We start from the raw sequence: 57,671 nt of genomic DNA, 5'->3' as shown, positions 1-57,671 counted from the left end.
TCCAGCGGGTGCTCTGGTGGATCATCCGCATCGCCCCGATCGGCACCTTCGGCCTCATCGGCGCCGCCGTCGTGAAGTACGGCTGGGAGAAGCTCGCGGCCCTCGGCTGGTTCGCGATCGCGATCTACATCGGCCTCGCACTGGTGCTGTTCGTCGTCTACCCGATCCTGGTGAAGACGCACGGCCTGTCGATCAAGCAGTACTTCTCGGGCGTCTGGCCCGCCGTGCAGCTGGCCTTCGTCAGCCGCTCCTCGATCGGCACGCTGCCGCTCACCGAGCGCGTCACCGAGCGCAACCTCGGCGTGCCCCGCTCGTACGCCTCGTTCGCCGTGCCGTTCGGCGCGACCACGAAGATGGACGGCTGCGCCGCGATCTACCCGGCCATCGCCGCGATCTTCGTCGCCCAGTTCTTCGGCATCGAGCTGAACATCGTCCAGTACCTGCTGATCGTGCTGGTCTCGGTCGTCGGCTCCGCCGCCACCGCGGGCACCACCGGTGCGACCGTCATGCTCACGCTGACGCTGTCGACCCTCGGCCTGCCCCTCGAGGGCGTCGGACTCCTCCTCGCGATCGACCCGATCCTCGACATGGGCCGCACGGCGGTCAACGTCGCGGGCCAGGCACTCGTGCCGACCATCGTCGCCAAGCGCGAGGGCATCCTCGACGAGGAGCTCTACAACGCGCCCCGCGAGGGCCTGCCCTTCGCCGACGACTCGGCAGACGAAGCAGCCGACGACGCCGGAGACGCGGATGCCGGTGAGCCGGATGCCGTCTCCGACAAGGATCCGGAGCCCGTCGGCGCCCGCTGACCCGCAGTCCTCTCGCGCCTGGAGCGCCTCGTCCCCTCACCGGGACGGGGCGCTCCTCGCGTTTCCCCTCGGTGTCGCTCAGCTCGCCGATGTCCGCTCCACAACTCCGGAGAAACGTGGGTCGCCAGCACCAGAGCCCCCGTCATCCCGCCCGTGAAGCGCGCGCGACGGCACAGATCTCCGGAGTTGTGAACGCCGCCCCGTCGCAGCCACCAACCGCACGGCGACCGCCCTCCCCGCTCGGCGCCGGGCCGTGCCCGAGCGGGCGCACAAGCGGATGCCTCTGAGTCGGATACTGCTACGCCCGGCCCGGCAGCCTCGCCGCCCCGCGGGTGTCGAGCGCCAGCTCCTCGGCATCCATCGCCGTCATCATCTCGCGCATGACCTCCTCGTCGAGGTTTCCCGCGTCCCGCTCCGCGAGCAGGATGCTGCGCCGCACCTGCAGCCACCCCTTCGACAGGGCGACCAGATCGTCGTACGACGGCCGCGCGACGGCATCCTCCACCTCCTGCGCCTGGTCGGTGTCCTTCTCGACCCTGGTCATCCTCGTCGTGAAAGCGTCGAAGACGCTGAGGTCGACGCTGCCGTGCTTCGCCTCCCACGCGACACGCTGCGCGGCCAGGTAGGCCTTCCCCGCCTCCCGGCTCTTCGCCCTGACCTCGGCGAGCGCCTTCTCGTCATCCGCATGATCGACTTCGCTCGCGATGCCGAGGCGGCGGATCAGCAGCGGCAGCGTCAATCCCTGCAGCAGCAGCGTGCCGACCGTCACGATGAACGCGACCACGACGATGGCGTGCGAGGCATCGGCATCGAGAGTGGCGAGATCGGCGGCCGCGAGCGCGGTGGCTAGCGTCACCACGCCCCGCATCCCCGCCCAGGAGATGACGGCGTTGTCCTTCCAGGTGAGCTGGAGCCCCGCCATCCTGTCCCGCACGATCCTGGTGCGCAGGTCGTCGGTGCTGCGATCCCGCCAGCGCCGCGACTGTTCACGCCTCCTGTCGAACTCGCCGGACTCGATGCCCCGGTCCATGCGCGCGAGCCGGCGCCGGTCGAGGAGGTTCGCCCAGGCGTTCGCCGGATAGATGTAGAGCGGCCGAACGATCAGCACCACCACGAGCACGGCCGCCGACAGCAGCAGGATCCGCCCGACCGACTCGTCGCCGAGATCGTTGAGCACCCGCGGGAACTGCAGCCCGATGTACGCGAACACGAAGCTCTCCAGCAGCAGATCGGCGGAGAGCCACAGCGGCGTCTCCTGCTGACGCGTCGTGTAGTCGGTGCGCGGCGCGTTGAATCCGACGTAGAGTCCCATCGCGACGACGGCGAGCACCCCCGAGCCGAGCAGGTGCTCGGCGATCGCGTACGCCCCGAACGGTGCGAGCAGGCCGAAGGTGCCGATCACGACCGGATCGCTGATGCGCATGCGCAGCTGATGCAGCACGATCCCGAACACGAGCCCGACAGCGACGCCGACACCGACGGCGAGGAGGAACTGCAGAACCCCGTTCAGGACCGTGACGGTGGCTCCCGTCAGGATGAGCGCGAACACCCGGTACAGGGTCAGCGAGGTGGCATCGTTGATCAGGCTCTCCCCCGACAGCACCGTCATGATGCGCCGCGGCAGCCCCAGCCTCCGGCCGATCGCGGCGGCCGAGACGGCGTCGGGCGGAGCGACGATCGCCCCGAGCAGAAGGGCACCTGGCAGGGTGAGCGAGGGGAATATCCACCAGGCGACCAGGCCGACGGCGAGCGCCGTGAGCAGCACCAGCCAGATGCCAAGACGCCGGATCTGCGGCAGGCTTCGCTTGAACCCGACGAAGGAGACATCGAGCGCCGCCGAGTACAACAGCGGCGGGAGCACGAGGTTCAGCAGGACATGGCCGTCGATCTCGAGGTCGGGGACGAACGGCAGGAAGGATGCCGCGAGCGCGGCGACCGTCACGAGCAGCGGTGCGGGCCATCCTCGCCAGCGCGCGACCGCCGCGACCACGACCGCCCCGACGAGAACATAGAAGATCTCCGCATCCATGCTCGAAGCGTAGCCGCGGCACCCCGCCGCTCTGCGTCAGCGCTCAGCCCGGAGCAGCTCCACCACCTCGTGATCCTCCACCTGGCGGAAGTCGATGTAGTGCATCCCGACCGCCATGAAGTCCTCCGGCTCGTACAGGCAGACGACCTCATCGGCTTCGTCCAGGGTGCGCAGCGCGTCCGACGACGCGACGGGGACTGCGACGACGACGGATGCCGCGCCCCGCTCCCTCGCGATCGAGCATGCCGCCCTGGCCGTGGCGCCGGTCGCGATGCCGTCATCGACGATGATCGCGGTCCTGCCGTGCAGGTCGATCGGCGGATGCCCCTCGCGGAACCTCATGACCCGCTGCTCGACCTCCGCGCGCTCGCGCCGCTCAGCCTGCTCGACATCTTCGGTCGTGACCCGCGCAGCGGCGGTGACGTCGGTGTTCAGAACCGTCGCGTCACCCTCGCCGACGGCGCCCATCGCGACCTCCGGATGCCAGGGGACCCCGAGCTTGCGCACCACGAGCACATCCAGGGGAGCCGCGAGACCTGCGGCGACCTCTGCCGCGACGGGCACGCCGCCGCGCGGCAGGCCCAGCACCACGGGATGGTGACGCGTGCGTTCGGACAGGCGCGCCGCGAGCATCCGCCCCGCCTGCTGCCGGTCCTTGAAACGCTCCATGTCGGCCTCCGCATGCTCTTGCCGTCGGTTCCGGATTACCCCTGTCCCCGAATCCGGTCAACCCCCGCGCGGAAGCGCGGGATTCGGGCTAGGCGCGCTCCCCGGCCGGCTCGTCCTCTCAGGTCCGGCGCCATCCGGATACTGTTGTCGCACGCGGCGATCCCCCGATGCGCCGCCTGCCGAAGGAGGCGCGGATGTCAGTCGATGTCACCGTCGAGACGATCATCGAGCGGCCGGCCGAGGCGGTCGCGGCCTACGCCGGCGACCCGGGGAACGCCCCCGAGTGGTACGGCAACATCCGCTCCGTGCGCTGGCACGGCGACCCCGCTGTCGCGGTCGGGGCGCGGATGGACTTCGAGGCACGGTTCCTCGGCCGGACGCTCGCGTACACGTATGAGATCGTCGAGCTCGTGCCCGGTCAGCGACTGGCCATGCAGACTACCCAGGGCCCGTTTCCGATGCGCACCACGTACACCTGGACCCCGGTCGGCGACGGCTCGACCCGGATGACGCTGCAGAACTCCGGCTCTCCCTCGGGCTTCGCGAAGATCTCCGCACCCCTGATGGAAGCCGCCATGCGGCGCGCCACCACCCGCGACCTCGCCCGGATCAAGGAGATCCTCGAGGCGCGCGGCTGACTCCGCACCGCGGGAATGCGGCGGGACGGCGGCGGGTTGAGGCCTGAGTGACTGCTCTCTCCGTCCTCGACCTCGTCCCGGTGCGCACCGGGCAGACCAGTGCAGAGGCGATCGCCGCCTCCCTCTCCCTCGCGGAGGCCGCCGACAGGCTCGGCTACCGCCGGTACTGGTTCGCCGAGCACCACAACATGCCGGCGGTGGCATCCACCACTCCCCCGGTGCTGATCGCGGCGGCCGCCGCCCGCACCACCAGGCTGCGGCTCGGGTCGGGCGGTGTCATGCTGCCCAATCACGCGCCGCTCATCGTCGCCGAGCAGTTCGCGGCGCTCGAGGCCATCGCTCCCGGCCGCATCGACTTGGGCCTCGGTCGCGCACCGGGCAGCGACCCCGTGATCACGCAGCTGCTGCGCGGGTCCGGCACCACCAGCGACGTCGAGCAGTTCCCGCGCAACGTGCAGGACATCGCCGCACTCCTCTCCGGCGAGGGCGCGACGGTGCGCTTCACCTCGGGCGGCGAGTACACCGTGCGCGCGACGCCCGCCGCCACCGGGACGCCGGAGCTGTGGCTGCTCGGCTCGAGCGACTACTCGGCCCAGCTCGCGGCATCCCACGGCCTGCCGTACGTCTTCGCCAACCACTTCTCCGGGCACGGTCTCGAGCGTGCGCTCGACCTGTACCGCACCGGCTACCAGCCGAGCGAGGAGCATCCTGAGCCGCGGACCTTCCTCACGGTCAACGCCGTCGCCGCCCCCACGCAGGAGGAGGCCGAGGCGCGGGCGCTCCCGCAGCTGCACATGATGGCGCGCCTGCGGTTGAACCAGCCGCTGACCGCGCTCGAGACCGTCGAGCAGGCTCTCGAAGCCTCGTCCGTTGCGGATGCCGCGACGCAGCAGGTCGTCGAGGCCGCCCGGTCGCGATGGTTCGTCGGCACGGGTGCTTCTGTCGCGTCCGAGGTGCAGGCTTTCGCCGACCGGTACGGCGTCGACGAGGTGATGCTGTCCCCGGTCGCAGCGTCGTACGAGGCCGAGCCGCTCGACGCGTCCCCCGGTCGCGTCCAGACCCTCGAGCTGGTCGCCGCCGCCCTCTGACGCGCCTGGTTCACCGCCCGTCCCCTCTCCGCGGTCGCCCCGTGCGGGGTCGATGACGCACCTTCACGACGCAATTGCGGTGTCTTTGTGGCCTCGCACGGCACGGCGGGTGCGAAATCGACCTCGCATGATCGGGCGATGGCCGTCCACAGGTGGGAACTGTCCACAATTCCCGGGAACAGGTCGGATCGAACGCCAGCGAGGTTCGCTGATTTCGGATGCTGGTGCGATGCGACACAGGACAGCCCTGCCGGAGGCTCTCGGCACTCAGTTCACCGTGGCCGATGCGAGAGAGCACGGCGTCGGTCGCGGCCGCAGCGCCGCGCGCGACCTGGCACGCCCCTTCCACGCGGTGCGCGCACGGCGCGCGCCGACGACGCCATTGCAGCGGGTGCAGAACCTCGTCCCGCGTCTCCGTCCCGGACAGTTGGTCGGCAGCAGCACCGCGCTCCACGTGTGGGGGCTCCCGTATCCGGTCGCATGGACGACTCTCGAGGACGTTGTCGTCGTCGTGCCGACGGATGCCGTGCGCCCGCGCACCCCAGGAGTGAAGGGTCTGCGTCTAGCCCGGGGCCGTGCACGCGGGTGGCGAGTTGCAGGCATCCCCGTCGTCGACCCGACCGCCGCGCTCTTCATGTGCGCAGGTGACCTGACTGATGATCAGATCGTCATCCTGCTCGATGCGCTCATCACCACCGCCGACAATTACCCCGGCCTCCGCAAGGGGCGTCCCATCAGCACTGTGGCTGCGATCGAGCAGCGCCTGCGCGACTGGGGGCGCTTCCCCTGCTGTGGTCGAGTGCGCAGTGCTCTCGACTCGGCTCGGGAGGGCGTGGAGTCACCCAAGGAGACCGAGACGCGATTGGTCATCGTCGCTGCCGGCCTGCCCGAACCGGCGGTGCAGCATTCCGTGTTCGACAGCGGAAGGTTCGTCGCACGCGTCGACCTCGGGTATCCCGAACTCAGGATCGCGATCGAGTACGAAGGTGACGGCCACCGCACGAGTCGCGATCAGTGGCGGAAGGACATCCAGCGCCAGCGCGACCTCGAGGATCTCGGCTGGATCGTGATCCGGGTCACCGAGCTCGATCTCCAGGACGGTGGCGCTGCCCTGCTGCGCCGAATCCGCAACGCGATCGCCTCGCGCTGAGTGCAGGTGCCGCCGGTGCGTGGCCAAAAGAGCATCCGCAACACCTCGTGCCGAACGTGCGTGGCCAAATGAGCATCCGCAACACCTCGTGCCGAACGTGCGTGGTCAGAAGAGCATCCCTGATCGCCTTGCCGGATGCGTCTTTGACCTCGGACCGGGCGCAAGTGCGATTTTGACCCGGCCAGACCGATGCGCGCGCCCGCGCAAGCCGTACGCGCCAGCACAGGCCGCACGTGCCGGCACACGCCGGCGCAAGACGCCGACGCCCGGTCCTACGCCTCCGGCTCGCCGGAGAGGATGCCGCGAAGCCAGTCGCGCGCCTCGACGAACACGTCGTCGGCGTAGCGGTCCGGGTACTGCACGATCTGCCGGTCGGCGCGCGGGTACGACCCGAGGAAGACCACGCGGGGGCTGAAACGACGGATGCCGAGCAGGGCATCGGCCATGCGCTCGTGCTCGATGTGGCCGTCCGCGTCGATGACGAACCGGTAGCGACCGAGCTCGTCGCCGATCGGACGCGACTCGATGAGCGAGAGGTTGATGCCCCTGGTGGAGAACTGCTCGAGCATCTCCAGCAGCGAGCCCGGGTGGTCGTGCGGAAGCTCGACGATCAGCGAGGTCTTGTCGGCCCCTGTCGGCGCCGGCGGCGTGGTGGTGCGGGCGACGAGCACGAAGCGGGTCACCGCCTGGACGTTGTCGCCGATGTCCTCGGCGAGCACGTCGACGTCGTAGTGGTTCACGATCCCGGGCGCCGCGATGGCCGCCTGTGCGGGAAGGGTGCCGTCGAGCACGCCGATGGCCGAGGCCACGTTGCTGGCCGCCGGCACGTGCGAGTGCGAGGGGATGTTCGCGCCGAGCCAGCCGTGGCACTGCGCGTACGCGACAGGGTGCGCGGCGATGACGGTGACGTCGGAGAGCTCCGTGCCGCGCGGCGCGACGAGCACGAAGTTCACGCGCACCAGGTACTCGCCGATGATGCGCAGCCCGGGCAGCGTCGCCAGTGCGTCCTGGGTGGTGGAGACGCCACCCTCGATCGAGTTCTCGATCGCGATCATCGCGGCATCCGATACTCCCGAGAGCACGTCGTCGAGCGCCTCGCCCACGTTGTGCACGGGCCGCCAGTCGTGTCCGCGGGCTTCCGCCACCTGCTCGAGCGCAGCTTCCGTGAAAGTTCCGGCGGGGCCCAGGTAGCTGTAGGTGCGGCGTTCGGTCACGCGGCAAGCCTAGTCGCACCGGATCAGGCACCCGGCGCCCCGGCGCGAGACGAAACCCGGCGCCGCTTCGGAAATGTGACGTGCACGATCGGCGCACTCGGGGCAGACTGTGTGCATGACGAGCCGTGCAGGCCTCCCCGCGGAGGAAAGTGACCTCATCGATGTCGACGAGCTGATCGCCGCCTATTACGATCGCGTCCCGGACCCCGCCGTCGCAGGCGAGCGGGTCGTGTTCGGCACCAGCGGCCACCGCGGCTCCTCGCTGTCGAACAGCTTCAACGAGAATCACATCCTCGCGACGACCCAGGCGATCGTGGACTACCGGGCCGGACAGGGCATCACCGGCCCGCTGTTCCTCGGCCGCGACACGCACGCCCTGTCGCTGCCGGCCGAGCGCAGCGCGATCGAGGTGCTCGTCGCGAACGGCGTCGACGTCCGCGTCGACTCGCGGGACGCCTGGGTGCCGACGCCGGCGCTGAGCCACGCGATCCTCACCTTCAACCGCGCCCTTCCACAGGCTCAGGGACCGGGAGAGGACAACGCCGGCCGGGCCGACGGCATCGTGGTCACACCGTCGCACAACCCGCCGCGCGACGGCGGCTTCAAGTACAACCCGCCGCACGGCGGACCTGCAGACACGGATGCCACGGGGTGGATCGCCGACCGCGCGAACGAGCTGATCGCGAACGGTCTCGAGGGCGTGAAGCGCGAGCGCTTCGCCGACATCGACTGGGACGCACTGCCCGGCTACGACTTCCGGGACGCCTACGTGCGCGACCTCTCATCGATCATCGACATCGACGCGATCCGCAAGGCAGGCGTGCGCATCGGCGCCGACCCGCTGGGCGGGGCATCCGTCGAGTACTGGGCGCTGATCAAGGAGGTGCACGAGCTCGACCTCACCGTCGTCAACCCGGAGGTCGACCCGACCTGGCGCTTCATGACCCTGGACTGGGACGAGAAGATCCGGATGGATCCGTCGTCGCCGAGCGCGATGGCGTCTCTTGTGGCGAAGAAGGGCGACTTCGACGTCCTCACCGGAAACGATGCGGATGCCGATCGCCACGGGATCGTCACGCCGGATGCCGGCCTGATGAACCCGAACCACTACCTCGCCGTCGCCATCGACTACCTGTTCTCGCACCGCGCCGAGTGGCCGCGTGACGCCGCGATCGGCAAGACCCTCGTCTCGTCGATGATCATCGACCGCGTCGCCGAGTCACTCGGCCGCCGGCTGCTGGAGGTCCCGGTGGGGTTCAAGTGGTTCGTGCCGGGGCTGCTCGACGGCTCCGTCGCGTTCGGCGGCGAGGAGTCGGCCGGAGCGTCGTTCCTCCGCAAGGACGGATCGGTCTGGTCGACGGACAAGGACGGCATCCTGCTCTGCCTGCTGGCAGCCGAGATCATCGCCGTCACGGGCAAGACACCGTCGGAACGGTACCGCGAGCTCGAGGAGGCGTTCGGAGCATCCGCCTATCAGCGGGTCGACGCTCCGGCCACGCCGGAGCAGAAGGCGACGCTCGGAAAGCTGGCACCGGATGCCGTCAGCGCGACCACCCTGGCCGGCGAGGCGATCACCGCCAAGCTGTCGCACGCGCCGGGCAACGGCGCGGCCATCGGCGGCCTCAAGGTGCAGACCGAGCACGCGTGGTTCGCGGCGCGCCCGTCCGGCACGGAGGACGTCTACAAGCTCTACGCCGAGAGCCTGCGCGGCCCCGAGCACCTCGCTGAGGTGCAGACCGAGGCCCGCGCGGTCGTGTCGGCGGCTCTCGGCGGCTGACCCGGGCACCGACTTTCGCTCGGGCGAGCCGATCCGGCGCGCGGCGACGCGTGGGGATGGGATCCGCTGGCTCACGCCTCCGGAACCGGCCGAATCCATCCCCGGCCGAAGGACCGAACTCTCCCCGCGCGAGCCGAGTGAGCCGACGGCCTCAGGCCACGGAGCGTGCGAGCGCCGCGCCCGCGGCGCGCAGCCAGATCGCGGGCTCGGCGAGAGCCGCCTCCGACGACCCCGCGAGCGAGGTCAGCGACGCGGATGCCGTGAACAGCGACGTGTCGGCATCCGCCGTGATCCGCCCCGCGGCCAGAAGCGGCCTCACCGACGACGAGGCAGCGAGCGACGCGATGAACGACGGGACCTTGCCGTCGCCGGACTGCCCGTCGTACGACCCCTCGCCCGTGATGACGACATCGGCGCCGGCGATCGCGTCGGCGAGGCCGATCAGCTCGGCGACCTCCGCGGCTCCCGGTGCGAGCACTCCACCCCAGGAGACGAGCGCCCCGCCGGTCCCGCCGGCGGCGCCGGTGCCGGGCAGCGCCGCATCGAGGCCGAGCAGGGATGCGAGCCGTCCGAGTGCCGCGTCGACGGCGGCGATGTCCGCCGGATCGGTGAGCCCCTTCTGCGGGCCGAACACTGCGGCGGCTCCACGATCACCGGTCAGCGGGTTGGTCACATCCGTCAGGACCCGCACCTCGGGCGCCGGCCGGAGGCCGGAGAGATCGACGGATGCCAGGTCGCCGAGTCCCTGCGCGCCGCGCGCGACCGGCGCTCCGGCCGCGTCGAGGAAGCGGGCGCCGAGCGCGCTCAGCATCCCGGTGCCGCCGTCGGTGGACGAGCTCGATCCGATGCCGACCACGAGCCGCGAGACGCCGTGGTCGAGGGCCGCGGCGATCGCCTGGCCGAAGCCGGTCGTATCGGCATCCCACGGGCGCAGCTCGGTGAGCAGCTCGATGCCGGACGTGGAGGCGAGGTCCACGACCGCGGTTCCCGCCGGCGCATCCGCGGTGGCCGGCAGCAGCAGCCAGGATGCTGTGATCGTCTCCCCCGCGGGGCCCTCGACCGTCACCGGCATCCGCTTCGCACCCGGAACCGCCGCCTCGAAGGCCGACACCGTGCCCTCCCCGCCGTCCGCCATCGGACGGTGCACGAACTCCGCAGACGGGTCGACGGACGCCCAGCCTTCCGCGAGAGCCGCCGCGGCATCCGCCGCAGTGATCGTGCCCTTGAAGCTGTCCGGCGCCAGCACGACCCGCGTCATCGCGCGGTCCCCGGCGTGCTCGCGCGCACGACCACGTCGAGCGGCAGCGGCGGCTGCTGCCAGTCCGCATCCACCGTCGCGCGGAACGCCTGGTAGCCGACTTCGCTCAGCGGCACCCGCACGGTCGTCAGCGCCGGAGTGACGTCGCTGCTCGAGGGCACGTCGTCGAAGCCGCAGACGGCGATGTCGTCGCCGATCTCGCGACCGGCGTCACGGATCGCCGACATCGCACCGATGGCCACGACGTCGCTCATCCCGAACACCAGGGTCCCGGACGGGATGCCGTCGGCGAGGGCCTGCTCCATCAGCGATGCACCGGATTCGCGGCGGAAGTCCCCGCGGAGCACCCGGTCGACCGCGCCTCCGGCCGACTCGAAGCCGGCCCGGAAGCCGGCGAGACGCTCGTCGGAGGTGCGCACGCCCTCGGCCGCCGCCAGCGCGGTCGCCGACCGGTACCCGAGCTCCGCCATCCGGCGCCCGAGCGCCTCGGCACCTGCGCGGTTGTCGATCTCCACATGGCGGTCGTCCGAGCCGCCTTCGCCGAACGTCACGATGCGCCCGCCGAGCTTCGCGAACTCGGCGAGCTCGCGGGCGGTGTCGGAGCTCGCCTCGTCACGCGTGCGGGATGCGGCGAGGATCAGCCCCTGCGGACGCTGGCCGCGCAGAGCGCGCACGATCCGCGCCTCACGGGCCGGATCCCGCTCGGTGATCGCGATCGTCACGACCAGACCCTGCTCGTCGGCGCCGCGGGCCACCCCCGAGGCGATCAGGCCGAAGTACGGGTCGGCGATGTCCGCGACGAGCAGCGCGATCACCGGCGACGTGCCGCGTGCCGTCGCCTGCGCCGACACGTTCGCGGTGTACCCGAGCGACGTCGCCGCCTGCTCCACGCGCTCACGGAAGGACTCGGCCACCTTGCGCTCGGACCCGTTCAGGACGCGGGATGCCGTCGCCAGCGAGACACCCGCTTCACGTGCCACGTCGTGCAGTGTCGCGGCCGCACCGCGCGCGTGACGTGACTGACGCGTGCGGGAAGGGCTTTCCGGCATGTTCATGCCCCGAGCATACTGCGCGCGGCACTCCGGACCAGAGCGGGTAACAACGTGGCAATCGGTTGCCGGGTCATGCCATGCGCGCGAGGGCCTCCCGCTCGATGCGGTGCCGCAGCGGAGCGCCTTCGATGAGCCGCTGGAGCTCGTCCGCGACGAGCTGCCCCATCGCCCCGCGGTCGGACCCCATCGACCCGGCGACGTGCGGGGTCAGCTCGACGTTCTCGAGGCTCCACAGCGGCGAGTCCGCGGCCGGCGGCTCCTGCGCCGTGACATCCAGCAGTGCCGTGAGATCGGCGCGCCGGGAGAGGACGTCGACCAGCCCCTCCTCGTCGATCAGCCCGCCTCGCGCGGTGTTGATCAGGGTCGCACCCTCCGGCATCCGCTCGAGCAGCGCGTCGCCGATCATCCCCTCGGTCGACGGCAGCAGCGGGGCGTGCAGGCTGACCACCCGGCACCGCGAGAACAGCTCCTCGAGCGAGACCAGCTCCACCCCGAGGTCGAGCGCATCCGACGCCGATGCGAACGGATCGGCGGCGAGCAGCCGTACGCCCGTGCCGCGCAGCCGCTCGGCCACCCGGCGCCCGATCTCGCCCAGCGCCACCAGCCCGACCGTGCTCCCGCGCGTGCCGGACGCGGCGGCCGCGGCCGCCAGCATGCGCTCGGACCGGTAGCGCCGACGCGATCCGGGTACTCCGCGAGCGGCGAGGATGATCTGCGCCGCGGTCATCTCCGCGACCGGCTCGGCATTCGCCGCGGCCGCGGAGACCACGGTGATGCCGCGTTCCCATGCGGCCTCCGTGACGATGTGCTTCACCGATCCGGCGGCATGCAGCACCGCCCGAAGGCGCGGCGCCGCCTCGAGCAGCGAGGCGTCGACGACAGGCGCACCCCACCCCGTGAGAAGCACCTCGGTGTCGCGCAGCGCCGCGGGATCCGCCGCGAGCTCCTGCGCCGTGAGGAACGGCCTCCGAAGGTCCGCGATACGGTCGATACCGGCCAGGACATCGGCCGGATACACATCCGCACGGCGCCTCTCCTCCATCACCAGGCGCACCTGGATGCGCACGTCCTCTTCGACCACTTCGTCTCCTGACGATCATCCTGCGAAAGCGAAACATCCGATCAATGATTGACAGCGCTCGCATCCCTAGGTTAGATTCACCAACGACGTCTTGCAAAGTGGCAAGCGTTTGCCAAACCCGGGAGATCACATGCACACGAATCTGAGAGCAGTCGCCGTCATCGGCGTCGCCACGCTCGCGCTCGCCGGCTGCTCCGCCACGTCCGCCCCCGAGGGCGGCTCCGGCGTGAAGCAGGACGACGAGGCCGTCCTCGAGATCTGGACCCGGACCACTCCGGGAAGCCCCAGCGAGGCCGCGACCATCCGTCAGGTCGAGGCGTTCACCGAGGCCACCGGCTTCAAGGCCGAGGTCACCGCGATCTTCGACGACTTCGAGATCAAGCTCGCGCAGCGCGCCGGCCAGAAGGACCTGCCCGACATCGTGCTCAACGACGTCAGCCAGCTCGGCACCATGCAGTCGCAGGGCATCCTCCGCGAGATCGACCTCGACGAGATCAAGAACTCGAAGGACCTCACCGCTCAGGCGCTCGAGGCCGGCAAGGCCGTCGACGGCAAGACCTACGGCATCCCCTACTCGGCTCAGGCCAACGCCCTCATGATCCGCAGCGACTGGCTCGAGAAGCTGGGCCTCGAGGCGCCCACCGACTGGGACGAGATGCTCGAGGTCGCCGAGGCCTTCACCGCGAACGACCCCGACGGCAACGGGCAGGCCGACACCTACGGCCTCGCCGTCCCCGGCTCGACCAAGCGCGGCTACGCGTCGTGGTACTTCTCGAACTTCCTCTGGGCGGCAGGCGGCGACTTCATCACCGGCTCCGGCGATGAGTGGCTCCCTGCCATGACGTCGCCCGAGGCGATCGAGGCGGCGACCTGGTTCCGCGACCTCCAGTGCGAGGCGGGTGTCGTCCAGCCCGGCGCCCCGAGCATGGACACCCCGCCGACCAACGAGGCGTTCGAGTCCGGCGTCGCCGGCATGTACGTCACCGGGCCCTACATGATGCCGCGGTTCGACAAGGTGCTGGGTGCCGACAAGTACGAGGTCGTCCCCGCACCCCAGGGCCCGGAGGACGCCTCGGTGCTCGCCGAGGGCGGCACGGTCTACCTGATGGCCGGCTCCGAGAACGAGAAGGGCCAGACCGCGTTCGCCGACTGGTACGTCAGCCCCGACGCCCAGAAGTTCGGCATGGAGGGCTCGGATGCCTTCGCCATCCAGCTTCCGGTCAACGAGAAGGTCGACATCGCCGATGTCCGCGACGACCCGCGCTGGCAGACGTTCGCGACGGCGTACAAGGAGAGCGGCCACTACGCGCCGACCATCCCGAGCTGGACCCCGGTCCGTCAGATGAGCGCGGACACCATCAACGCGCTGCTCGCGGACTGCTCGCTCGACGTCGAAGAAGAACTCACCAAGCTCGACGGCAAGCTGACCGCAGAGCTCCTGACGCAGGGAATCCTCAAGCAGTGACCATCAACACAGCCGACGCCGCGACCGCGGCCGACGCTCCCCAGCCGGCGGCGGGGGCCATCGCGTCCCCGCCGCCCGCCAGGCGGCGCCGCCGCCATCGGGTGCAGGGACAGTGGTGGGTTCCCTGGGCCTTCCTCGCCCCCGCCCTCGTGCTGTTCCTGGTCTTCCGCTACATCCCCATGGTCCAGGCCATCGGGATGTCGGTCGAGAACGTGCGCCCGTACCTCGGCAACGAGTTCGTCGGCACCAAGAACTACGAGACGATCCTCGCCGACCCCGCCTTCCGCGACGCGACCGTCAACACCCTGATCCTCGCCTTCGGCCAGACCGCGGGCTGCCTCCTCCTCGGCTTCGCCCTCGCGCTGCTGCTGGAGGGCCAGACCCGCAAGCTCTCGTTCATCCGCTCCGCGGCCTTCCTGCCCGTGGTCGTGCCGATGGCCGTGATCGCGGAGCTGTGGCGGATCATGTACCACCCGTCGCCCGACGGCTTCCTGAACTCGATCGTCGGCGTGCTCGGCCTCGGCCCCAGCGAATACATCAACAGCCCGGACTCGGCCATGTGGTCGATCATGCTCATGGGCATCTGGCGCGGCGGCCCCTACGACATGATGATCATCCTTGCCGGGCTCGCCGGCATCGACCGCGGGCTCTACGAGGCGGCCACAGTCGACGGCGCGAACCGCTGGCAGCGCATCCTGCACGTCACCCTCCCGGGCCTGCGCCCGGTGTTCTCTATCCTGTTCATCCTCGCCGCCATCCGCGGCTTCCGGGTGTTCACCGAGGTGTACCTGATGACCAACGGCGGCCCCAACGGCGCCACCGAGGTCGTGATGACCCTCCTCTACAAGCTCGGACTGGAGCAGCAGAAGCTCGGCGTGGGCTCGGCGGGCGCCGTCCTGCTGTTCCTGGCGACACTCGTGCTGACCGTCGGCGTGCAGCTCATGCTGCGAAGGAAGAAGGACGCATGAGCGTCGGAACTGACACCGCTCTCGGGCTCACCGAGAGCCGCACCCTCGTCGGGATCGGCGTGAAGGTGCTCGTGTACGCCATCGTCGTCGCGCTGTTCGCCGGTCCGCTCCTGGCACTGCTCTCCGGGGCGTTCAGTGAGGTCTCCGACCCCACCGAGCTCAGCATCATCCCGAACCGCCCGACTCTTGCGAACTTCGCCGTCGCGTTCGACTTCGGCGTGCTCGGCTACCTGATGAACTCGTTCTTCGTGGTGGGATTCGGCCTGCTGCTGCAGGTGATCGTGTCGGTGCTCGCCGGCTACGCGCTCGCCCGCAAGAAGTTCCGCTTCTCAGCCCTGGCGCTGGTCGCCATCCTCGCCACGATGATGCTGCCGGACGAGATCCTCGCACTGCCGCTGTCGATCCTGCTGGCCGACCTCCCCTTCGTGCACATCAACCTCATGGGCACGCTCGCCGGAATGATCGTGCCGATCGGGGCCTGGGCGTTCTCGATCCTGGTGATGACCGAGTTCATGAAGGACGTCCCGCTCGAACTCGAGGAGGCCGCGCGCATCGACGGCGCGAGCGAGCTCCGGGTCTTCGCGCAGATCATCGTGCCGCTGTGCAAGCCCGCGATCGGCGTGATCGGCGTGTTCGGCTTCACGATGATCTGGGACCAGTACCTGCTGCCGCTGCTCGTCTCCACCTCGAGCGACACGTACACGCTGCCGCTGGCCCTGCGCACCCTGCGCATCGAGCCGGAGGTCACCCCCGGCGTCGTCATGGCAGCCTCGCTGCTCGCCCTCGCGCCGTCGGTGATCGTGTTCCTGCTGTTCCAGCGCTCGTTCGCGCGCGGGCTCACGTCCGGCGCGCTCAAGGGCTGACCAGGGGATGCTGCGATGACGGTGATCGCGATCGACGGCGTGACCGGATTCCGCGATGTCGGCGGAATCCCGGCGGCGACCGGGACGATCCGCAGCGGACGGCTGTTCCGCTCGGGCCATCTCGCCGGGCTGGGTCCGGATGCGGCGGACGAGCTCCGCGCCCGGGTACGGCGGATCGTCGACCTCCGGGCCGACGACGAGGTCGCGGACGACGTGACCGCAGCGTCCGGCATCCGGATCACCCGCCTGCCGCTGTATCTCGGATCGGCCCGCTCGTTCTTCCTCGAGGACTACAGCCTCGGCGAGATCTACGCGCACCTGCTCTCAGGCTCCGCCGCCGCACTGGTCAGCGCGATGCGGATCATCGCGGCAGGAGAGCCGACCCTCGTGCACTGCACGGCGGGCAAGGACCGCACCGGGATCACGATCGCCCTCGCCCTCGCGGCCGTCGGAGCGGACCGGGATGCCGTCGTCGCCGACTATGCGCTGACCGCCGACCTGATCCCGGCCGCGCATCGGCGTGCGACCTCGGAGCGCCTCGCCGCGAAGTACCCCGAGTCCCGGCACGCGTGGATGCTCGCCACCGAATCCCCCGCCGAGGTGATGCGCGCGACCCTCGCGAACCTCGATGCCCAGTGGGGGTCGGCCGCCGAGTATCTCCTGGGCCACGCACTCACCCGCGAGGAGCTCGCCGCCCTCCGCAACGCACTCGTCACCCCTCACGAAGGAGCTCCGTCATGACGGCATCCGCCGGTCGCATCGAGAAGCAGGGCCCTCAGCTCGCCTGGTTCACCGAGGCCCGCCTCGGCATGTTCGTGCACTGGGGTCTGTACTCCCTCGCCGCCCGCCACGAGTGGGTGAAGAACCGCGAGCGGATGACGGATGCCGACTACGAGGGGTACCGCGAGCATTTCGACCCCGACCGCTACGACCCCCGCGCCTGGGCGCGCACCGCGAAGGCCGCCGGCGCCGGGTACGTCGTGCTCACCGCCAAGCACCACGACGGCTTCTGCCTGTGGGACTCGAAGCTCACCGGCTACACCTCGGTGAACACGCCGTTCGGCCGCGACGCGGTCGCCGAGTTCGTCGAGGCGTGCCGCGCCGAGGGTCTGCGGGTCGGGCTCTACTACTCCCTGATCGACTGGCACCACGAGTCGTTCCCGGTCGACGGCACGCACCCGCAGCGCGACGACGAGGAGTTCAAGGCGGCGACCGCCAACCGCGACATCCGCGACTACCAGCGCTACCTCCACGGGCAGGTGCGCGAGCTCCTCACCGGCTACGGCCAGATCGACTACCTCTTCTTCGACTTCTCCTACACGCACCGCCCCGACTACTGGGGCGGCAAGGGGGCGGCGGACTGGGATGCCGAGAACCTGCTGTGCCTGGTGCGGGCGCTGCAGCCCGGCATCATCGTCAACGATCGCCTCGGCATCCCCGGCGACATCGTCACGCCGGAGCAGTACCAGCCGCTGGCGCCGATGGAGCGCGACGGCCGGCCGGTGCCGTGGGAGGCGTGCCAGACGCTCGACGGGAGCTGGGGCTACGACCGCGACAACCTCGACTCGAAGAGCTCCGAGTCGCTGATCAAGCTGCTGATCGACGGCGTCTCCAAGGACGGGAACCTGCTGCTGAACGTCGGCCCGGACGGGCGAGGCCGCATCGACCGCACCGCGCAGCGCACCTTCGATGAGATCGCTGACTGGATGGACGATCATGCCCGTTCGATCCACGGCGCCGGCCCCGCCCCGTGGCCGGCCCCGAGCGACACCCGCTATACGCTCCGCGGCGACCGGCTGTATGTGCACCTCTTCTCCTGGCCCTTCAAGCACCTGCACCTGCCAGGGCTGGCGGGAAGGGTGCGGTACGCCCAGCTCATGACGGATGCCTCCGAGCTGGTGCCGCTGCGCATCGATCCGCACCGCCAGGCCCAGAACACGCTGATGGGCGGCCTGCCCGAGGGCACGCTCACCCTGCAGCTGCCGATCCAGCGACCGGACTCCCCCGTGCCCGTCGTCGAGCTGTTCCTGGATCCCGAAACGACCTGACTCAACGAAACCCCTACCCCAACCCTCAACGAGGAGGAAACATGAAGCGCCGTACATTCATCCTGTCCGCCGTCGCCGGTGCCGCGGCTGCCATCGCCATCCCGCAGCAGGCGGGCGCGTCGACGCTCGGCCGGGCCCCGGCATCCGGGACCGTCCCGATGCTGCCAGGTCGCGGACCGTACTCCTACGTCGCGTCGCTCGAGGAGCTCCAGGCCGCGATCGCCTCAGCGACCCCGGAGGCGAGCGGGACGATCATCGTCGCGAACGGCACCTACGCGGTTCCGGAGGGGGCGGCGATCGACCTCGCCGGAGTCGGCGGACGCTGGAACAAGCCGCTCACGATCATGGCCGAGTCGGTCGGCGGGGTCACCCTCACCGGCGCGCGGAGCTTCGCCTTCGACGCAACCCACGACGTCGCGATAAGCGGCTTCGTGTTCACGCAGTCGACGACGCTGGAGATCCCCGCGAACTGCCGGGCGATCACACTGAGCCGCAACGAGTTCGTGCTCGCCGACATCGAGGGCATGCACTGCGTGATGGTGCGCGCCGACGACACCGTCGTCGAGTACAACCACTTCCACGGCAAGTCGACTCTCGGCATCTTCCTCGGCATCGAGGGTGGGGGCTCGACCGAGATGGCCGAGAACGTCCACATCCACCACAACCACTTCTCCGACCACACGTTCGCCGGCGCCAACGGCGGCGAGCCGATCCGGCTCGGCGTGAGCCCGCGTGCGCTGAGCAGCGCCCACGCGGTGGTGGAGTACAACCTGTTCGAGCGCACCAACGGCGACCCCGAGGCCATCTCGGTGAAGTCCAGCGACAACGTCATCCGCTTCAACACCATCCGCGACAGCGGCGGCGGCATCGTACTGCGCCACGGCAACCGCACGACGGTCGAGTCGAACCACATCATCCGCGGCGAGCGCGGCATCCGCATCTACGGCAACGATCACCTGATCGTGAACAACTACATCGGCGAGACGGCCGACACCGCACTCGTGCTCGGCGCGGGCACCCTCAAGGACCACTACGAGGGAGAGCCCGCGAACTCGCGCAACAAGAACGACGCGGCAGACCGGGTGCGCATCGCCCTCAACACCATCGTCGGCAACGCCGGCGGCATCTCCGGGGAGACGCATCGCCCCATCGCGCCGACCGACTGCGTGATCGTCGACAACATCTTCCAGGGCGAAGAGGGCATCCTCGCCAAGGTTCCGGTGTCGAGCGGCTTTACCTGGGCGGGCAACATCCTGTGGGGTGCGGCACCGGACGGGGACATCCCCGCAGACGGCTTCACGCGCGTGGACCCGCAGCTCACCCGCGACGGCGCGGACGTGCTGCGCATCGGCGCCACCAGCCCGGCGATCGACGCGGCGACGCAGGATCACGCGGCGTACGCCCGCGACGACATCGAGGGTCGCCGCCGCGCCGGCATCGCCGACGTCGGCGCGCACGAGTTCGGTGCGGGGCTTGCTCGGCGCGAGCCTCTCACCACCGCGGACGTCGGGCCGTTCGCGCCCTGATCCGATCCGGCCGGCGGCCGGCAGCACTCGCGTCGTGGACGTTCCCGAGTGCCGCCGGCCGCCTCTTCCGTGCCGCGCCGGTGCGATGGCCGCGGATCGCGCACCGCATGCCGGCGCCCCGGCTCAGGCCTTGGCTGTGCCGGTCGACCCGCGCACCACGAGCGTCGTGGCGAGGTCGAAGCCGCCGCTCGGGGCGTCGCCGCCCGTCACGCGCCCGAGCAGTGCGCTCATCGCGTGGTCGCCGCCCTCGCGCAGCGGCGACTTCACTGTGGTGAGCGAGGGCGAGGTGAAGTCCGCGCCGAAGATGTCGTCGAACCCCACGACGCTGATGTCGGCCGGGATCCGGATGCCGGTCTCGACGAGCTCCTGCATGAGGCCGATCGCGATCAGGTCGTTGTACGCGAACACCGCGGTCGCCCCGCTGTCGCGCACCGCGACCGCCGCGGTGCGCCCGCCGAGCACGGTGGGGGCGACAGGGTCCAGCGCGACGAGCTCGATGTGCGCCCATTCGCAGCGCTGCGCGAGCAGCTCGCCGCGTCTCCGCGCCATCCACGACAGCGGCGGACCCGGCACGTACGCGATCCGGCTGTGGCCGAGCGCGCGCAGGTGGCGCACGGCTTCGGCGATGCCGTGCTGCACATCCGGCACGACGGAGAGCACGTCGTCGACCAGGCGGTTCACGACCGCGACGGGCTTCTGCCTGCCGAGCGCCGTGATCTGGTCGTCCGACATGCGCGGCGTGGCGAGGACCAGCCCGTCGACCATGCGCAGCATCCGCTGCGCGCGCTCGTACTCGCGCTCGTCGGATTCCTCCGACTCGGTGAGCACCAGGGTGTACCCCGCGCGGGTCGCGGCCGCCTCGGCACCGCGGATGACGTCGAAGAACACCGGGTTCGTGATGTCGGACACCACGAGGCCGACGATCGAGGTGCGCCCTGTGGGCAGCGCCCTGGCCATGGGGTTGACGTGGTAGTTGAGCGACTCTGCTGCAGCACGGATACGCCGTTCGGTGACGGCGTTCACCCGCCCAGGACGGTTCAGCGCCCGCGACACGGTCGAGGGATTCACTCCGGCGAGCTTCGCGACGTCGTAGATCGTCACGCTCTCCTGCTGCTGCGGCGCAGCATCCGGCTCCGATGGCGTGTCGACGGCACTGTCGTCTGCCATGTCAGCTCCTCACTGCTTCGGCGCGCGATGCGGCGCCGCTCGGGTCGCCCTCCAGCCTACGGAGTTCCCGGTCGATCGACGCGCGCATCGCGCGAACGGCATCCGCGTCCCCGGCATCCGCGAGGAGCACGTCGATCTCGGCACCGGAATGACCGCCGCACACGGCCCAGGCCGCGATGGCGGATGCCGCGGCGGCGGCGGCGCGTCCGGCGAGCGTCGCGTGCGCCAGCACCGGGACGACGCGCTGCGGAAGCTTGTGCGCGCCGTCCGTCGCGATCTGCGCGAGAAGATGACGGATGCGCGGGTTCGCGAATCGGGAGCGGGTCGCCGCGATCGCCTCGGCGAGCTCGGCTGCGGGGAGGTCACAGCTCGCCGCCGCGACCTCCCAGTACTCCTCGACCAGTGCGCGCAGGGCGGGATCGCCGAAGGCCGTGGCGACGTCGCCGAACCCGCGCAGCAGACCCCGGTAGGCCAGCAGCGAGTGCGCGCCGTTCAGGATCCGGAGCTTGCGGTTCTCATACGGCTCCAGGTCATGGGTGAGGCGGACGCCGACGTGCTCCCACGCGGGGCGGGGGCCCGCGAACCCGTCTTCGATCACCCACTCCGAGAACGGCTCGGTCACCACGGCGCCTTCGTCGCGGATGCCGGTCGCCCGCTGGACCTCGTCGATGTCGGCGTCGGTCGTGCGCGGCGTGATGCGATCGACCATCGACGACAGGAATGCGACGTTCGCGTCGATCCAGTCCGCGAGGGCGGGGTCGATCGTCCGGGCGGCGGAGAGCACGACGGAGCGGGTCACCGCGCCGTTGCTGCTGAGGTTGTCGCAGCTGATCACCGTGATCGGCCCTGCTGCGGCGTTCCGCCGCGCCGAGAGCCCCAGTGCGAGACGCACCGGTGCCGTCATGATCGGCGCTTCGGGATCGCCCATCGCGCGACGGACATCCGCGTCGACAGCGGCGGCTCCCCCGCCGCGCCCCCCGCGTCCGCCGAGGCCGTATCCCGCCTCGGTGACCGTGAGGGTGATCACGTGCGTGGCCAGGTCGGCGAGCGCCGCTTCCCAGACGCGTCGCTCCGCGCCGTCGTGCACGGAGCGGATGCTGTCGATCTGCGTGAACGCGTCGCGCTCAGGGCCGCGGGTGAGCAGCGTGTAGCGCCCGCCCCGCGCCTCCAGCAGCCGCGCCTGCGCGGCTGACCGCCCGGTGAACGCCGTGATCGACCACCGCTCCCCCGCGCCGGATGCCAGATGCGTGTACCAGGCCTGGTGCGCGCGGTGGAACGCGCCGACGCCCAGGTGGACGATCGTGGGCGCCTCAGGGCGGGGATGCCGGTCGTGCATGCCATCTCCTCATGTCTCGGCCGGCTGACTCCGGGCCGTGTCTCGGCCGACGTCGTCATCAGCTTCCGACATTCTATGGCAAACGGTTGCCAACCCGGCGCACGACCTGTAGCGTCGAAGCGGGGACGAGCCCGCCTCGCCGCCACCGCACGACCGCGCCGAAGGACAGCATGCCGACCACGATGATGCATCCGGATCGCCTCTTCCCGAGCGACCCGCACACCCGAGACATCGCACGAGAGCTCTATCTCACGGTCGCGGATGCACCGATCTGCTCCCCGCACGGGCACGTGTCGGCGTCGATGCTCGCCGATGACGCGCCGTTCGCCTCCCCGACCGAGCTGCTCGTCACCGGCGACCACTACGTGACCCGGGTGCTGCACGGCGCGGGCGTTCCTCTCGGCACGGTGCAGGCCCCAGCCGGCGAGCCCGCCGTCGACCCGCGCGAGGCGTGGCGCGTGCTCGCCTCGCACTGGCACCTGTTCCGGGCGACGCCCGTGCAGTACTGGCTCGAGTATCAGCTCGGAGAGGTCTTCGGCGTGACCACCCGGCTGTCGGCCGAGACCGCGGATGCCGTCTACGACGAGATCGCCGAACGGCTCACGGACGACGCCTACCGCCCCCGCGCGCTGTTCGAGCGGTTCGGCGTCGACGTGCTGGCGACCACCGACGATCCGGCAGACGACCTCGCCGCTCACCGGACGCTCGCGGCCGATCCCGACTTCCACGGGCGCGTGCTGCCGACCTTCCGCGCCGATCGCATCATGGACCCGTCGGCCCCCGGATGGCTGCCTTCGCTCGACCGGCTCGCCGCGGCATCCGGGATCCCGTGCGGTACGCACGCCGGCCTGCTGGACGCGCTGCGGGATCGGCGGGCGTTCTTCCGCAGCGTCGGCGGCACCTCGACCGACACCGGCGTCGCGGACTCGTGGGCGTCGCCGCTCGACTCGGCCGAGGCCGAGCGCATCCACGTCGCCGGGCTCCGCGGCAGAGCCACGGCGGCCGAGGGTGTCGCCTATCGTCGCGACATCCTGTACCGCCTGATCGAGATGTCCGCAGAGGACGGCATGGTGATGCAGCTGCACCCCGGGGTGCATCGCAACCACCACGCGCCCACCCTCGAACGCCACGGCGCCGACACCGGGCATGACCTCCCGCTGCCGACGACCTTCACCGAGCCGCTGCGGCGCGCACTCAACGACTTCGGCACCGGCACCGCGCTCCGGCTGGTGCTGTTCACGGTCGACGAGACCGCGTTCTCGCGCGAGCTCGCGCCGCTCGCCGGGTTCTACCCGAGCGTGTACGTGGGAGCGCCGTGGTGGTTCCTGGACACCCCGGACGCCATGGAGCGGTACCGCCGCGCCATCACCGACAGCGCCGGGTTCTCGAAGACCTCCGGCTTCATCGACGACACCAGGGCGTTCTGCTCCATCCCGGCACGGCACGACATGGCGCGACGGGCGGATGCCGCGTACCTCGCGTCCCTCGTGGCGACGCACCGGCTCACGGAAGCGGATGCCGCCGACATCGCACTCGACCTCGTGCAGCGCATCCCGTACGACACGTTCCGCATCCCGCGCTGAGCCGGGCACGAAGGAGCGCCGGGGAGGAGACCCTCCCCGGCGCTCCTCCCCCGCGCTACGGCGCGTTCGGGCCGACCTTCGCGGTGGTCAGCGGAGCGCGGGTCGCCGCGTTGGTGGTCACCTCGTGCGCGCCGACGTCGTAGACGCCCGCACGCTGACGACCCTCGATGTCATCCGTCACCCAGGTGCCATGATCGGTCATGAAAGCCGTGTTCACCGCGGGGCTCGACGAACCGATCTTCCACACGCCGGCTGCATCCTGCGCGAGCTGCGGGTTCACCCGCGTGTAGCCCACCGTGGGGATGTTGCCGTTGGCGGCCGCGCCCCACAGGATGTTGCCGCGCCAGTAGAAGTCCTGCATGAGCGGCACATCGGCGAGCTTGCCGGTCGCCCCCTGGAAGATGTTGTCGACGATCGTCACCCGCAGCGGCGGGAGCGGGCGGTGCGTCTCCCCCGCCAGGCCGTTGACGTTGTTCACCACGGTGTTCAGGCCGATGCGGATGCGATCGGGAGCGTCATACTGCTTGCGCGACTCGCTGCTCTCACCCACGAAATGATCGCGCACCGTGCCGGCGCCGACGATGATCGAGCCGTCCGTCTCGCTGATTCCGCTCACGTAGTTGTTCATGACGACGTGATCGTTGCCGTAGATGCGGATGCCGTTCTCGCCGTTCAGGATGTAGTTCGACAGGACCTTGTTGTCGTTGCCGTGGCGCAGCACGATGCCGCCCTTGCTGTTGCGGATCGTGTTGTACCGGATGGTGTGGCCGCTCGTCTTCACCGAGATGGCTTCGGGGTCTCCGTCGGCGTTCTCGAAGAGGTTGTACTCCACGATCGCGCCGCCGCTGGAGAGCGCCTTGGGGCTGGTGCCGAGACGGATCGACTCGCCGCCGTTGGTGCCGGTGAAGTTGTGGTCTGAGAAGTAGTTGTGGTGGATGTGGGAGTTCTTGGCGACGGTGTCAGTGCCCGGCCCTTCGATACCGAGGTAGACGCCGATCGAGTCCTTGCCGTGGAACCAGTTGTACGCGATCTCGGAATCGTCGGACCGCACGATCAGGTTGTGCTCCGCCGTGTCGGAGAAGACGAACTCGTTGCGGACGAAGTCCACCGCCTTGCTGCTCGAGCCCACGTCGATCGTCGTCGACTGGGTGAACCTGAAACCCTGGATGCTGATGTCGTGCACGCCGGAGAAGGAGAAGCTCGATGATCCGGTCAGCGTCACTCCGCCGACGGTCTCGGCCTTGACGGTCACCGGATCGGACGAGGTTCCGGAGGCGCTGGATCCGATGCTCACCGCCGAGGAGACGCTGTAGCTGCCGTTCTTCAGCACGATCGTGTCGCCGGGATCAGAGTTGCTGACCGCGCTCTGCAGAGCCGAGATCGAGGTGACGGCCGTGGTCTCGCCGGTGCTGCCGCCGCCCGTGGTTCCCGGCGTGCCGTAGACCTGGAGCTCCCACAGCGAGTACCCGTAGGCGGTGCCGCGCGCGGCGCCGTGGACCCGCAGGTAGCGACCGGTGCCGCTCAGGCCCGTGATGTCGTCGGTGCCGCCGTTGCCTGCGGTCTCGTCCTTGAGCGTGGTCCAGTTCGTGCCGTCGACCGAGATCTGCACCTTGTACCTGCTCGCGTACGCCGCCTCCCAGTTCAGGAGCACGCGCGACACCGAGGCTCCCTCGCCCAGGTCGACCGTGATCCACTGAGGGTCGATGCCTTCGAGGCTCGCCCAGCGTGTGGTCGACGATCCGTCCACTGCGGCGGATGCCGGGAAAGCGGACGTCTCCAGAGAGGATGCCGTCGCCGGGCGGCCCTGCGAGATGAGGGTCTCGGAGAGCGGTCCGACCTCGGCGGCCGTGAGCGGGCCCGCCTGCCCGGCCGGCAGCGCGGGCGCCGCGGACTGCGGCGCGATCTCGGCGGCGCCGGCAGCCGCAGGCACGCAGGTCAGCGACAGCGTCGCCGCCGCGAGCACCGCGACGATCCGATGGGTGGTTTTCATCATGCGGGTTCCGATCTTCATTGATGGGGTGGGGGTTACTGCGCGGGTGTCACGGGATGACCGTGATGTTGGTGAGCCCGGTGACGGCGTTCGTCACGGTGTTGGACGCGTACACCCTGTTCGGGTTGCCGGAGCATTTCGAGGTCGAGCTGACGAACACGGCATACCGCCCGGCGTCGCCGAGGTCGGAGGCGTTGCTCCGCCAGACGTTGCCGCATCCCCATCCGGTCAGCGGGTTGTGGGTCTCGTAGCCGTTGGCGAAGGTGCCGGGCGAGGAGAAGCTGCCATCGTTGCTCTCGATGAGATAGCCGTTGCCCTTCACATCGACCCAGGAGTCCGCCGAGTTCTCACCGGAGAGGCCGGTGCCGTCGAAGGTGTTGCCGCGGATGACGCCGCCCTCCGTGCCCTCCTTGACGTCGATGTGCTCGGCGGCGATCCCCGGGCCGAAGGTGTTGTCGAGCACCTGCACGCGGTCGGACCTGTCGCGCCCGCTGGAGTCGCCGAAGCATCCGAAGTTCGAGTTCGCCGACCCGAGGTACGCGCCCTCGCCGTAGCCGGGCTTGACGAGCCCGGTGCGGACGATCTCGGAGTCGCGGATGACGCCGTCCGCCGAGGACCGGCGAAAGTGCACTCCCTCCTCGGCGATGTCTCGCACCAGCACCCCGTCGATCGTGACGTGGGTCGCAGCGTCCAGCACTATGCCCTTCTTCGACTCGGCGATCGTCAGCCCGATGACGTTCCAGTGCGAGGCGCCGAACAGCCAGAGCCCGTAGCCGGAGTTCCATCCGGCGGTCGGCTGCGGGCATCCGGTGAGCGTGCCGCTCGGACCGTCGTTCGTGAGGATGGCGGTGCGCGGGCCGGTGAGGGTGATCGGCGCGGATGCCGTGCCCGGCGTCGTCGCGATGAAGCTGCCGCGGTAGGTCCCGGCCGCGAGACGGATCGTCTGACCGGGAGCCGCCGCCGCGAGCGCTGCCGACAGCTGACCCGCGGACGACACGTCCACGACGCTCCCGCCGGTCGGCGGGGTTCCGGTGCCTGCGGTGCCGTACACCTGCAGCTCCCACAGCGAGTAGCCGTAGGAGGTGCCGCGCGCGGTGCCGTACACCCGGAGGTAGCGGCCGGTGCCGCTCAGCCCGGTCAGCTCGTCGAGGCCGCCGTCGCCGGCGGCCTCGGTCTTGAGCGTGGTCCAGGTCGAGCCGTCGGCGGAGAGCTCCACCCGGTACTTCGAGGCGTACGCCGCCTCCCAGTTCAGCACCACCTTCGACACCGTGGCGCCGGCGCCGAGATCGACGGTGATCCACTGCGGGTCGACGCCCTCGAGGCTCGCCCAGCGGGTGGTGGTCGAGCCGTCGACCGCGGCGGATGCCGGGAACGAAGAGGTCTCCAGTGAGGATGCCGTCGCCGGCCGCCCCTGCGAGATCAGCATCTCGGCGGGAGTGGGAGTGGGCGTGGGAGTCGGAGTGGGCGTCGGGGTCGGCGTCGGCGTCCCTCCCCCGCCGGCAGCGACGGTCTTCAGGAACAGCGACTCCGCGGCATCCGTCAGCTCGTCGTGCACGCCGTGCCCGCCGCCGTAGTCGCGCGTCTCGTTGTGCGCCCAGTCGGTGATCGGTGTCCCGCCGCTGTCGAGGTGGCGCCAGCCGCTGCCGTCCCAGCCGAACTGCAGGATGCGGTGACGGTCGGCGAGGTACGGGGTGTAGGCGGCCGTGTCGCTGCCGAGCTGCTTGGACATGTCGTTGTTGAAGAAGACATTCATCGGCCCGGATGACCCCGACCACTTCACCGCCTTCTTGCCGGCTCCCCACCAGATCGGGAACCAGTTGGAGTCGTCCGGTCCACCTCCGCCTTCCTCGCCGCAGTTCGAGCTGCAGTTGCCGGTGCGGTGCGCGTACGGCACGGTCACCCTGTTCAACTCGAACAGGTTGTTCCGCTCCCACCCGCCGTGCAGGTTCAGGTCGGAGTCGAAGTCGTTGCCGATCACGACGTTGCCGGATGCCGACCACTGGAACGTGAAGTGGCGAAGCCCGCGAGACACGTTGCCGGCGTAGAGCGAGTCCCAGACCCGGGAGCCGCGGAAGTAGCCGTTGCCGCCCTTGCCCTTGTTCCAGGAGCCGATCAGCTCGTTGTCGACGATCTGGAGGTTCTTCGCCTCCTCGGTGACGATCGGGTGCGACCCCGTCATCTCGGCGCGGATGCCGCGCACCCACGAGTCCACGGCCCATTTGAACACGATGCCGTGCATCGCCTGGTCGGGAACGAGGTTGCCGTAGTCGTGCGCGGCATCCGCAGGCGTCTGACCGGCGATCTCCTGCGTGAACGAGAGCACCTCGATGCCGACGCCGACGACGGGGTCGACGATCGGCGCGGCCTTGGACGCGTAGACCTTGCCGTCGATCGCCGCGGAGCCGTCGGAGGTGGAGTTCACCGGCACGTCGTACTCGAGCGGCTTGTCGAGCGTGATCGTGCGCGCGGTGGCGTCGCTCGCGACGATGCGGAAGATCTGCTGACGCATGTGCAGGTTCTGCAGCGGATGCTCGGTCGGCAGGGCCTCCTGCTGCTCGTAGAAGCCGATCGAGTTCGCGGCGCGGATGTTCACCAGCGCACCGACGCCGAAGTCGGTCATCGAGCCGCTGGTGGCGAGGTGCACGACGGTGTCGCCTGCACGGGCGGAGTAGCCGGCATCCCCGGTCTTCGCGCGCAGGGCGACGCCCACCTTCCAGTGCACGTTGACCGTGCCCTCGAAGAGGTCCTTGCGGTTCGCGGGTGCCGCGGCATGGTCACTTGCGTAGGCGGGGTGCACATCTCTGGATTGCACGCGGAACAGGCCGCGCCCCGGCCACAGCCAGCCGCCGCTGCCGGCTCCCGAGGTCATCGCGTCCTTGTCCCACTCGGAACCGTCGGCCGTGACGGTGTCGTATCGCGTGTCCGCGTCGGGCCGGTAGACGAGGCTGGTGCCGGTCGCGGCATCCGATCCCGCCCCGCGGATCACGAGGTAGTCGGCATCCAGGTGCAGTTCACGCGTGACGTCGAGGCGTCCGGCGGGAAGCGTGATGCGGCTGAGGGACTCGAAGCCGGCGGTCGGCGAGCAGTCGGTGCGGATCGCGTCGATCGCCGACTGGATACCGGCGGTGTCGTCGGCGCCGTCTCCCGGGTGCACCCCGTGGATGCTCGCGAGCTCGGCCGCGGTGATGTCGCACTGCGCGCGCGGCGTGAGTGCCGCGGTGTCCGGCAGCTGCTGTCCTCCCCGGTAACCGGCTCTGCTCCAGTCGTAGAGGCCGGGTACCGGCGCCCGGCGGTTGCCGGCACTGAGATCGAGCCCTTCGGTGATCCCGGGATCGGCGGCGGATGCCGGCGCCGCTGCGCCGTCGAGAGCCAGCGCGAGCGGGACGGCGACGGCGAGCGCTGCGAAGGCCGCGATCGACCGGCGACGGACGGACAGGTGAGCGTGCGACATCTTCGTCTCCTACTCGGCGAGAACGGTTCAGGCGCGCATGTCGCGCCTTCGTAAAAGTTCTTGCCATTTGGGTGAGTGCCGCACCAGAGTATCTGGCAACCGTTTGCCAAGGAAGGGATGAAACCCTGTTTCCTCGAACCGGGCCGCGTGCGCCTCCGGAGGCGGGTGCTGCGGCGCGACGTCAGCCGAGGTAGGAGCGAAGGTTCGCGGCCTCCGACGCCAGGAGCGCGGGGTCGTCGCCGGGGACGAACTCCAGCAGGGCATCGCGCGGCGGGCGCTCGGCCTGAGCGGCTTCCGCGAAGAACCGGCGCCAGAGCGCGTCTCGTGCGCGCAGCGGCAGGCGCTCGGTGGCCGGCCACCAGGAGAAGACGTGCGCGGCGCTGGTGTGCGCGGCGACCGCTCGGTACTCGTCGATCACGGCGTCGACGGATGCCGCGACGGTCGGCTGCCAGTAGGTGCTGAGCCAGGGGCTGCTGACCTCGGCGAGCAGCCGCAGGGTCGCCGGGGCGGTGCTGGCGAGGGTGTTGGAATGGAACTCGAGTGCCAGTCCGATGCCGCGCTCCCCCGCCTCGGACGCGGCGTCCCGCAGGCGCGCGACGATTCCTGTCCAGTCGTCCTCAGTGGCCACGGCCGAGTCGACGGAACCGGCCCAGATCCGCACCCGATCCGCTCCCAGCGCCTCGGCGCTGTCGAGGACCGGTGTCAGCCTCTCGTCAGCGCCGGCGCGGAAGTACGAGCCGTACGAGGCGACCGCGAGGCCGGCATCCGTCGTCGCCTTCGCGACCTCGGCCGCACGCACCGGATCCCCCGGAGGGACGTGGACGTCGCCGCCCCACTCGATGACCTGGAGCCCGGCATCCGCCGCCAGCGTGACGATCTGCTCGGGAGCGAGAGTGCGGAAAGTCACCGAGCACAGGCCGGGGCGGATCTTGGTCATGGGTTCATCCTGTCTGAAATCGTGCTCCGCAAGTGCGTTCCGCCTCGCCCCGTCGCGCGACGACCGTCGGGGGACACCGGTCGTCGAGCGAGCGGAACGAGACGAAACGCATCTCTCCGCGGACGTCAGCGGAGGTGCGGTGAGACCGCCGCGCCGAACGCCTCGGCGGTCCGCCGGACGACCTCAGCCGGGTCCTGCGCCCAGATGTCGGCGTTGAAGATCTCCACCTCGATGTCGCGGTCGTAGCCGGTCGCGACCACTGCCTCGGTGAGCGAAGCGAAGTCGATGACGCCGTCCCCCGTGTGGTGCCGCGAGAGCAGCACGTCGGCGGGCAGCGGCGTCTTCCAGTCGCACACCTGGTACGTGGTGATGCGACCTTCGCGGCCGGCGCGGGCGATCTGCTCCAGCACCTGAGGGTCCCACCAGATGTGGAAGGTGTCCACAGCGGCGCCGACGACCGACGGCTCGAAGTCCGCGGCGATGTCGAGCGCCTGGCCGAGCGTCGAGACGACGGCCCGGTCGGATGCGTACATCGGATGCAGCGGCTCGATCGCGAGGGTCACGCCTGCCTGCTCGGCGAACGGAGCGAGCGTGCCGATCGCGTCGCGCACGCGCTCGCGCGCGCCGATCAGGTCGCGGGAGCCCTCCGGCAGACCGCCGGCGACGAGCACCAGGGTCGCGGTCGAGCCTTCGGCCCCCGCAGCGGCGAGGGTCGCGGTCTCCTCGATCGCCCGGCGGTTGTCGTCGAGGGCCACGAGCCGCTCAGGACCCTCCGGCAGCGTGAAGAACCCGCCGCGGCAGTGGGTCGTGAAGCGCAGGCCCGAGTCAGACAGCATCCCTGCGGCGACGTCGAGGCCGACCTCGTTAACGGGTTCGCGCCAGAGGCCGATGGCCTGGATGCCGGCATCCGCCGTCACCTTCAGCGCGGTCTCGAGATTCGCGTACTTGATGGTGGCCTGGTTGATCGACAGGCGCGGGTCAGGACGCTTCGACAGGCTCAGCGACCCATCCTCCTGAGCCCCTGCGCTTGTCGAAGGGCCGCTCATGCGTCCACTCCGTTCAGGCGCAGCATCCCGTGCCAGCGATCGCGTGCGAGCTCGGGGTTCTCGAGCGCGAGCGAGGCGTTCGCGAGCTCGACGATCCGGCTGAGGTGCGGGAGGCTCCGCGCCGAGTGCAGGCCGCCGACCATCTGGAAGGCCGGCTGGTGGCCGTTCAGCCAGGCGAGGAACGCGACGCCGGTCTTGTAATAGAACGTGGGAGCTGCGAACACCTGGCGGCTGAGCTCCTCGGTCGGGCCGAGGATCTCGAGGTAGCGAGCAGGGTCGCCGGCATCCAGCGCCTGGATCGCCGCGGAGGCGACCGGCGTGATCGCGGCGAACGCGCCGAGGAGAGCATCCGAATGGGTGCGAGGTGCGGGCTGTGCCCCTTCGACGGGCTCAGGGACCCAGCCAGGGTCGACCGCGGAGTCGCCGATCAGGCCGACGTAGTTGAAGTCGTCGCCGGTGAACATGCGCACGCCGTCCGGCAGCTGCGCCCGCACCGAGATCTCGGACTCGGCATTCAGCAGGCTCATCTTGACGCCCGCGACCTTGTCCGGGTTCTCGCCGATGATGTCCAGCAGCACCGCGGATGCCGTCTGCCAGTCATCCGCGCCGAAATAGCCCGCGAGCTCCGGGTCGAAGGCCGTGCCGAGCCAGTGCAGCACGACCGGAACCGTCGCGGACTCGAGAACCGACCGGTACACGCGGCGGTAGTCGTCGGCGCTCGTCGCCACGCGTGCGAGATGACGGGACGCCATCAGCACGGGACCCGCACCCTGCTCCTCGGTGAAGTGCAGCTGCTCCTTGTACGCGTCGATCACCTGATCGAGCGAGATGCGCTGCTCGAGAACGTGGTCGGTGTTGACGCCGACCACGACCGAGCCGCCCTCCTCGCGGGCGACCTCGGCGCTGCGGGCGATGAGCTCGCGGGTCGCCGCGGCGTCGAGACCCATGTTCCGCTGCGCCGTGTCCATGGCGTCGGCGACGCCGAGGCCCCAGGAGTACACGCTGCGGCGGAACGCGAGGGTGGAGTCCCAGTCGATGTCGGCGGGCTGGCCGGGGGTGTTGTCCGCGTGCACTCTGGGCACCACGTGCGCGGCGGCGTAGGCGACGCGGCTCTGCAGCGGGGCGGCCGGGCGGGTGTACCCGCCGCCCTCGTTCAGCGCGGCGGTGCTCAGCGCCCCGTCGACGGCGAGAAGCTTCAGGTCGCTCATCAGAGGGACAGCTGCTCGATCGCGACCTTGCGGCCCTCGGCGCTGGAGGTGAGGCCGGCCTCGGCGAACTGCACGCCGCGGGCGCCGGCGAGCAGGTCGAAGGCGTAATCGGTGCCGAGCACGTACGACTCGAGGTACTCCTCCCACTGCTGGCGGAAGCCGTTCAGGAAGACGTCGTTCGTCGGGACGCTCTGCCAGTCGGCGTCGTAGTCGCGGGTGTCCTCGAGGTCGGGGTTCCACACGGGCTTCGGGGTGGCGTTGCGCGGCTGGATCTTGGCGCCGAAGAGGCCTACCACGGCGGATCCGTGGGTGCCGTCGACCTGGAACTCGACGAGCTCGTCGCGGTTCACGCGCACGGTCCACGAGGAGTTGATCTCGGCGACGATGCCGCCCTCGAGCTCGAAGATGCCGTACGCGGCGTCTTCGGCGGTCGCGGTGTACTTGTCGCCGTTCTCGTCCCAGCGCTCCGGGATGTGCACTGCCGCCTGCGCGTACACGCTCTTGACCTCGCCGAACAGGTTCTCCAGCACGTAGTTCCAGTGCGGGAACATGTCGGAGATGATGCCGCCGCCGTCTTCGGCGCGGTAGTTCCAGCTGGGGCGCTGCGCCGGCTGCCAGTCACCCTCGAAGACCCAGTAGCCGAACTCGCCGCGGACCGAGAGGATGCGGCCGAAGAAGCCGGAGTCGATCAGGCGCTTGAGCTTCTGCAGGCCGGGGAGGTAGAGCTTGTCGTGCACGACGCCGGTCTTGACGCCGGCCTCCTGCGCGAGGCGCGCGAGTTCGAGCGCCTCTTCGAGGGACTCCGCGGTGGGCTTCTCGGTGTAGATTGCCTTGCCGGCGGCGATCGCCTTGCGGATCGCGGATGCGCGGGCCTTCGTCACGAGGAAGTCGGCGTAGATCTCCCATTTCGGGTCCGCCAGGGCGGCGTCGAGGTCGGTGGTGTAGTCCTCGATGCCGTGCAGTGCTGCGAGCTCGGAGAGCTTCTGCTCGTTGCGGCCGACGAGCAGCGGCTTCACCGTCACGCGGGAGCCGTCGGAGAGCTCGATGCCTCCCTGGTCGCGGATCGCGAGGATCGAGCGCACGAGGTGCTGACGGTAGCCCATGCGCCCGGAGACGCCGTTCATGATGATCCCGATCTCGCGGGTGCTCGCCTGTGTCATTGCTGGTCCGTTCTTCACAAGTCCTTGCGCTCCGCCGATTCGGGTAAGCGCTTTCCAATAGAGTGCCACGCCGAGCCGTCTTGCGCAAGCGGCGTATGAGATGCAGGCCGGTGAGCGCGCTACGCGCTCACCTCCATCTCGTTGCGCGTCACTGCCGATGACAGCGGTCCGCCCACGATCAGCGTCTCGATGTCATCGAGCGCCGAGTCGACGAGCCGGCGCACCTCCGCCCCCATGGAGCCCGCGATATGCGGCGTCAACGCGACATTGGGCAGCCCGCGCAACGGCGCATCCATCGGCAACGGCTCAGGATCGGTGACGTCGAGCACCGCGTTGATCCGCCCTGACGAACACTCCACAAGAAGCGCGTCATGATCGAGAATCGCCCCGCGGGCGGTGTTGATCACGGTGGCGCCATCGCGGAGGGCCGCGAGCTCCGCAGCCCCGATCATGTGCCTGGTCGCAGGCAAGCCCGGCGCGTGGAGCGAGAGCACGTCGACCTCGCCCAGCAGCGCCTCCAGCGGCACCAGGGTCGCGCCGGCCGCGGCAACGACCTCGGGATCGACGAAAGGATCGGCGACGAGGATCCGGATGCCGTCGAGTGCACCCAGCATCCGCACCACCCGCCGGCCGATGCGCGAGAAGCCTACGACTCCCACCGTGCGCCCGACGCTTCCGTATGAGCGCGATGTCAGCTCATGACCCCAGCTGAGCGCCTCAACGGACTGGCTGCGCACATGAATGAACGTGCGCTTGAACGCGAGCACGATTGTGGCGAAGGTGAACTCAGCCACCGGAATCGCGTTGGCGTCGGCAGCGGAGGTCACGATGATCCCTCGGTCCCAGAGCGCGTCGGACACGAGTCCCTGCACGCTGCCGGCAGCATGCACCACTGCCCGCAGATTCGGCATCCGGGCGAGCAATTCGGCGTCCAACCGCGGCGCACCCCAGGAGGTGATCAAGATCTCGGTGTCGTCGATGACACCGGGCTCGTGAGGGAGATCCGCACGCTGGAGCGTCGGCGATGAAGTCAGTGACCGGAGCCGCTCGAGCCGGGCGTCGTCGAAGAGCAGATCAAAGACGTCCTGACTCATCCATGTGCGAACGCGTGCGCTCACGCGAGAGCCTCTTCCAGCTCGAGCACAGGCCGCAGCGTGTACCGGCTGTTCGCCCACACGACGTACAGCACCGGTGCGCAGGTGAGTCCGACGGCGATCGCAGGCATCGTGGTGAACAGCGCGACCTGCACGCCGAGCACGAGGAACGAAACGGCGGTCAGGTACCAGCGCCGCAGGCTGAGGTACAGCGCGGCCTTGGCAATGTCACGGATTCGAGCCTGCGGCGCTTCGGCGAGCGCCACCAGGCTCACCAGCGCGGTTGCTGCGGTGAGCACGGCGACGATGCCGAGCATGGGGACGATGACAGCGGATGCCGCGGCATCCGCCATCGCGCGCACGTCCACGAGCACGACGACGATGACGGCCGTTCCGGCGAGACCCAGCAGCATGGCCTTGCGCCAGATGCTCCGCCAGCCCCGGAGGAACGAACGGATCACGTGAGTCTCGCCCGCACCGAACTCTCGGAACGCCGTGAAGGCGGCAGGCAGGGCCGGGGCAGCGAGTGGAGCGGCGACGGCCAGCGACGGCCACGACAGTGCCGGGTCCGTGGTCACCAACAGCACCACGAGCGGGAGTGCCGCGAGTAGGACGAAGAGGTTGACCATGAGGCCGAGGTAGACGACACCGAGGATTGTGGCCCAGGTGTCGTGCGGAATGCGCTTCATGACTCAGCCCTTCATTCCGCTGGTCGCGATGCCCTCGACGAAGTACTTCTGCCCGAGCAGGAAGATCAGCGCGATCGGTACGACCGAGATCGTGAGCCCGGCGAACAGCAGCGCATAGTTCGTGTCGAACAGATTCGAGACGAAGCTCTTCAGACCGAGCTGGATGGTCCACAGGTCAGGGTTTCGCAGGTAGATCAGCGGGCCGAGGTAGTCGTTCCACGTGTTCACGAAGGTGAGCATGGTGAGGCTGGCGATCGCAGGCACCGACAGCGGCAGCATGATGCGCCGCCAGATGCCGTACTCGCTGAGGCCGTCGAGGCGGGCGGCTTCGCTGAGCTCTTCGGGGATCGTCTCGTAGTACTGCTTCATCAGGAACACTCCGAAGGCGCCGAAAGCCTGCAGCAGGATGATCGACCAGAGAGTGTTGGACACCTTGAGGTTCGACATCAGAATGAACTGCGGGATCATGTACGACTGCCACGGCACCGCAATCGTGCCGATGTAGGTGAGGAACAGGATGTCGCGGCCGGCGAAACGCATCTTCGCGAACCCGTAGGCGGCGAAGGAGCCGGTGAGCACCTGCAGGAACGTGACGCTCACGGCGAGCACGAGCGTGTTGCGGATCCACACCAGCATGTTCGACTTCGACCAGATGTCGATGTAGTTCTGCCACACGAAGGCGTCCGGCACCCAGACCACCGGCACCGAGAACACCTCGTTGGCGTTCTTCAGCGAGCTCATCACCATCCAGAAGAACGGTGCGAGCAGCGCCAGCGCGAACACGATCAGTGCGATGTAGCCGACGGTGCGCGCCGCGGTGCGGCCGGCGGCGGACTGGCCGACTCGGCGAGGCGCCGGGGCGTTGAGGCTGCGGAGCTTCTTCTGGCCGGTGACCAGCAGCTGGGTCTCACTCATCATGCGCTCCGCTTCTTGTTCCACAGGAACTGACCGATGGTGACGAGGATGCAGAGGAAGAACAGGGCGACAGCGGCGGCGGATGCGTAGCCGAACTGCGACTCCTCAAAACCCTTCTTGTAGATGAACTGCGACAACACCAGGGTTGCTTGACCCGGACCGCCATCGGTCATCACGAGAATCAGGTCGAAGATCTTGAACGAGTTGATGGTGAGCATGACGGTGACGAAGAACATCGTCGGGCGCAGGCTCGGCAGGGTCACGTTCACGAACCGTTCCCACACATTCGCGCCGTCCATGCGTGCCGCTTCATGCAGTTCGCGCGGCACTGTCTGCAGGCCGGCGAGGAACAGAATCATGTAGTAACCCATGTCGCGCCAGGTGCTGACGACGACCACTGCCGGCATCGCCCACTCCGAAGACGTCAGCCACCCAGGAGGCTCTGAGATGCCGATCGCACGGAGGATCTCGTTGATGGGGCCGTAGTCGGGGCTGAAGAGGAGGTTCCACACCACGGCGATCGCGACGATCGAGGTGATGTACGGGAAGAAGGCGGCGGTGCGGAAGAACGCGACACCGCGCAGTCGGTTGTTCAGCAGCAGTGCGAGCCCGAGCGAGACGACGATCGTCAGCGGGATGTGCATCACCGAGTAGTAGATCGTGTTCCAGAACGCGATGCGGAAGCTGCCGTCACCGAGCAGGCGCTGGAAGTTCGCGATGCCGACCCAGTCGGCTTTGCCGAAGACGTTCCAGTTCGTGAACGCCATATAGAACAGGATCAGCACTGGCAGCAGGGTCAGGAATCCGAACCCGACGAAATTCGGCAGGATGAAGCTCCAGCCGATCAGTGCGTTCTTGCGTCGCAGCGCCGAGCGTCGTTTCGGAAGCGCCTTCTTCGGCGTCCTCGTGCCGGTGTCGTCGGCCTCGATGGTTGTCATGTTCTCGTCTCCTGGGTAGAGGGTTCGGGGCCGGCCGCTTCTGCGGCCGGCCCCGAGGCGGGTCAGTCGAGGCCGACCTCGTTCTTGACGCGCTCCTCAGCGGTTGCGATGGCGTCGTCGATCGACTCCGAGCCGCTCATGACTGCCGTGTGCAGGTCACCGAGGATGCCCTGGATCGCGGCGACCTTGTTGGAGGTCGGGTTCTCCGGCAGTGTCTCGTGCGTCGACCAGGCGAACTTGGACAGGTCGTCGGTCGGTGCGCCCTCGACGCCGAAGTACGTCTCGACGACAGCGTCGTTCGTCAGCGCCGGCGTGATGCCGATGCCGGCGAGCAACTGCGCTGCATCCTCAGACGCTGCGAACTCGAGGAAGGCCTTGGCCGCGTCGACCTTGGCCGCGTCGATGTTCGCGTTGATGCCGAAGCCGGTCGGGTCACCGAACGTCACCGGAGTGTTGTCCGTGCCTGCCGTTGACGCGTCGACCTGCGGGATCGGCGCGATGCCCCACTCGAAGTCGTTCGCCTCGCCGGTCGCCTGCTGCGCGATCAGCGTCGCGGTGTACCACGAGCCCATCGGAAGCATGGCGGCCTTCTGCGTGCCGAACTCACCCTGGTAGGTCAGCTGGTTCGCGGTCGAGGTGTTGAAATCGACCTGCGCACCGGCATCCTGCAGCGCCAGCGTGTTCTCGTAGAAGTCCTTCAGGTAGCCGTAGTCACCCTCGAGGATGTCGCTGCCCGACTGCGCGTTGGCGAAGCCCTGAACGGTGGACTGCCAGCGGTGCAGGTACGTGCCCTTGGCGGCATCCGTCGTCAGCGCATCTGCGGCGTCTGCGTAGTCGCCCCACGTCCACGAGCCGTCGGGGTGTTCGACGCCGGCCGCGTCGAACAGCGCCTTGTTGTAGAAGAGCACCCAGGAGTCCTGGCGGTAGGGCACCGCGTACGAGACGCCATCGACCTTGTACGAGTCGGCGCCGCCGATGCCGTCGGGCAGCGACACATCAGAGACGTCGAGCAGCTGGCCGCCCTCCTGGAAGGTGGTGACGTACTTGACCTCCTTCTGGGTGATGATGTCGGGGCCAGAGCCTGCAGCGAGGTCGGCGGTGACCAGAGTGTTGTACTCGGCCGGGTCGTATTCCTTCAGCTCGATCGTGACGTTGTCGTGCGTCTTCTCGAAGGCGTCGGCGAGCAACTGGAACTCGGGCGTCGTATCGATGCTCCAGCCCGAGATGCTCAGCTTCACCGGCGCATCGGGGTCGGCGGTTTCGGCGGCGCCGCCGCTGCAACCGGCCAGGGCAAGAGCCGCGACAGCTGCAATGCTGCCCGCGGCGAGGATCTTTCGGTTCATGAGGTGCTGCTCCTTTGCAATGGTGCCCACGAATGGGTCAGGGTATCCGCGCGGCTTTACGCCGTGCGGGCGTCAGTGAAGTCGGTGGTGGTGGCGTCCGGCCAGGTGATGGTGATGTGATCGTCGATGACGACGGCGGGAGCGGATGCTGCGCTACCGCCGAGGTGCACGGCGACAGCAACCCACTCGCCGGTCGTGGCGGGGAAGTCGATCGTCGGCACCGCGGCACTGTCGCCGAGGGGGCTGGCGTTGGTGCGGTGCGCGATAGCCGGCGCTCCGCCGGGGGTGAGCGCGACGATCGTGCTGACGCGGCCGTCGGCTGAGACCGAGGCACGGCCTGCGGCGACCTCGTCTGTCGTTGCTTCTGCCGCTGCGATCGCCCACCCTCCGAAGCGCAGCGCGGTGGGTGCGGCATCCGCTTCGAGACTGTCGATACGCACCAACCGCACTTCCCATGCGCCGCGTACGACCGACCAGGTGGTCAGGTGGCCGGCGATCGTCACGTCACCGGCGATGCCAGAGCCGTGGCGCACCTGGGTTGCGGCTGGCGCAATCCAGTGGGCGGCGGCGGCGGATCCGGCGATGCCGACGCCACCCTCGACGCGGGTGTCGAGCAGCGCCATGCCGGTGCGGTGCGTCGCGCGGCCGTCCGAGTGCACGAGAGTGACGGCCTGTTCGAGCGGTTCCTGCCAAGCGTCGCCGTTGAGGAGCGGGCTGGTCGCAGTGGAGTAGCCGATGCGCGCGTAGAGCGGGGAGTCGCCTGCCAGCGAGCCTGGCAGCGCGTGGTCGGTTCCGTGGTTGATGATCATGGCGATGCCGTCGTCGGTCGTGGCGATGACCCAGCCGGCGGCGGGAACGGCGCGAAGCGTGGGCCCCTGCTCCGAAGGGAGCGGTTCGGTTTCGGCAGCCCACACCGGGTGATCGGCCGGAAGCGCGATGCCGAGCAGGCCCTTGGCCGCCCAGTAGGGCGAGCCGGTGCCGGAGTAGTTCTGCGCCAGCCGGCGCCACTCGTGATGCCAGCCGAGGTCGAGCAGCCCCTGCGCGTTCGGAACACCGTTGTCGGCGAAATGCTCGACGATGCGCGATGCCGCGCGCCGCAGTCGACCCGGCGAGACCGACGGCACCCCGGCAAGCACGCCGACCCAGAACGGCGCGGCGGCGGCGAAACGGTAGACGAGGCTGCGCCCTTGAATGAGCGGAGATCCGTCTGCACCGACGAGGGCGACGGCGTCTTGCAGGTACTCGTCGAGGAGCGCGGTGTCGCGGACGGTTCGTCCGCCGGCAAGTTCGTCGGCGCCCTGCATCCGCGCCCACAGTGTCGGGTACAGGTGCAGCGCCCAGCCGACGTAGTGGTCGTACGAGCGCTCGTCCCCGTCGGAGAGCCAGCCGCCCTCCCGCGCGAATGAGTCGTGCAGCGCCAGGTCGGCGTCGACATCGGCCTGCGACCAGGGTCCGCCGACCGAACGAAGGAAGGTCTGCACAACGAGGCGGAACCACAGCCAGTTGGTGCGCGGGTACGTGTCGTCGCCGACCGCGGGGGCGAAATAGTCGATGACGCGCTGCTGTGTGACTTCGTCCAGGCGATCCCAGATCCATGGCCGCGTCATATCGAGGATGAGCGCGAGCGACGCCGCTTCCACCTTCGCCTGACCGTGCTCGTCGAGGCGCACCCACCGGTCGGGAGCCTCGGGGTCGACGCCGGCGGCGATACCGCGGGAGTAGAAGTCGATGAGATGGTCGACGCCTTCGCCGCGTGCCCCGACGATGCGGAAGCCGGCGAGGAGGAACGTGCGGGCGAAACCCTCGAGCCCGTCGATGTCGACGCCGTACCCGCCGGAAGCTCCTGGGGGCGTGATGCGCGCACCGCTCTCGGACGCCCACGGCAGCGCGGCGTCAAGAAGCCGGTCGGCGAAGGCCACCAGATCCTGGCGGGTCCATTCGGTGCACTCGGACGTCACAGGGTTCTCCTTTGAAGACTGTTCGGCTGCTCGCACCTCGGCGGCGACCGTTCGCGAGCGTTAGGAGATTATCACCCTATTTCGATCATAACAATCCTCAAAAGAATGACAACCGATCATTTTCGATCAGCTAAGATGATTCTCGTGATCTCCCTCGAAGACGAGAGCAGCGCGAAAGCGGATGCCGTCGACGCCCCGTTCCGCGGCGTTCTCGCCGCGACATTCGGCCCGGTTGCGGAGGCGCTCTCCGCCGCCGGCCACGCCCTTCCTGCCCCGACGGCGAGCGACCGCAGCGCATGGACCGCAGCCTCCGCCTCGGCGCTTGTGACCAGGGCCGAGGCGGATCGAACGACGCCATGGCCGCAGCCGCTCGCAAGCGCCGCTGCCCGAGTGCACCGCGACGGCGACCGCAGCACCTGGGAGCAAACCGCTTTCGCCCGGCAGCATCGGCTGAGCCGCGCCGTCATCGCCGCAGCGATCTCGCTCGATGATGCCTGGATCGACGAGGTCGTCGACGGCGTTCAGCTCCTGTGCGAACAGAGTTCATGGTGCTGGCCGGCACACGACGACACCTTCGAGCGGCACGGCAGCGTGCTCGCCACCGTCACCGACCCGTACCTCGACCTCGGTGCCGGCGAAGTCGTCGGACAGCTCGCCTGGATCGACCACGTCCTCGGCGACCAGCTCGACGTGCGGGCGCCCGGCATCCGCTCGCGCATCCGCCACGAGGCGCGCACGCGCATCTTCACCCCATTCCTCGCCCGCCGCGACTGGCACTGGCTGGGGCTCGACGGCGATGTGCGCAACTGGAATCCGTGGATTCATGGCAATGTGCTGGTCGCCGCGCTCCGTCTGCTCGACGACCCGGCCGAGGTCGACGTTCGCACCGAGATCCTCAGCCTCGTTGTCGAAGGGCTTGACAGGTACGTGTCGGTGCTGCCTGCCGACGGGGCGATCGACGAGGGATACGCGTACTGGTGGAACGGCGCGTGCCGCGCTCTCGAAGCACTCGATGCGCTCTCGTTCGCAACTGTCGGCGCTCTCGATGCCCGCGAGATCGGCGCGCTGCGCGAGACCGTCGCCTTCCCCCATCGCAGCCACCTGGGTGGCGAGTGGTACCTCAACCTCGCCGACGGCCAGGCCAGAGTCAGCGCCGATCAGCCATGGCAGGCACTGCATCGGGCGGCGCTGCAGATCGGCGATGCGGATGCTGCAGCTCACGCCGCTGCCCACCGCGACGTCGATCCGAGCGAAGCCGCAGGCCTCGGCCGGCTCGTGCGCGCGCTCACCGATACTGCGTGGGTGTCGGCATCCGCTGCGGTGTCCCCCCTGCCTCGCGATGTCTGGCTGCCGTCGACGCAGGTGCTGCTGGCGAGGGAGCAGGCGGGCTCTGCCGCAGGGCTGACGCTCGCGATCAAGGGCGGGCACAACGGTGAGCACCACAACCACAACGATGTCGGGTCGTTCGTCGTGGCATCCGATGGGGTTCCGGTCATCATCGACGCTGGGCGCCCGACCTACACCAAGGCCACGTTCGGGCCCGGCCGGTACGACATCTGGACGATGCAGAGCTCGTGGCACAACGTGCCTGAGATCGCCGGAACCGCGCAGAGCGCAGGCACCTCGTCTGCGGCCGCCGACGCGACAGCGATGCTGACGGATGCCGTCTCTGCCCTGTCGCTCGATATCGCCGGCGCGTACCCCATCGAGCGACTGCGATCGTGGCGACGCACGGCGACGCTCGACCGGGGCGCATCGGCCATCCGCATCGATGATGCGTGGGACGTCGACGGTGCCGTCAGCATAAGGATGCTGGTCGCCGGTGACGTCGTATTGATCGCCGGAGGCGCGCTGATCACGCCGATCGCTGGGGCGTCGCCGCTGATCGTCAGTTGGCCAGACGACATCTCAGTGCAACTGGCGGTGCGCGAACTTGACGATCCGATGCTCAGTGACGTGTGGGGCACTCGACTCACCCGCATCGAGCTCGACGCGAGCGCACGCAGAAGCGTCACAGTCGGGGTAGAAAGAGACACAGCGACGCCCGGTGAACGGGCGAGCCTTCGGAGGGTGAAGCGATGACCGACCAACAGCACGCACCGCTGGCGCACGCGCGCCACGCGCACATACTGTCGGCGTTGGAAAGAGACGGCATCGTGCGCGTCTCGCAGCTGTCTGAAGATCTGCGGGTTGCCGCCGTCACGCTGCGCCGCGACCTGCAGCAGCTTGAAGAGGAGGGGCACCTCGAGCGCGTGCACGGCGGGGCGGTGCCGGTGACGTCTACAGGTTCTGATTCTGCTGCTGGTCCTGCTGGATCACCTGTTGCTGGCGGATCGATCGCCGTACTCGTGCCGTCGCTGAACTACTACTGGCCAGGGGTCGTGCGCGGTATGGAAGAGGAGGCACGGCGACGTGGTCTCACGCTCCTGCTGCGTGGCGCCTCGTACGAGCTGCAAGACGAGCGCCCCGTGCTGGAGCGGCTCGTTGCCGGTGACGACGTTCGCGGCCTGATCGTCGCACCGAATCCAGACGCCGAGCACGCGCAGGATGTCGTGCAGTGGATTGATGAAAGCGGCATCCCCACCGTTTTCGTCGAACGCGACGCGATGGTGCTGCCGGGTCGCGAACCGGTCGAAAGCGTCACCACCGATCACGCGCTCGGCGCGGTGCTCGCGGCGCGCCACCTCGCCGCACTCGGTCACCGCAAGGTCGGGCTGATTCTGTCGCGCGAGTCGCCGACAGGACGCAAGATCGTGAAGGGTTGGGCGACCGCGTGCGAAGAACTGGAGCTGAATCCGTCTGAGCATTTCGAAAGCCAGTTCCCTGATCGCAACGGCCCCGGATTCACGGCCGCTGTGAACGCCGCGATCGACACGGCGCTGGCCACCGGCGTGACGGGGCTGCTGATCCACTCCGACCCGGAGGCGATGGCCTTCATCGACATCGCGCTCAACCGCGGCATCTCCGTACCGGACGACCTGTCCGTCATCGCCTACGACGATGAGGTGGCGAGGCTCTTCACACCGGCGCTCACCGCAGTGAGCCCGCCGCGCGCCGGTGTCGGTGCGGCCGCCATCGACCTGGTGGCCCGGCGCATCGCCGATCCGGACCGGCCGGTGCACCGCGTGGTGCTCAGCCCCACGCTGAAAATTCGGCAGTCGACGGCGCACGCCGCCGAGTAGCTCTATCGTGGGGCTGTACTGCTGCGCTCGACCAGCGACGTCGGCACGACAGCGAGGAACGTCTCGGGTGCAGCGCCCTCGATGTCGGCGACCAGGGCCGTCACGGCGCGCTGGGCGAGGGCGGTGAAGTCCTGCCTGATCGTGGTCAGCGGCGGACGGTAGTTCGCGGCATCCGGCACGTCGTCGAAGCCGATCACGCTGACGTCCTCGGGCACGCGGCGTCCCGCGTCGGCGAGTGCGCGGACCAGGCCGAGCGCCATCTGATCGTTGGCGCAGAACACGGCGGATGCCGCCACCAGGGCGCTTCCCGCGGCGAACCCCGATGCCGCGCTCCAGTCGCCGCGCACCGCAGCGGGCACCTCGATCCCCGCTGCGGTCAGGGCCGCGCGCCAGCCGCTCTCCCGCTCGGCGGCCGCGAACGAGTCGGCGGGGCCTGCGAGGTGGTGGACGGTCTCGTGCCCCAGTGCGAGCAGGTGAGCCGTGGCCGTCGCAGCACCGCCGGCGTGATCGCTGTGCACGGCCGTGAACTCGGCATCGGTCGGCGCGTCGACGACCACGAGCCGGAGGCCGGCGGGTCGTGCCGCCTCGGCGACCTGGGCCGATGCCTCGTTCAGCACGATCGCGCCGTCGACCTCCTGCTCGGCGAGCCGCTCGAACGCCACGGCGACACCCGCAGCCGCGGTGACGACCGTGAGGGCGTACCCGCGCTCGCCGGCCGCTTCGGCTGTCGCCTGCAGCATCCGCGAGTTGCCGACCGTGGCGAGGGTCGTCACGACGAGGCCGATGGTCTGCGAACGGCCGGTGCGCAGTGCCCTGGCCGCGCGATGCGGACGGTAGCCGAGCTCGGCCATCGCCTTCTCGACGCGCTCTCGAGTGGCCGGATCGACCCGCGGGCTGTCGTTGACCACTCGCGAGACGGTCTGTCCCGAGACGCCCGCACGAGAGGCGACCATCGCCATCGAGACGCGACCCGACGAGACGCGGCCCGAGGAGGCACGCCCCGACGAGACAGCCCCTCCGTGCGTCCCCGACCGCCCCGCGGACCCGAGATCGCTGTCGCTCACCGGCATCCTCCACCCAGTCCTGTCTCCACAACTTCGGAATGTTGACGTTACCACGGTCCCTGTGTAACCATGTTTACGTGAACACGATCGAATCTCCGGAGTTGCGGGCCGAGCAGCTCACCGCCGGCGTCATCAAGCGCGCCACCACGCTGGCCGACGGCCGCGAGCTGATCTACTACGACGACCCCGACACCGCGCTCGACGCCGAGCGATCGGTCGACGCGCGCACGCTCGACCCGCGCGGCGAGACGGCGACCATGCGTCTCGACGTCCTCACCGGCGACTGGATCACGGTCGCGGCGAACCGCCAGAACCGCGTGATGATGCCGAGCGCGGACGCCGACCCCCTCGCCCCGCAATCGCCGACGAACCCCTCCGAGGTGCCGTCCCGCTACGACGTCGCCGTGTTCGAGAACCGCTCGCCCGCGTTCGGGCCCGCACTCGCCGAGGTGTTCGGCGCGGCGCCCGCCGCAGGCAACCCGCCGCGCGGGCTCGACGACCTGGCGGCACTCGGCCTCGGCCGCACTCGCACGTCGGTCGGCCGCTGCGAGGTCGTCTGCTTCAGCCCGGAGCACACCGGCTCGTTCGGCACGCAGTCGGTCACGCGCGCCCGCACCGTGATCGAGGCCTGGGCCGACCGCACCGCGGCGCTCTCGAAGCTCCCCGGCATCGAGCAGATCTTCCCGTTCGAGAACCGCGGCGAGGCGATCGGCGTCACGCTGCCGCACCCGCACGGGCAGATCTACGCGTACCCGTACGTCACGCCGCGCACCACGCGTCTGCTCGAGAGCATCGACCGCACCGCCCCCGACCTGTTCCAGCGCATCCTCGAGTTCGAGCAGGAGTCGGACCGGGTCGTGTTCCAGGGAGAGCACTGGACGGCGTTCGTCCCGTTCGCCGCCCGCTGGCCGCTCGAGGTGCACCTCATGCCGCACCGCCATGTGCCCGACTTCGCCGAGACGACGGATGCAGAGCGCGACGAGCTCGCTCCGCTCTACCTGAAGCTGCTGCGCGGCGTGGACGCTCTCTACGAGACCCCGACCCCGTACATCGCCGCCTGGCACCAGGCTCCCGTGAACGTCGGCCGCGACAGCGTGCGCCTGCATCTGCAGCTCACCAGCCCGCGACGGGCCGCCGACAAGCTGAAGTTCCTCGCCGGCTCCGAGGCCGCCATGTGGGCGTGGGCCGCCGAGGTCACCCCAGAGCAGGGCGCCGCCCGCATCCGCGAGGCCATCGAAAGGGCATCCGCATGACCGTCACCGATTCGACCACCACCAGGGACGCCGCACGCGCGCTGTTCACCGAGCTGACGGGCCGCGAGCCCGACGGCCTCTGGTCGGCACCGGGTCGCGCGAACCTCATCGGCGAGCACACCGACTACAACGACGGGTTCGTGCTGCCGTTCGCGATCCCGCACCGCACGGTCGCCGCCGTCGGCGTCCGTGACGACGGCCGGGTGCGCGTCGTGTCGACGATCGCCGACGAGGCGGTCGAGGTCGCCATCGACGATCTCGACGAGCTGTTCCCCACCCTTCGACAGGCTCAGGGACCCGGTTCAGAAGAGGGACCCAGTTCGGAAGAGGGACCCAGTTCGGAAGAGGGACCCGGTTCAGAAGAGGGACCCGGTTCGGAAGAGGGACCCGGTTCAGAAGGAAAGCCCGCGGTCCCGGAGTGGGCCGCGTACCCGCTCGGGGTCGCCTGGGCGCTGCGCCACGCCAGTGCGGCGGCTGCTGCCACCGGCGTCGACATCGCGATCGCCTCCGACGTCCCCGTCGGCGCGGGACTCTCGTCTTCGGCGGCGATCGAGGGTGCGGCGGCATCCGCCCTCAACGACCTGTGGAACGCCGGCCTCGATCGCACCGCACTCGCCCGCGTCGGCCGCCGCGCCGAGAACGAGGCCGTCGGCGCCCCCACCGGGATCATGGACCAGATGGCGTCGATGCTCGGCGAGCCGGACAGCGCGATCTTCCTCGACTGCCGCACCCTGGAGGCGCAGCTGGTGCCGGTCGGCATCGCTGAGGCGGGCCTCGCGATCCTCGTGATGGACACCCGCGTCCAGCATGCGCACTCCACCGGCGGCTACCGTGAGCGCCGCGCATCCTGCGAGCTCGGCGCGTCCATCATGGGCGTCGCGGCGCTGCGCGATGTGTCCGTCGATGACCTGCCGCGCGCGCAGGAGCTGATGGACGACGTCACCTTCCGCCGCGTGCGCCACATCGTGACCGAGAACCAGCGGGTGCTCGATACCGTCGAGGTGCTGCGCACGAAGGGCGCCCGCGCGATCGGCGATCTGCTCGTCGCCTCGCACGTCTCCATGCGCGACGACTTCGAGATCTCGGTGCCCGAGCTCGACACCGCCGTCGAGGCGGCGCTGGCGGCAGGTGCCCTCGGGGCGCGGATGACCGGCGGAGGCTTCGGCGGAGCGGCGATCGCCCTGGTCGAGCAGGACTCCGTGCAGGCGGTGTCGGATGCCGTGGCCGCCGCGTTCGCGGCATCCGGTTTCGCCGATCCGCTGCTGTTCACCGTGACGCCGTCCGCCGGCGCGCACCGCGACGCCTGAGACAATAGGCATCAGTCCCTCTGAAGGAGAAGCATGTCCTGGATCGTCACCGGCGGCGCCGGCTACATCGGATCGCACGTCGTACGGGCCCTTGCGGACGCAGGCCTCTCCCCCGTCGTGCTCGACGACCTCTCCAGCGGCGTCGCGTCGTTCGTGCCGGAGGGCGTGCCCTTCGTGCAGGGCAGCATCCTCGATCGCGAGCTCGTCGAGAAGGCGCTCCGCGACCACGCCGCAGTGGGCGTCATCCACGTCGCGGGCTTCAAGTACGCCGGCGTCTCGGTGCAGCGCCCGCTGCACACCTACGCGCAGAACGTCGAGGGCACGCGGGTGATCCTCGAGGCGATGGATGCCGCGGGCGTGGGCAGCATCGTGTTCTCCTCGTCGGCCGCCGTGTTCGGCACCCCCGACGTGCCGCTCGTCGTCGAGAGCACCGAGAAGAAGCCGGCCAGCCCGTACGGCGAGTCCAAGCTCATCGGCGAATGGCTGCTGCGCGACCAGGCCGTCGCGACCGCAGAGTCTGAGACGCCGCTCCGGCACACCTCGCTCCGGTACTTCAACGTCGTCGGCTCCGCCGACCCGTCGGTCTGCGACGTCAGCCCGCACAACCTGTTCCCGATCGTGTTCGAGAAGCTGATCGCGGGCGAGACGCCGCGCATCAACGGCGACGACTACGACACCGAGGACGGCACGAACGTGCGCGACTACGTGCACGTCGGCGACATCGCCGCCGCCCACGTGGCCGCCGCCCAGCGCCTCGCCGCCGGGCAGCCGCTCGAGCCGGCGTACAACCTCGGCTCCGGTGACGGCCTCAGCGTCAGGCAGATCATGGATGCCGTTGCGCGCGTGACCGGCATCGACTTCACCCCCGAGATCGGGCCCCGGCGCGCCGGCGACCCCGATCGCATCGTCGCCACCGGCGAGCTCGCCGCCCGCGACCTCGACTGGAAGATGCGGTACACGGTCGACGACATGGTGCGGACGGGCTGGGAGGCGCGGCGCGCGGCTCACTGAAGCCACACCGGACGCGCCGACCGTGCAGGTCGAGAGCACTTTCTGCGGATTCAGGACGTTGAAGCGACATGAACAACTGAATCAGTTGCAGAATGCAATTCAGCATGACAATATCGTCATATGAGCTCCACGCCGAAGCATCCTGCCCTGGACGATGTATCGAAGAAGATCGTCGAGCTGCTTCAGGAGGACGGTCGCCGGCCCTACGCCGAGATCGGCCGGGCCGTCGGCCTGAGCGAAGCGGCGGCGCGCCAGCGCGTGCAGCGGATGACCGAGGCCGGGATCATCCAGATCGTAGCCGTCACCGACCCGATGCAGCTCGGATTCCATCGTATGTCGATGATCGGCATCCGCGTCGACAGCGACCCGCGGTCGATCGCACAGGAGCTGACGAAGATCACCGAGCTGGCCTACGTGGTCGTCACACTCGGCACCTTCGACATCCTGGTCGAGGCGGTGTGCGAGAGCGACGAGCACCTGATCGACCTGATCGCCACCCGCATCCGCACGATCCCGGGCATCACCCACACCGAGAGCCTGCTCTACGCCGGGCTCTACAAGGACCTCTACAACTGGGGCACGCGCTGAGGCGCGACCCCGCACCCACATCGGGTCCCTGCCCCTGTCGAAGGGTCCCACCAACGGAGCGATATCAATGGGCACCACTGTCTTCGAGCGCCGCCGTCCCGCCGAGTCGGCGATCGACGAATCCCTCACGGGCACCGCGTTCGGCGTGTTCTGGCTCGACGACGTCGAGCGCCCGGAGCATCCGGCGCTCGCGGGCCATACGACCGTCGACCTGGCGGTCGTCGGCGGAGGATACGCGGGCCTGTGGACGGCCATCCGCGCCAAGGAGCGCGACCCCGGCCGCCGCGTGGCACTGCTGGAGGCATCGCGCATCGCGTGGGCGGCATCCGGTCGCAACGGCGGCTTCTGCGAGGCGAGCCTGACCCACGGTCACGAGAACGGCGTCAACAGGTGGCCGGAGGAGATCGACCGTCTCGAGGAGATGGGCCTGGAGAACCTCGACGGCATCGAGCAGACGGTCCGTCGGTACGACATGGACGCGGAGTTCGAGCGCACCGGTCAGCTGGCGATCGCCGTCGAGCCCCATCAGGTCGAATGGTTCCGCGACGAGCCCGGCTTCCTCGATCGCGAGGCGGTGCAGGCCGAGGTGCACTCGGACACCTTCCTCGCGGGCGACTGGGACCGAGAGGGCTGCGCGATGGTGCACCCCTCGAAGCTCGGCCTCGAGCTGGCGCGCGTCGCCGCCGACCTCGGCGTGGAGATCTACGAGCACTCCCTGGTGCGAGCGGTCGAGGGCGACGGCTCCGGCCCGATCACGCTGGTGACCGAGGGCGGCCGGGTGACGGCGGATGCCGTGGCGCTCGGCACCAACGTCTTCCCGTCGCTGCTCAAGCGCAACCGGCTGATGACTGTGCCCGTGTACGACTACGTGCTGATGACGGAGCCGCTGTCGGCCTCCCAGCTCGCTTCCATCGGATGGTCGAACCGCCAGGGGCTCGCCGACAGCGCGAATCAGTTCCACTACTACCGGCTCACCGGTGACAACCGCATCCTGTTCGGCGGGTACGACGCGGTCTACCACTTCGGCGGCAAGGTTCGCCCGGAGTACGAGGACCGCATGGAGAGTCACCGCAGGCTCGCCTCGCACTTCTTCACGACGTTCCCGCAGCTCGAGGGCCTGCGCTTCACGCACCGGTGGGCCGGCGCGATCGACTCCTCGAGCCGCTTCTGCGCGTTCTTCGGCACCGCGCGCCGGGGGCGCGTGGCCTACGCGACAGGATTCACCGGACTCGGCGTCGGCGCCGCCCGCTTCGCCGCCGACGTCATGCTCGACCGGCTGTCGGGCGTCGCGACCGAGCGGACCGAGCTGCGGATGGTCCGCGAGAAGCCGATCCCGTTCCCGCCGGAGCCTGCGGCGGCGATCGGCATCAACCTCGTGCGAGCCGCGATGAACCGGGCGGACCACAACGAGGGCAGGCGCAACCTGTTCCTGAAGGCGCTCGACGCCGTCGGCATGGGATTCGACTCGTGAGTGCGCTGACCGCCTAGGCCGCGGAGCACTCACGTTCCGGATCAGAGCGCGGTCACCTCGGCGTGCGGCATCCGCTCCCGCATCACCCTGATCGCCTCGGGGTTGTCGTCGACGAGCACGGCCTCGCGCCCGAGCGCCGAGGCGACGGCCCCGGTGGTGCCGCTGCCGGCGAAGAGGTCGAGCACGCGGTCGCCCGGTCGGCTCGATGCCGTGACGATGCGCCGAAGGACGCCTTCGGGCTTCTGCGTCGGGTATCCGGTCTTCTCGCGCCCGGTGGTCGGCACGATCGTGTGCCACCAGACGTCGGTCGGGAGCTTGCCGCGGGCGGCCTTCTCGGCCGTGACGAGACCCGGGGCCATGTACGGCTCTCGGTCGACGTCTTCGGAGTTGAACACGTACTCGCGCGGGTTCTTCACATAGACGAGGATCGTGTCGTGCTTCGTCGGCCAGCGGCTGCGGGACTTCGCGCCGTAGTCGTATGCCCAGATCAGCTCGTTCAGGAAGCAGTCGCGCCCGAACACGGCATCCAGCATCACCTTTGCGTAATGCGCCTCGCGGTAGTCGAGGTGCAGGTACAGCGTGCCCTCGTCGGCGAGCAGCCGCCAGGCCTCCTCGAGCCGGGGCATCAGGAACGAGCCGTAGTCGTCGAAGCGGTCGTCGTAGGCGCGCAGCATCCCGCGAACCCGCTCGTACCGGTGCCCGTGGAAGCCGTGCCGGATCTCGGTCTCGGCCGAAGCTCCGCCAGAACTCCGGAGATCCGCCGCCGAATCCGCCGGAACCGCGGCATCCGGGCCGAGATCGCCCGGGTTCTCCGGAGTTGTGGCGGCACGGCGTGCGGTGACCACCTGGCGCTCCTGCGTCCGGCCGGTGTTGAAGGGGGGGTCCAGGTAGACCAGGGTGAAGGATGCCGAGGGCAGGGTCGCCGCGACCGCGAGGTTGTCGCCCTCGATGACGGTGACCGCGCCGAGCGGCGTCTCCTCTCGCTCCGCGCGTTCGACGACCGAGGTCACGGAGCCCTGCGCTTCAGGGACACGGTGCGCTCAGGGGACACGGTGCAGCCAGGCGTCGGTCGCGAACTTCGACGCCACGAGGGCCTCGGCCTCGGCGTACTCGTCGGGCGCGATCGTGCCGACCTCGGCATCCGTCAGCGAGCGGAAGGTGTCCTTGAAGCGCTCGATGATCTCTGCGCGCGGAAGGCCCGTCTGGCTCCGCAGCGGGTCCACGCGCTTCGCCGCAGACGTCGTGCCCTTGTCGCTGAGCTTCTCGCGCCCGATCCGCAGCACCTCGGTCATCGTCTGACCGTCGATGTCGTACGACAGAGTGGCGTGGTGCAGCACTCCCCCGTTCGCGAGGCGCTTCTGCGCGGCGCCGCCGATCTTGCCGGTGGAGCTCGCGATGTCGTTGAGCGGCTGGTAGATCGCGTCGATGCCGAGGGACCGAAGCGCCTGCAGCACCCAGTCGTCGAGGAAAGCGTACGAGTCGGCGAAGGTCATCCCCTGAACCAGCGAGGCAGGCACGTACAGCGAGTACGTGATGATCTGCCCCGCGGCCATGAGCATCGCGCCACCGCCGGAGATCCGCCGCACGACGTCGAAGCCGTGACGGGCTGCGCCCTCCGGATCGACCTCGTTTCGGTACGACTGGAACGATCCGATCACGACGGCCGACTGGTCCCACTCCCAGATCCGCAGCGTCGGGCGCCGGCGCCCCTCGCCCACGCGAGAGGTGAGGACTTCGTCGAGGGCGAGGTTCATGCGCGGCGAGACCGCCTTGTCGTGCACGACCTCCCAGTCGAAGTCGCGCCACCCCGGAGCTGTGACCAGGGCGCGGCGCACCGCGGTGCCGACAGCCTCCGGGGTGAAGCCGAGCAGCTGCGCTCCCTCGGGCAGCGCGGCGCGCACGGCCGCGGCGATGGCCGAGGCATCCGTCTCCACCGGGAGCCCCGTGACCGCATCGTCGATGTCGTCCAGCGCCGTGTCCGGCTCGAGGAAGAAGTCGCCGGCGAGCCGGAAGCGAGCGATGCGGCCGTCCTCGATGTCGAGGTCGACGACGACCAGCTTTCCACCTGGGACCTTGTATTCACCGTGCACGGTCCCAGCTTAAGCCGCGAGCGCGACTCAGCGCCCGAGCACGACCGCGCGCTCCCCCGCCCTGATCGGCACCGAGAAGCGGTTCTCGTCCGGCGGGAGCGGGCAGACGAACTGGTCGGAGAACGCGCACGGCGGCAGATAGGCCCGGTTGAAGTCGATCACGGCCGTGCCGTCTGGCGCCGGCTCGTCGATCGGCAGGAAGCGGAACCGGTAGGTCTCCAGGCCGTTCGTCCCGTCGGCGAACACCGCGCTGAGCGCACCCTGCGCACCGCGGGTCGTCGCGAGGGTCAGCCGGATGCCGTCGAGCTCGAACCTCAGCCGGCCGGCGAGCGCCGCCTGGTGCTGCACGCCGTCGACGGCGGTGACGGTGATCTGCTCGTCGAGCGCGGGCTCGAACACGGCGGGCACCCGCCAGTGCGCGCGCGGCGGGTAGGCGTCGATCGCGCTGAAGCGCTGCCGCTGCGGGCGCTGCGGATTGAAGACCCGCAGCCCGACCGTCCCCTGGCGGTCGAAGACCCGCAGCTCGCGGCGGCCGAGCCGGATGGTGTCGCGACCGCGAAGCGTCACGCTCGCGCCCTCCGCACCCAGGTCGCTGCCGCGGATGCCGCCGTCGCCGGTCAGCGCCCAGAGCCCAGGCACGCCTTCGACGGCCGCCGGCTCCGTGATCAGCCAGTTGGTCGACTCCAGCGCCGCCGGCCCGTACTCCGCCCCCGCGTAGCTCTCCCTCGACGCGTGCCAGATGTGCCACTCGATCTCGAAGCTCATCGTCGCACCTCCCTCTCGCCGCGAATCTATGCCGCGGGGAGAGGGTGAGGAGGGGAAGACGTCACGGGGTTTCACCCGGCGTAACGCCGGGACTCCGGACGAAATGTTTCAGCGCGCGGGGATGTGCGCGTCGAGCCAAGACAGCACGTCGGCGCGCACCTCGGCCTGCTGCAGCTCGTTGAAGATCTCGTGCCTCGCATCGGGGTACACCAGCGTCGTCACATCGGTCAGGCCTGACCGCGTGCGGTACTCGTCGGCGAGCCGGTGCACGCTCCGCGGGCCTCCGACCGGGTCGTCGCGGCCGACCAGGAGCAGCAGCGGGATGTCACGGCCGAGGTCCTTGCGCGGCCGGCCGTAGAGCTTGGCAGCCTCGATCGGGCCGAACAGCCGCAGCAGCGGCACGTCGGTCGTGAGCGGGTCGTCGTCGAACGACGCCCATACGGCGGGGTCGCGCGAGAGCCATTCGAAGCCGGTCGCGTCCGGCGCCTTCCAGCGCGCGTTCAGCGGCGCGGAGTTCAGCGAGCCCGGCATCCGCAGTGCGGAGCCGGAGAGGATCACGGCGTCCCAGGCATCCGGGTGGTCGTTGACGAGCATCTGCGCGAGGAACGATCCCCACGAGTGCCCGAGCAGCACGAGCGGCAGGTCGGGGTGCTCGGCGCGGATGATGCCGGTGAGCTGCCAGATCGCATCCTCAGCGGCGCGCAGGCCGCCCTTGCCGAGGCGTCCGAGCTTCGCGGGACCGTCGTGCTGGCGGATGCCGGTGCGCCCGTGCCCGCGGTGGTCGTCGGCGTACACGACGAATCCCGCGCCGGTGAGGGCGGAGATCAGTGCGCCGTAGCGTCCGGCGTGCTCGCCGACCCCGTGCAGCAGCTGCACGACCCCTCGCGCCTCACCCGCCGCCGGGTGCACGTCGTAGACGATGGCGATGCCATGGGCGTCGGTGAACTCGCGTGTATCCGTCACGCACCCACACTACTCACGCCCCGCACGTCCCCCACAGCCCGCGAGACTTCACATATGTCATGAAAGCGGGCCATTTCCGTGACATTCGTGAAGTCTCGCGAGCGGTGGTGGCGGGCGCGCGGCGGCGAGCGGGCGGACTCAGCGCGCGAGCGCCTCGATCACGGCCTGTGCCGCGGCCGGGTCGGTCACGTCGTAGCCGCCGACGCCGTCGGATGCCGAGCCCATCCGCACGCCGCCACCCTCCCGCACCGCGCGCTTCGCCGAGAAGTGCAGCGCGTCGACTCCGGTGGCGGCGAGCGCCACGGCGCTGCCGGCGTCGACCCCGCTTCCCGCCATCACCTCGATCTGCCCTGCGGCTTCGGCGACGAGCGCCCGGAGCATCTCGATCCCGTCGATCGCAGCCGAGGCGCCGCCCGAGGTGAGCACCCGCCGCAGTCCGAGCGCACGCGCGGCCACCAGCGTCGCGAGAGGGTCGGCGGTGACGTCGATCGCACGGTGGAGGGTGACGGATGCCGCGCCCGCCGCATCGCGCAGGCGAGCCATCGCGTCGAGGTCGAGCCGGCCGTGGGAATCCAGCGCGCCGATCACGACCCCGTGGGCGCCCGCCGCGACGGCCCGGCGGACGTCGCGCTCGGACAGGGCGATCTCGTCGGCGTCGTAGTGGAAGCCGCCGGCGCGCGGCCGGATCAGCACGTGCACCTCGGGCCCGGCCGCTCTGGCGGTCTCGATCGAGAGCTCGAGCGTGGCGGGAGACGGGGTGAGTCCGCCGAGCGGGAGGGCCTGCGCGAGTTCGACTCGAGCCGCGCCGACGGCTCCGGCGACGCGCACCCCCGCGGGGTCCTGGACGGCGATCTCGATCGCGGGTGTTCGGGTCACGGCTCCATTCTCGCGCGCGTGCGGCCGGGCCGCGGCATCCGGACTTCCCTCCGCCCGCGAAATTACTTAGACTTTCTAAGTAATGTCTGCGTCTGATGAAGCCCTCCACCTCACCGCCACAGACCTGCGCATGGCGACGTTCCAGCTCGCCCGACGCCTCCGCTGCGCCAGGGCGGTCGACGCGATGAGCGATGCGCAGCTCGCGGTCCTCGCCACGCTGCGCATGCACGGTCGCCGCACGATCACCGCTCTCGCCGATCGGGAGCGGGTCACCGCGCCCTCGATGACGAGCATGATCAACGGACTCGAGGAGCAGGGCTTCGTGATGCGGACGCCGGATGCCGAGGACCGGCGCCGAGTGCAGGTGGACATCACCGAGGCCGGTATCGACATAGTCGCGCAGACCATCCGACGCCGGGACGAGCTGCTCGCCGGCATGCTGCACGAGCTCGACTTCTCTGATGCGGAGCTCGAGACCCTGCGTGCGGCCAGCGTGCTGATGAAGAAGGTGGTGGAGAGATGAGCGCGATGTTCCGCTCGTTCGCGAACGTCAACTACCGCATCTGGTTCGCGGGAGCCCTCGTGTCGAACATCGGCGGGTGGATGCAGGCGACCGCTCAGGACTGGGTCGTCCTCACCGAGCTGACGGACAACGACGCCGCAGCCATGGGCGTGACGATGGCGCTGCAGTTCGGCCCCCCACTGGTGCTGGTCAGCCTCACCGGATGGGTCGCCGACAGGTTCGACCGCCGGCACATCCTGCTGACCACGCAGATCGCCCTGCTCCTGCTCGCCGTGGCGGTCGGCGTGCTGATCCTCGCCGACGTGATGACGCTGCCGATGATGTTTGGATTCGCCGCGGCCTTCGGCGTCTTCAACGCGTTCGACGCCCCGGCCAGGCAGGCGTTCGTGTCCGACATGGTCTCGATGGGCGACACGTCCAACGCCGTCGCGCTGAACTCGGCATCCTTCAACCTGGCCCGCATGATCGGGCCCGCCGTCGGCGGCCTGCTGATCGTCGCGATCGGCTCAGGGTGGGTGTTCATCGCCAACGCCGCGACCTTCCTCGCCATGCTCTGCGCGCTGCTCATGCTGCGACGGAACCAGCTCGCCCCCCGGCTGAAGAACCGCAGCCGCGGCGGACTCGCAGAGGGCTTCCGCTACGTGTGGGCGCGCAGCGATCTGCGCGTGGTCTTCGTGACCGTCTTCCTGATCGGCGCATTCGGCATGAACTTCCCGATCTTCGCCTCGACCATGGCGATCGAGTTCGGGTCGGGCGCCGACGGATACGGCATTCTCAGCTCGATCCTCGCGATCGGCTCGCTCGCCGGGGCGCTGCTCGCCGCGCGCCGCGACCGCGCAAGGGTGCGGGTCGTGATCCTCGCGGCAGGCGGCTTCGGCATCGCTGCGTTCGTGTCCGCCGCGATGCCGACCTACGCCACGTACGCCATCACGCTGATGTTCACGGGCTTCATGATCGTGACGCTCCTCACCACCGCGAACGGCTATGTGCAGATGACGACGGATCCGGCGCTGCGCGGCCGCGTGCTCGCCCTGTACATGGCCGTGATCATGGGGTCGACTCCGGTCGGCGCGCCCATCGCGGGGTGGGTGGCGGATGCGTTCGGCCCGCGCACCGCGATCATGCTCGGCGGCACCGCGGGGTTCGTGGCCTGCCTGATCGGCGGCATCTGGGTGCTCACCTCCGGGCGGCTGCACCGGCACGAGAGCAGTCGCTTCCTGATGACCCTCGACGAGACGCGCCCGCTCAGCATCGTCGACTGGGCCGACCCGGTCGAGTTCAGCGACGAGGCCGCGGCGACCACGCCGATCCGTGCGGCCAAGAGGAGCTGACCGGCGTTTGTCAACGCCCTCTGTCCTGTTGCCGGCCGGCCGTATCGTCGCCGGCATGGACGAGAACATGGAGCGCACGCCTCACCCGGAGGAACCGGCTGAGGGTGCCGACGACATCCGCACGCCGGAGCACAACACGGCTCCGGACGGCTACGCGCCGACGGCGGACGACCACGGCGAGCGGTCGCAGGACGACCTTCACGGCAACGCGCAGGGGGCGGCGCAGGGCGGCGCGATCCAGGGCGACAGCTCTCACGGCGAGTCACCCCGGGGCGCGATCCAGGGAAGCGCCGACGAGGACGAGGCTCCGCTGGGCGGCGATCAGACGACCGAGGACCAGCTCGACTCCGACAACGCGGTCGAGGACGACACGCTCAGGACGCTCGATCCGGACGATTCGCCGGCTTGACCACTCACCGGCCTGACCACTCACCGGCCTGACCACTCGACGGGGGAACCGCAGGGATGGGATCGGCCGGCGCCGGTAGACCCGGGCCGGCCGATCACGTCACACGGTCGTGCGCTACGTGCCGAGGACGACGCGCAGCTGCTCCACTGCCCAGTCCAGCTCGGTCGCGCGGATCACCAGTGGCGGTGCGATGCGGATCGTCTGGCCGTGCGTGTCCTTCACGAGCACACCGCGCTCGAGCAGCTTCTCGGCGATCTCGCGACCCGTGCCCCTGGCCGGGTCGATGTCGACGCCCGCCCAGAGCCCGGCGATCCGCACCGCGGTGACGCCGTTGCCCATCAGGGGCTGAAGCGCCGCCTCGAGGTGCGTGCCGAGCGCGCGGGCGCGC

The 57,671-nt window shown here is 69.7% G+C and carries 49 protein-coding genes (2 of these 49 cut by a window edge); 22 read left to right on the top strand and 27 right to left on the bottom strand.

The window, feature by feature from the left end; genetic code table 11:
- Nucleotides 1–809 carry the 3' portion of a dicarboxylate/amino acid:cation symporter gene (locus tag IPV10_RS04090; RefSeq protein ID WP_207480682.1) on the top strand. Its footprint begins 646 nt before the window's first position, so the window shows 809 of its 1,455 coding nt (coding positions 647–1,455); its start codon lies off the left edge, out of view; the stop codon is at nt 807–809.
- A gap of 298 nt (nt 810–1,107) precedes the next feature.
- Here IPV10_RS04090 and IPV10_RS04085 read toward each other — a convergent pair whose 3' ends face one another.
- Nucleotides 1,108–2,838: a sodium:proton antiporter gene (locus IPV10_RS04085; RefSeq protein ID WP_207480680.1), complete on the bottom strand. Its 1,731-nt coding sequence runs from the start codon at nt 2,836–2,838 to the stop codon at nt 1,108–1,110.
- A 36-nt stretch (nt 2,839–2,874) separates the two neighbouring features.
- Nucleotides 2,875–3,507 (bottom strand): phosphoribosyltransferase, encoded by a 633-nt coding sequence (locus IPV10_RS04080; protein WP_207480678.1) that lies wholly within the window; start codon nt 3,505–3,507, stop codon nt 2,875–2,877.
- Between the two features lie 194 nt (nt 3,508–3,701).
- Here IPV10_RS04080 and IPV10_RS04075 point away from each other — a divergent pair, with 194 nt between their 5' ends.
- The 3 genes from IPV10_RS04075 to IPV10_RS04065 all read left to right on the top strand — a co-directional run bounded on the left by IPV10_RS04075 (nt 3,702) and on the right by IPV10_RS04065 (nt 6,383).
- Nucleotides 3,702–4,145, top strand: coding sequence for an SRPBCC family protein (locus tag IPV10_RS04075; RefSeq protein WP_207480676.1), 444 nt, complete (start codon nt 3,702–3,704; stop codon nt 4,143–4,145).
- Between the two features lie 47 nt (nt 4,146–4,192).
- Nucleotides 4,193–5,233, top strand: a complete 1,041-nt coding sequence (locus IPV10_RS04070) for an LLM class flavin-dependent oxidoreductase (RefSeq protein WP_207480674.1) — start codon at nt 4,193–4,195, stop codon at nt 5,231–5,233.
- Between the two features lie 229 nt (nt 5,234–5,462).
- The gene (locus tag IPV10_RS04065; protein ID WP_207480672.1) at nt 5,463–6,383 is read left to right on the top strand and encodes an endonuclease domain-containing protein; all 921 of its coding nucleotides are present in this window, start codon (nt 5,463–5,465) and stop codon (nt 6,381–6,383) included.
- Between the two features lie 272 nt (nt 6,384–6,655).
- Here the strand turns inward: IPV10_RS04065 and pheA are convergent, their stop codons facing one another.
- The gene (pheA, locus tag IPV10_RS04060; protein WP_207480670.1) at nt 6,656–7,597 is read right to left on the bottom strand and encodes a prephenate dehydratase; all 942 of its coding nucleotides are present in this window, start codon (nt 7,595–7,597) and stop codon (nt 6,656–6,658) included.
- A 115-nt stretch (nt 7,598–7,712) separates the two neighbouring features.
- On the opposite strand from pheA, the gene pgm reads away from it, so the two are divergent.
- Nucleotides 7,713–9,374: a phosphoglucomutase (alpha-D-glucose-1,6-bisphosphate-dependent) gene (pgm, locus tag IPV10_RS04055; RefSeq protein ID WP_207480668.1), complete on the top strand. Its 1,662-nt coding sequence runs from the start codon at nt 7,713–7,715 to the stop codon at nt 9,372–9,374.
- A gap of 151 nt (nt 9,375–9,525) precedes the next feature.
- Here pgm and IPV10_RS04050 read toward each other — a convergent pair whose 3' ends face one another.
- The 3 genes from IPV10_RS04050 to IPV10_RS04040 all read right to left on the bottom strand — a co-directional run bounded on the left by IPV10_RS04050 (nt 9,526) and on the right by IPV10_RS04040 (nt 12,765).
- Nucleotides 9,526–10,632, bottom strand: a complete 1,107-nt coding sequence (locus tag IPV10_RS04050) for a glycerate kinase (protein WP_207480667.1) — start codon at nt 10,630–10,632, stop codon at nt 9,526–9,528.
- A complete protein-coding gene (locus IPV10_RS04045; protein ID WP_307861052.1) occupies nt 10,629–11,612 on the bottom strand; it encodes a LacI family DNA-binding transcriptional regulator in 984 nt (327 codons plus the stop codon). Before IPV10_RS04045 ends, IPV10_RS04050 begins: the two co-directional genes overlap by 4 nt.
- A gap of 142 nt (nt 11,613–11,754) precedes the next feature.
- Nucleotides 11,755–12,765 carry a hydroxyacid dehydrogenase gene (locus tag IPV10_RS04040; protein WP_207480665.1) on the bottom strand — a complete coding sequence of 337 codons (1,011 nt, stop codon included), beginning with the start codon at nt 12,763–12,765 and terminating at the stop codon, nt 11,755–11,757.
- A gap of 130 nt (nt 12,766–12,895) precedes the next feature.
- On the opposite strand from IPV10_RS04040, the gene IPV10_RS04035 reads away from it, so the two are divergent.
- From IPV10_RS04035 to IPV10_RS04010, 6 genes are read left to right on the top strand one after another with little or no spacing between them, the layout of a single operon-like run.
- On the top strand, nt 12,896–14,230 hold the full coding sequence (locus tag IPV10_RS04035; protein WP_207480663.1) for a sugar ABC transporter substrate-binding protein: 1,335 nt from the start codon (nt 12,896–12,898) through the stop codon (nt 14,228–14,230).
- Entirely contained in the window at nt 14,227–15,198 is a 972-nt protein-coding gene (locus IPV10_RS04030; RefSeq protein WP_307861051.1) for a sugar ABC transporter permease, read from the top strand. The genes IPV10_RS04035 and IPV10_RS04030 overlap by 4 nt, the downstream gene beginning before the upstream one ends.
- Complete coding sequence (locus tag IPV10_RS04025; RefSeq protein WP_207480661.1) at nt 15,195–16,061, top strand: carbohydrate ABC transporter permease; 867 nt, start codon at nt 15,195–15,197, stop codon at nt 16,059–16,061. The genes IPV10_RS04030 and IPV10_RS04025 overlap by 4 nt, the downstream gene beginning before the upstream one ends.
- A 15-nt stretch (nt 16,062–16,076) precedes the next feature.
- Nucleotides 16,077–16,802: a tyrosine-protein phosphatase gene (locus IPV10_RS04020; RefSeq protein WP_207480659.1), complete on the top strand. Its 726-nt coding sequence runs from the start codon at nt 16,077–16,079 to the stop codon at nt 16,800–16,802.
- On the top strand, nt 16,799–18,109 hold the full coding sequence (locus tag IPV10_RS04015; RefSeq protein WP_207480657.1) for an alpha-L-fucosidase: 1,311 nt from the start codon (nt 16,799–16,801) through the stop codon (nt 18,107–18,109). The genes IPV10_RS04020 and IPV10_RS04015 overlap by 4 nt, the downstream gene beginning before the upstream one ends.
- 41 nt (nt 18,110–18,150) lie before the next feature.
- Nucleotides 18,151–19,635, top strand: coding sequence for a polysaccharide lyase 6 family protein (locus tag IPV10_RS04010; RefSeq protein ID WP_207480655.1), 1,485 nt, complete (start codon nt 18,151–18,153; stop codon nt 19,633–19,635).
- Between the two features lie 123 nt (nt 19,636–19,758).
- Here IPV10_RS04010 and IPV10_RS04005 read toward each other — a convergent pair whose 3' ends face one another.
- Together IPV10_RS04005 and IPV10_RS04000 are read right to left on the bottom strand one after the other, a co-directional pair.
- On the bottom strand, nt 19,759–20,802 hold the full coding sequence (locus IPV10_RS04005; RefSeq protein ID WP_207480653.1) for a LacI family DNA-binding transcriptional regulator: 1,044 nt from the start codon (nt 20,800–20,802) through the stop codon (nt 19,759–19,761).
- A 1-nt stretch (nt 20,803) separates the two neighbouring features.
- Nucleotides 20,804–22,138, bottom strand: a complete 1,335-nt coding sequence (locus IPV10_RS04000) for a mannitol dehydrogenase family protein (protein WP_207480651.1) — start codon at nt 22,136–22,138, stop codon at nt 20,804–20,806.
- Nucleotides 22,139–22,308: 170 nt separating this feature from the next.
- Between IPV10_RS04000 and uxaC the strand changes: the two genes are divergently transcribed.
- On the top strand, nt 22,309–23,721 hold the full coding sequence (gene uxaC / locus IPV10_RS03995; protein WP_207480649.1) for a glucuronate isomerase: 1,413 nt from the start codon (nt 22,309–22,311) through the stop codon (nt 23,719–23,721).
- A gap of 55 nt (nt 23,722–23,776) precedes the next feature.
- On the opposite strand, the gene IPV10_RS03990 is transcribed toward uxaC, so the two are convergent.
- The 12 genes from IPV10_RS03990 to IPV10_RS03935 all read right to left on the bottom strand — a co-directional run bounded on the left by IPV10_RS03990 (nt 23,777) and on the right by IPV10_RS03935 (nt 40,450).
- Entirely contained in the window at nt 23,777–25,714 is a 1,938-nt protein-coding gene (locus IPV10_RS03990; RefSeq protein ID WP_207480647.1) for a chondroitinase-B domain-containing protein, read from the bottom strand.
- Nucleotides 25,715–25,760: 46 nt separating this feature from the next.
- Nucleotides 25,761–29,162, bottom strand: a complete 3,402-nt coding sequence (locus tag IPV10_RS03985) for a discoidin domain-containing protein (RefSeq protein WP_207480645.1) — start codon at nt 29,160–29,162, stop codon at nt 25,761–25,763.
- A 181-nt stretch (nt 29,163–29,343) separates the two neighbouring features.
- Nucleotides 29,344–30,099, bottom strand: a complete 756-nt coding sequence (locus IPV10_RS03980) for a sugar phosphate isomerase/epimerase (RefSeq protein ID WP_207480642.1) — start codon at nt 30,097–30,099, stop codon at nt 29,344–29,346.
- Nucleotides 30,100–30,224: 125 nt separating this feature from the next.
- Nucleotides 30,225–31,145: a sugar phosphate isomerase/epimerase gene (locus tag IPV10_RS03975; RefSeq protein WP_207480640.1), complete on the bottom strand. Its 921-nt coding sequence runs from the start codon at nt 31,143–31,145 to the stop codon at nt 30,225–30,227.
- Nucleotides 31,142–32,353, bottom strand: a complete 1,212-nt coding sequence (locus IPV10_RS03970; protein WP_207480639.1) for a dihydrodipicolinate synthase family protein — start codon at nt 32,351–32,353, stop codon at nt 31,142–31,144. The genes IPV10_RS03975 and IPV10_RS03970 overlap by 4 nt, the downstream gene beginning before the upstream one ends.
- A complete protein-coding gene (locus tag IPV10_RS03965; protein WP_207480636.1) occupies nt 32,353–33,513 on the bottom strand; it encodes a Gfo/Idh/MocA family protein in 1,161 nt (386 codons plus the stop codon). The genes IPV10_RS03970 and IPV10_RS03965 overlap by 1 nt, the downstream gene beginning before the upstream one ends.
- A 119-nt stretch (nt 33,514–33,632) precedes the next feature.
- Nucleotides 33,633–34,631, bottom strand: a complete 999-nt coding sequence (locus tag IPV10_RS03960) for a hydroxyacid dehydrogenase (RefSeq protein ID WP_307861050.1) — start codon at nt 34,629–34,631, stop codon at nt 33,633–33,635.
- Nucleotides 34,628–35,296 carry a DUF624 domain-containing protein gene (locus IPV10_RS03955; RefSeq protein ID WP_207480634.1) on the bottom strand — a complete coding sequence of 223 codons (669 nt, stop codon included), beginning with the start codon at nt 35,294–35,296 and terminating at the stop codon, nt 34,628–34,630. Before IPV10_RS03955 ends, IPV10_RS03960 begins: the two co-directional genes overlap by 4 nt.
- A gap of 3 nt (nt 35,297–35,299) precedes the next feature.
- Nucleotides 35,300–36,211 (bottom strand): carbohydrate ABC transporter permease, encoded by a 912-nt coding sequence (locus IPV10_RS03950; RefSeq protein ID WP_242684618.1) that lies wholly within the window; start codon nt 36,209–36,211, stop codon nt 35,300–35,302.
- Nucleotides 36,211–37,149, bottom strand: coding sequence for a carbohydrate ABC transporter permease (locus tag IPV10_RS03945; RefSeq protein ID WP_207480630.1), 939 nt, complete (start codon nt 37,147–37,149; stop codon nt 36,211–36,213). Before IPV10_RS03945 ends, IPV10_RS03950 begins: the two co-directional genes overlap by 1 nt.
- Nucleotides 37,150–37,211: 62 nt before the next feature.
- Nucleotides 37,212–38,492: an extracellular solute-binding protein gene (locus IPV10_RS03940; RefSeq protein ID WP_207480628.1), complete on the bottom strand. Its 1,281-nt coding sequence runs from the start codon at nt 38,490–38,492 to the stop codon at nt 37,212–37,214.
- Nucleotides 38,493–38,548: 56 nt separating this feature from the next.
- Nucleotides 38,549–40,450, bottom strand: a complete 1,902-nt coding sequence (locus IPV10_RS03935) for a DUF2264 domain-containing protein (RefSeq protein WP_207480626.1) — start codon at nt 40,448–40,450, stop codon at nt 38,549–38,551.
- A 144-nt stretch (nt 40,451–40,594) separates the two neighbouring features.
- On the opposite strand from IPV10_RS03935, the gene IPV10_RS03930 reads away from it, so the two are divergent.
- Both IPV10_RS03930 and IPV10_RS03925 read left to right on the top strand, forming a co-directional pair.
- Nucleotides 40,595–42,532 (top strand): heparinase II/III family protein, encoded by a 1,938-nt coding sequence (locus tag IPV10_RS03930; RefSeq protein ID WP_307861049.1) that lies wholly within the window; start codon nt 40,595–40,597, stop codon nt 42,530–42,532.
- Nucleotides 42,529–43,632, top strand: a complete 1,104-nt coding sequence (locus IPV10_RS03925) for a substrate-binding domain-containing protein (RefSeq protein WP_207480622.1) — start codon at nt 42,529–42,531, stop codon at nt 43,630–43,632. Before IPV10_RS03930 ends, IPV10_RS03925 begins: the two co-directional genes overlap by 4 nt.
- Nucleotides 43,633–43,634: 2 nt before the next feature.
- On the opposite strand, the gene IPV10_RS03920 is transcribed toward IPV10_RS03925, so the two are convergent.
- Nucleotides 43,635–44,591: a LacI family DNA-binding transcriptional regulator gene (locus tag IPV10_RS03920; protein ID WP_207480710.1), complete on the bottom strand. Its 957-nt coding sequence runs from the start codon at nt 44,589–44,591 to the stop codon at nt 43,635–43,637.
- Between the two features lie 182 nt (nt 44,592–44,773).
- On the opposite strand from IPV10_RS03920, the gene galT reads away from it, so the two are divergent.
- The 5 genes from galT to IPV10_RS03895 all read left to right on the top strand — a co-directional run bounded on the left by galT (nt 44,774) and on the right by IPV10_RS03895 (nt 50,326).
- The gene (gene galT, locus IPV10_RS03915; RefSeq protein ID WP_307861048.1) at nt 44,774–45,949 is read left to right on the top strand and encodes a galactose-1-phosphate uridylyltransferase; all 1,176 of its coding nucleotides are present in this window, start codon (nt 44,774–44,776) and stop codon (nt 45,947–45,949) included.
- Nucleotides 45,946–47,256 carry a galactokinase gene (gene galK / locus IPV10_RS03910; RefSeq protein ID WP_207480618.1) on the top strand — a complete coding sequence of 437 codons (1,311 nt, stop codon included), beginning with the start codon at nt 45,946–45,948 and terminating at the stop codon, nt 47,254–47,256. Before galT ends, galK begins: the two co-directional genes overlap by 4 nt.
- A gap of 33 nt (nt 47,257–47,289) precedes the next feature.
- A complete protein-coding gene (galE, locus tag IPV10_RS03905; RefSeq protein WP_207480616.1) occupies nt 47,290–48,267 on the top strand; it encodes a UDP-glucose 4-epimerase GalE in 978 nt (325 codons plus the stop codon).
- Between the two features lie 120 nt (nt 48,268–48,387).
- Nucleotides 48,388–48,855, top strand: a complete 468-nt coding sequence (locus IPV10_RS03900; protein ID WP_207480614.1) for an Lrp/AsnC family transcriptional regulator — start codon at nt 48,388–48,390, stop codon at nt 48,853–48,855.
- A gap of 67 nt (nt 48,856–48,922) precedes the next feature.
- A complete protein-coding gene (locus tag IPV10_RS03895) occupies nt 48,923–50,326 on the top strand; it encodes an FAD-binding oxidoreductase (RefSeq protein WP_207480612.1) in 1,404 nt (467 codons plus the stop codon).
- 41 nt (nt 50,327–50,367) lie between these two features.
- Here the strand turns inward: IPV10_RS03895 and IPV10_RS03890 are convergent, their stop codons facing one another.
- From IPV10_RS03890 to IPV10_RS03870, 5 genes are all read right to left on the bottom strand, one after another.
- Nucleotides 50,368–51,336, bottom strand: coding sequence for a site-specific DNA-methyltransferase (locus IPV10_RS03890; RefSeq protein ID WP_207480610.1), 969 nt, complete (start codon nt 51,334–51,336; stop codon nt 50,368–50,370).
- A gap of 30 nt (nt 51,337–51,366) precedes the next feature.
- Complete coding sequence (locus IPV10_RS03885) at nt 51,367–52,416, bottom strand: biotin/lipoate A/B protein ligase family protein (protein WP_207480608.1); 1,050 nt, start codon at nt 52,414–52,416, stop codon at nt 51,367–51,369.
- Nucleotides 52,417–52,443: 27 nt separating this feature from the next.
- The gene (locus IPV10_RS03880; protein ID WP_207480606.1) at nt 52,444–53,181 is read right to left on the bottom strand and encodes a DUF1684 domain-containing protein; all 738 of its coding nucleotides are present in this window, start codon (nt 53,179–53,181) and stop codon (nt 52,444–52,446) included.
- Between the two features lie 108 nt (nt 53,182–53,289).
- Nucleotides 53,290–54,144, bottom strand: coding sequence for an alpha/beta fold hydrolase (locus tag IPV10_RS03875; RefSeq protein WP_207480603.1), 855 nt, complete (start codon nt 54,142–54,144; stop codon nt 53,290–53,292).
- Nucleotides 54,145–54,282: 138 nt separating this feature from the next.
- Nucleotides 54,283–55,020 (bottom strand): copper homeostasis protein CutC, encoded by a 738-nt coding sequence (locus tag IPV10_RS03870; protein ID WP_207480602.1) that lies wholly within the window; start codon nt 55,018–55,020, stop codon nt 54,283–54,285.
- Between the two features lie 82 nt (nt 55,021–55,102).
- On the opposite strand from IPV10_RS03870, the gene IPV10_RS03865 reads away from it, so the two are divergent.
- The 3 genes from IPV10_RS03865 to IPV10_RS03855 are packed head-to-tail and all read left to right on the top strand — an operon-like array spanning nt 55,103 to nt 57,283.
- Nucleotides 55,103–55,543: a MarR family winged helix-turn-helix transcriptional regulator gene (locus IPV10_RS03865; protein WP_207480600.1), complete on the top strand. Its 441-nt coding sequence runs from the start codon at nt 55,103–55,105 to the stop codon at nt 55,541–55,543.
- Nucleotides 55,544–55,548: 5 nt separating this feature from the next.
- On the top strand, nt 55,549–56,874 hold the full coding sequence (locus tag IPV10_RS03860; protein ID WP_207480708.1) for an MFS transporter: 1,326 nt from the start codon (nt 55,549–55,551) through the stop codon (nt 56,872–56,874).
- Nucleotides 56,875–56,929: 55 nt separating this feature from the next.
- On the top strand, nt 56,930–57,283 hold the full coding sequence (locus IPV10_RS03855) for a hypothetical protein (RefSeq protein WP_207480598.1): 354 nt from the start codon (nt 56,930–56,932) through the stop codon (nt 57,281–57,283).
- Nucleotides 57,284–57,397: 114 nt separating this feature from the next.
- Here IPV10_RS03855 and rocD read toward each other — a convergent pair whose 3' ends face one another.
- On the bottom strand, nt 57,398–57,671 hold the final stretch of the coding sequence (gene rocD, locus IPV10_RS03850) for an ornithine--oxo-acid transaminase (RefSeq protein ID WP_374192215.1). The gene runs 944 nt beyond the window's last position; only the last 274 of its 1,218 coding nucleotides appear in the window; its start codon lies off the right edge, out of view — the gene reads right to left on this strand; the stop codon is at nt 57,398–57,400.

It is taken from the genome of Microbacterium sp. SD291 (genome assembly GCF_017355365.1).
Classification (GTDB): Bacteria; Actinomycetota; Actinomycetes; order Actinomycetales; family Microbacteriaceae; genus Microbacterium.
This window is presented reverse-complemented; position numbering and strand designations above follow the sequence as displayed.

Excerpts from the sequence above, each read along its gene's own strand:
- IPV10_RS04085 (WP_207480680.1), bottom strand. The coding sequence starts at position 2,838 with ATGGATGCGGAGATCTTCTATGTTCTCGTCGGGGCGGTCGTGGTCGCG.
- IPV10_RS04080 (WP_207480678.1), bottom strand. The coding sequence starts at position 3,507 with ATGGAGCGTTTCAAGGACCGGCAGCAGGCGGGGCGGATGCTCGCGGCG.
- IPV10_RS04075 (WP_207480676.1), top strand. The coding sequence starts at position 3,702 with ATGTCAGTCGATGTCACCGTCGAGACGATCATCGAGCGGCCGGCCGAG.
- IPV10_RS04065 (WP_207480672.1), top strand. The coding sequence starts at position 5,463 with ATGCGACACAGGACAGCCCTGCCGGAGGCTCTCGGCACTCAGTTCACC.
- pgm (WP_207480668.1), top strand. The coding sequence starts at position 7,713 with ATGACGAGCCGTGCAGGCCTCCCCGCGGAGGAAAGTGACCTCATCGAT.
- IPV10_RS04050 (WP_207480667.1), bottom strand. The coding sequence starts at position 10,632 with ATGACGCGGGTCGTGCTGGCGCCGGACAGCTTCAAGGGCACGATCACT.
- IPV10_RS04035 (WP_207480663.1), top strand. The coding sequence starts at position 12,896 with ATGCACACGAATCTGAGAGCAGTCGCCGTCATCGGCGTCGCCACGCTC.
- IPV10_RS04025 (WP_207480661.1), top strand. The coding sequence starts at position 15,195 with ATGAGCGTCGGAACTGACACCGCTCTCGGGCTCACCGAGAGCCGCACC.
- IPV10_RS04020 (WP_207480659.1), top strand. The coding sequence starts at position 16,077 with ATGACGGTGATCGCGATCGACGGCGTGACCGGATTCCGCGATGTCGGC.
- IPV10_RS04015 (WP_207480657.1), top strand. The coding sequence starts at position 16,799 with ATGACGGCATCCGCCGGTCGCATCGAGAAGCAGGGCCCTCAGCTCGCC.
- IPV10_RS04010 (WP_207480655.1), top strand. The coding sequence starts at position 18,151 with ATGAAGCGCCGTACATTCATCCTGTCCGCCGTCGCCGGTGCCGCGGCT.
- IPV10_RS04005 (WP_207480653.1), bottom strand. The coding sequence starts at position 20,802 with ATGGCAGACGACAGTGCCGTCGACACGCCATCGGAGCCGGATGCTGCG.
- IPV10_RS04000 (WP_207480651.1), bottom strand. The coding sequence starts at position 22,138 with ATGCACGACCGGCATCCCCGCCCTGAGGCGCCCACGATCGTCCACCTG.
- uxaC (WP_207480649.1), top strand. The coding sequence starts at position 22,309 with ATGCCGACCACGATGATGCATCCGGATCGCCTCTTCCCGAGCGACCCG.
- IPV10_RS03990 (WP_207480647.1), bottom strand. The coding sequence starts at position 25,714 with ATGATGAAAACCACCCATCGGATCGTCGCGGTGCTCGCGGCGGCGACG.
- IPV10_RS03985 (WP_207480645.1), bottom strand. The coding sequence starts at position 29,162 with ATGTCGCACGCTCACCTGTCCGTCCGTCGCCGGTCGATCGCGGCCTTC.
- IPV10_RS03980 (WP_207480642.1), bottom strand. The coding sequence starts at position 30,099 with ATGACCAAGATCCGCCCCGGCCTGTGCTCGGTGACTTTCCGCACTCTC.
- IPV10_RS03975 (WP_207480640.1), bottom strand. The coding sequence starts at position 31,145 with ATGAGCGGCCCTTCGACAAGCGCAGGGGCTCAGGAGGATGGGTCGCTG.
- IPV10_RS03970 (WP_207480639.1), bottom strand. The coding sequence starts at position 32,353 with ATGAGCGACCTGAAGCTTCTCGCCGTCGACGGGGCGCTGAGCACCGCC.
- IPV10_RS03965 (WP_207480636.1), bottom strand. The coding sequence starts at position 33,513 with ATGACACAGGCGAGCACCCGCGAGATCGGGATCATCATGAACGGCGTC.
- IPV10_RS03955 (WP_207480634.1), bottom strand. The coding sequence starts at position 35,296 with ATGAAGCGCATTCCGCACGACACCTGGGCCACAATCCTCGGTGTCGTC.
- IPV10_RS03950 (WP_242684618.1), bottom strand. The coding sequence starts at position 36,211 with ATGAGTGAGACCCAGCTGCTGGTCACCGGCCAGAAGAAGCTCCGCAGC.
- IPV10_RS03945 (WP_207480630.1), bottom strand. The coding sequence starts at position 37,149 with ATGACAACCATCGAGGCCGACGACACCGGCACGAGGACGCCGAAGAAG.
- IPV10_RS03940 (WP_207480628.1), bottom strand. The coding sequence starts at position 38,492 with ATGAACCGAAAGATCCTCGCCGCGGGCAGCATTGCAGCTGTCGCGGCT.
- IPV10_RS03925 (WP_207480622.1), top strand. The coding sequence starts at position 42,529 with ATGACCGACCAACAGCACGCACCGCTGGCGCACGCGCGCCACGCGCAC.
- IPV10_RS03920 (WP_207480710.1), bottom strand. The coding sequence starts at position 44,591 with ATGGCGATGGTCGCCTCTCGTGCGGGCGTCTCGGGACAGACCGTCTCG.
- galK (WP_207480618.1), top strand. The coding sequence starts at position 45,946 with ATGACCGTCACCGATTCGACCACCACCAGGGACGCCGCACGCGCGCTG.
- galE (WP_207480616.1), top strand. The coding sequence starts at position 47,290 with ATGTCCTGGATCGTCACCGGCGGCGCCGGCTACATCGGATCGCACGTC.
- IPV10_RS03900 (WP_207480614.1), top strand. The coding sequence starts at position 48,388 with ATGAGCTCCACGCCGAAGCATCCTGCCCTGGACGATGTATCGAAGAAG.
- IPV10_RS03895 (WP_207480612.1), top strand. The coding sequence starts at position 48,923 with ATGGGCACCACTGTCTTCGAGCGCCGCCGTCCCGCCGAGTCGGCGATC.
- IPV10_RS03880 (WP_207480606.1), bottom strand. The coding sequence starts at position 53,181 with ATGAGCTTCGAGATCGAGTGGCACATCTGGCACGCGTCGAGGGAGAGC.
- IPV10_RS03865 (WP_207480600.1), top strand. The coding sequence starts at position 55,103 with ATGTCTGCGTCTGATGAAGCCCTCCACCTCACCGCCACAGACCTGCGC.
- IPV10_RS03860 (WP_207480708.1), top strand. The coding sequence starts at position 55,549 with ATGTTCCGCTCGTTCGCGAACGTCAACTACCGCATCTGGTTCGCGGGA.
- IPV10_RS03855 (WP_207480598.1), top strand. The coding sequence starts at position 56,930 with ATGGACGAGAACATGGAGCGCACGCCTCACCCGGAGGAACCGGCTGAG.